Source organism: Pontixanthobacter aquaemixtae (assembly GCF_009827395.1).
Taxonomy (GTDB): domain Bacteria; phylum Pseudomonadota; class Alphaproteobacteria; order Sphingomonadales; family Sphingomonadaceae; genus Pontixanthobacter; species Pontixanthobacter aquaemixtae.
Genome location: NZ_WTYX01000001.1, coordinates 947,333 through 997,711 on the forward strand (window position 1 = coordinate 947,333; position 50,379 = coordinate 997,711).

General features: G+C 56.9%; 47 protein-coding genes and 4 tRNA genes (1 of these 51 running past the window's edge). 29 read left to right on the top strand and 22 right to left on the bottom strand.

Features of this window, described 5'->3' with window-relative positions:
• Together mfd and GRI41_RS04555 are read right to left on the bottom strand one after the other, a co-directional pair.
• Window positions 1-2,084, bottom strand: the 5' portion of a protein-coding gene (mfd, locus tag GRI41_RS04550) for a transcription-repair coupling factor (protein ID WP_160603567.1). It extends 1,399 nt beyond the left edge of the window; only the first 2,084 of its 3,483 coding nucleotides appear in the window; its start codon is at window positions 2,082-2,084; the stop codon falls past the left edge of the window.
• Window positions 2,085-2,094: 10 nt separating this feature from the next.
• Window positions 2,095-2,373: an FAD assembly factor SdhE gene (locus tag GRI41_RS04555; RefSeq protein WP_160603568.1), complete on the bottom strand. Its 279-nt coding sequence runs from the start codon at window positions 2,371-2,373 to the stop codon at window positions 2,095-2,097.
• A 143-nt stretch (window positions 2,374-2,516) separates the two neighbouring features.
• On the opposite strand from GRI41_RS04555, the gene recG reads away from it, so the two are divergent.
• Window positions 2,517-4,574 (top strand): ATP-dependent DNA helicase RecG, encoded by a 2,058-nt coding sequence (gene recG, locus GRI41_RS04560; RefSeq protein WP_160603569.1) that lies wholly within the window; start codon window positions 2,517-2,519, stop codon window positions 4,572-4,574.
• Here recG and GRI41_RS04565 read toward each other — a convergent pair.
• Window positions 4,571-5,047: a low molecular weight protein-tyrosine-phosphatase gene (locus GRI41_RS04565; RefSeq protein ID WP_160603570.1), complete on the bottom strand. Its 477-nt coding sequence runs from the start codon at window positions 5,045-5,047 to the stop codon at window positions 4,571-4,573. The two genes, recG and GRI41_RS04565, sit on opposite strands and share 4 nt — an antisense overlap.
• A gap of 68 nt (window positions 5,048-5,115) precedes the next feature.
• Here GRI41_RS04565 and GRI41_RS04570 point away from each other — a divergent pair, with 68 nt between their 5' ends.
• The 5 genes from GRI41_RS04570 to GRI41_RS04590 all read left to right on the top strand — a co-directional run bounded on the left by GRI41_RS04570 (window position 5,116) and on the right by GRI41_RS04590 (window position 11,622).
• The gene (locus GRI41_RS04570) at window positions 5,116-6,888 is read left to right on the top strand and encodes a DUF885 domain-containing protein (RefSeq protein WP_160603571.1); all 1,773 of its coding nucleotides are present in this window, start codon (window positions 5,116-5,118) and stop codon (window positions 6,886-6,888) included.
• A gap of 49 nt (window positions 6,889-6,937) precedes the next feature.
• Window positions 6,938-7,891: a thymidylate synthase gene (thyA, locus tag GRI41_RS04575; protein WP_160603572.1), complete on the top strand. Its 954-nt coding sequence runs from the start codon at window positions 6,938-6,940 to the stop codon at window positions 7,889-7,891.
• An 86-nt stretch (window positions 7,892-7,977) separates the two neighbouring features.
• A complete protein-coding gene (locus tag GRI41_RS04580) occupies window positions 7,978-9,282 on the top strand; it encodes a 3-methyl-2-oxobutanoate dehydrogenase (2-methylpropanoyl-transferring) subunit alpha (RefSeq protein WP_160603573.1) in 1,305 nt (434 codons plus the stop codon).
• Window positions 9,279-10,337 (top strand): alpha-ketoacid dehydrogenase subunit beta, encoded by a 1,059-nt coding sequence (locus GRI41_RS04585; protein WP_160603574.1) that lies wholly within the window; start codon window positions 9,279-9,281, stop codon window positions 10,335-10,337. The genes GRI41_RS04580 and GRI41_RS04585 overlap by 4 nt, the downstream gene beginning before the upstream one ends.
• 4 nt (window positions 10,338-10,341) lie before the next feature.
• On the top strand, window positions 10,342-11,622 hold the full coding sequence (locus GRI41_RS04590; RefSeq protein WP_160603575.1) for a dihydrolipoamide acetyltransferase family protein: 1,281 nt from the start codon (window positions 10,342-10,344) through the stop codon (window positions 11,620-11,622).
• Here GRI41_RS04590 and GRI41_RS04595 read toward each other — a convergent pair whose 3' ends face one another.
• Window positions 11,623-12,081: a hypothetical protein gene (locus GRI41_RS04595; protein WP_160603576.1), complete on the bottom strand. Its 459-nt coding sequence runs from the start codon at window positions 12,079-12,081 to the stop codon at window positions 11,623-11,625. It abuts the gene before it with no gap.
• Window positions 12,082-12,288: 207 nt separating this feature from the next.
• On the opposite strand from GRI41_RS04595, the gene GRI41_RS04600 reads away from it, so the two are divergent.
• A tRNA-Asp gene (locus tag GRI41_RS04600) sits at window positions 12,289-12,365 on the top strand.
• A gap of 92 nt (window positions 12,366-12,457) precedes the next feature.
• Here the strand turns inward: GRI41_RS04600 and GRI41_RS04605 are convergent.
• The 4 genes from GRI41_RS04605 to GRI41_RS04620 all read right to left on the bottom strand — a co-directional run bounded on the left by GRI41_RS04605 (window position 12,458) and on the right by GRI41_RS04620 (window position 14,299).
• On the bottom strand, window positions 12,458-12,685 hold the full coding sequence (locus GRI41_RS04605; protein WP_160603577.1) for a DUF2842 domain-containing protein: 228 nt from the start codon (window positions 12,683-12,685) through the stop codon (window positions 12,458-12,460).
• Window positions 12,685-13,257 carry a 5-formyltetrahydrofolate cyclo-ligase gene (locus GRI41_RS04610; protein ID WP_160603578.1) on the bottom strand — a complete coding sequence of 191 codons (573 nt, stop codon included), beginning with the start codon at window positions 13,255-13,257 and terminating at the stop codon, window positions 12,685-12,687. The genes GRI41_RS04605 and GRI41_RS04610 overlap by 1 nt, the downstream gene beginning before the upstream one ends.
• A gap of 212 nt (window positions 13,258-13,469) precedes the next feature.
• Complete coding sequence (zapA, locus tag GRI41_RS04615; protein WP_160603579.1) at window positions 13,470-14,093, bottom strand: cell division protein ZapA; 624 nt, start codon at window positions 14,091-14,093, stop codon at window positions 13,470-13,472.
• Entirely contained in the window at window positions 14,090-14,299 is a 210-nt protein-coding gene (locus GRI41_RS04620) for a hypothetical protein (protein ID WP_160603580.1), read from the bottom strand. The genes zapA and GRI41_RS04620 overlap by 4 nt, the downstream gene beginning before the upstream one ends.
• A 232-nt stretch (window positions 14,300-14,531) precedes the next feature.
• Between GRI41_RS04620 and tkt the strand changes: the two genes are divergently transcribed.
• The 8 genes from tkt to GRI41_RS04660 all read left to right on the top strand — a co-directional run bounded on the left by tkt (window position 14,532) and on the right by GRI41_RS04660 (window position 22,462).
• Window positions 14,532-16,529, top strand: a complete 1,998-nt coding sequence (gene tkt / locus GRI41_RS04625; RefSeq protein WP_160603581.1) for a transketolase — start codon at window positions 14,532-14,534, stop codon at window positions 16,527-16,529.
• Between the two features lie 15 nt (window positions 16,530-16,544).
• Entirely contained in the window at window positions 16,545-17,549 is a 1,005-nt protein-coding gene (gap, locus tag GRI41_RS04630; protein ID WP_160603582.1) for a type I glyceraldehyde-3-phosphate dehydrogenase, read from the top strand.
• Between the two features lie 92 nt (window positions 17,550-17,641).
• The gene (locus GRI41_RS04635) at window positions 17,642-18,841 is read left to right on the top strand and encodes a phosphoglycerate kinase (protein WP_160603583.1); all 1,200 of its coding nucleotides are present in this window, start codon (window positions 17,642-17,644) and stop codon (window positions 18,839-18,841) included.
• A gap of 4 nt (window positions 18,842-18,845) precedes the next feature.
• Window positions 18,846-19,487 carry a 2OG-Fe(II) oxygenase family protein gene (locus tag GRI41_RS04640; RefSeq protein ID WP_160603584.1) on the top strand — a complete coding sequence of 214 codons (642 nt, stop codon included), beginning with the start codon at window positions 18,846-18,848 and terminating at the stop codon, window positions 19,485-19,487.
• 91 nt (window positions 19,488-19,578) lie between these two features.
• Complete coding sequence (locus GRI41_RS04645; protein WP_160603585.1) at window positions 19,579-20,472, top strand: fructose bisphosphate aldolase; 894 nt, start codon at window positions 19,579-19,581, stop codon at window positions 20,470-20,472.
• The gene (gene thiE, locus GRI41_RS04650) at window positions 20,473-21,105 is read left to right on the top strand and encodes a thiamine phosphate synthase (RefSeq protein ID WP_160603586.1); all 633 of its coding nucleotides are present in this window, start codon (window positions 20,473-20,475) and stop codon (window positions 21,103-21,105) included.
• Window positions 21,102-21,674, top strand: coding sequence for a YdcF family protein (locus GRI41_RS04655; protein ID WP_160603587.1), 573 nt, complete (start codon window positions 21,102-21,104; stop codon window positions 21,672-21,674). The genes thiE and GRI41_RS04655 overlap by 4 nt, the downstream gene beginning before the upstream one ends.
• Window positions 21,675-21,766: 92 nt before the next feature.
• Window positions 21,767-22,462, top strand: coding sequence for a M23 family metallopeptidase (locus GRI41_RS04660; protein WP_160603588.1), 696 nt, complete (start codon window positions 21,767-21,769; stop codon window positions 22,460-22,462).
• A gap of 4 nt (window positions 22,463-22,466) precedes the next feature.
• Here the strand turns inward: GRI41_RS04660 and GRI41_RS04665 are convergent, their stop codons facing one another.
• The gene (locus GRI41_RS04665; protein WP_235901055.1) at window positions 22,467-22,847 is read right to left on the bottom strand and encodes an elongation factor P; all 381 of its coding nucleotides are present in this window, start codon (window positions 22,845-22,847) and stop codon (window positions 22,467-22,469) included.
• Between the two features lie 130 nt (window positions 22,848-22,977).
• Between GRI41_RS04665 and efp the strand changes: the two genes are divergently transcribed.
• The 6 genes from efp to GRI41_RS04695 all read left to right on the top strand — a co-directional run bounded on the left by efp (window position 22,978) and on the right by GRI41_RS04695 (window position 28,132).
• Window positions 22,978-23,541 (top strand): elongation factor P, encoded by a 564-nt coding sequence (efp, locus tag GRI41_RS04670; protein ID WP_160603589.1) that lies wholly within the window; start codon window positions 22,978-22,980, stop codon window positions 23,539-23,541.
• A gap of 21 nt (window positions 23,542-23,562) precedes the next feature.
• Window positions 23,563-23,913, top strand: coding sequence for a hypothetical protein (locus tag GRI41_RS04675; RefSeq protein WP_160603590.1), 351 nt, complete (start codon window positions 23,563-23,565; stop codon window positions 23,911-23,913).
• A 28-nt stretch (window positions 23,914-23,941) separates the two neighbouring features.
• Entirely contained in the window at window positions 23,942-24,763 is an 822-nt protein-coding gene (locus tag GRI41_RS04680; protein ID WP_160603591.1) for an inositol monophosphatase family protein, read from the top strand.
• 62 nt (window positions 24,764-24,825) lie between these two features.
• Window positions 24,826-24,910: transfer RNA gene (locus tag GRI41_RS04685), tRNA-Leu, on the top strand.
• Between the two features lie 84 nt (window positions 24,911-24,994).
• The gene (locus tag GRI41_RS04690; RefSeq protein ID WP_328600514.1) at window positions 24,995-26,758 is read left to right on the top strand and encodes an SLC13 family permease; all 1,764 of its coding nucleotides are present in this window, start codon (window positions 24,995-24,997) and stop codon (window positions 26,756-26,758) included.
• 39 nt (window positions 26,759-26,797) lie between these two features.
• A complete protein-coding gene (locus tag GRI41_RS04695; protein ID WP_160603592.1) occupies window positions 26,798-28,132 on the top strand; it encodes an amidohydrolase in 1,335 nt (444 codons plus the stop codon).
• On the opposite strand, the gene GRI41_RS04700 is transcribed toward GRI41_RS04695, so the two are convergent.
• From GRI41_RS04700 to GRI41_RS04705, 3 genes are all read right to left on the bottom strand, one after another.
• Window positions 28,126-28,608 (bottom strand): hypothetical protein, encoded by a 483-nt coding sequence (locus GRI41_RS04700; protein ID WP_160603593.1) that lies wholly within the window; start codon window positions 28,606-28,608, stop codon window positions 28,126-28,128. The genes GRI41_RS04695 and GRI41_RS04700 overlap by 7 nt on opposite strands.
• 191 nt (window positions 28,609-28,799) lie before the next feature.
• Window positions 28,800-28,973, bottom strand: coding sequence for a hypothetical protein (locus GRI41_RS14225; RefSeq protein ID WP_202388657.1), 174 nt, complete (start codon window positions 28,971-28,973; stop codon window positions 28,800-28,802).
• A gap of 11 nt (window positions 28,974-28,984) precedes the next feature.
• Window positions 28,985-30,583 carry an isocitrate lyase gene (locus GRI41_RS04705; RefSeq protein WP_160603594.1) on the bottom strand — a complete coding sequence of 533 codons (1,599 nt, stop codon included), beginning with the start codon at window positions 30,581-30,583 and terminating at the stop codon, window positions 28,985-28,987.
• 153 nt (window positions 30,584-30,736) lie between these two features.
• On the opposite strand from GRI41_RS04705, the gene GRI41_RS04710 reads away from it, so the two are divergent.
• The 7 genes from GRI41_RS04710 (at window position 30,737) to GRI41_RS04740 (ending at window position 40,263) form a co-directional block, all read left to right on the top strand.
• Window positions 30,737-32,119 carry a helix-turn-helix domain-containing protein gene (locus tag GRI41_RS04710; protein WP_160603595.1) on the top strand — a complete coding sequence of 461 codons (1,383 nt, stop codon included), beginning with the start codon at window positions 30,737-30,739 and terminating at the stop codon, window positions 32,117-32,119.
• A gap of 66 nt (window positions 32,120-32,185) precedes the next feature.
• Window positions 32,186-32,470: a hypothetical protein gene (locus tag GRI41_RS04715; RefSeq protein ID WP_160603596.1), complete on the top strand. Its 285-nt coding sequence runs from the start codon at window positions 32,186-32,188 to the stop codon at window positions 32,468-32,470.
• Window positions 32,471-32,593: 123 nt separating this feature from the next.
• Entirely contained in the window at window positions 32,594-33,979 is a 1,386-nt protein-coding gene (locus GRI41_RS04720) for a TIGR03013 family XrtA/PEP-CTERM system glycosyltransferase (RefSeq protein ID WP_160603597.1), read from the top strand.
• Entirely contained in the window at window positions 33,979-36,099 is a 2,121-nt protein-coding gene (prsK, locus tag GRI41_RS04725; RefSeq protein WP_160603598.1) for an XrtA/PEP-CTERM system histidine kinase PrsK, read from the top strand. Before GRI41_RS04720 ends, prsK begins: the two co-directional genes overlap by 1 nt.
• Entirely contained in the window at window positions 36,099-37,475 is a 1,377-nt protein-coding gene (gene prsR, locus GRI41_RS04730; RefSeq protein ID WP_160603599.1) for a PEP-CTERM-box response regulator transcription factor, read from the top strand. Before prsK ends, prsR begins: the two co-directional genes overlap by 1 nt.
• Window positions 37,459-39,237: a tetratricopeptide repeat protein gene (locus tag GRI41_RS04735; protein ID WP_160603600.1), complete on the top strand. Its 1,779-nt coding sequence runs from the start codon at window positions 37,459-37,461 to the stop codon at window positions 39,235-39,237. Before prsR ends, GRI41_RS04735 begins: the two co-directional genes overlap by 17 nt.
• 57 nt (window positions 39,238-39,294) lie before the next feature.
• On the top strand, window positions 39,295-40,263 hold the full coding sequence (locus GRI41_RS04740) for a bile acid:sodium symporter family protein (protein WP_160603601.1): 969 nt from the start codon (window positions 39,295-39,297) through the stop codon (window positions 40,261-40,263).
• Here GRI41_RS04740 and GRI41_RS04745 read toward each other — a convergent pair.
• Both GRI41_RS04745 and panB read right to left on the bottom strand, forming a co-directional pair.
• Window positions 40,229-41,302, bottom strand: coding sequence for a DUF475 domain-containing protein (locus tag GRI41_RS04745; RefSeq protein WP_160603602.1), 1,074 nt, complete (start codon window positions 41,300-41,302; stop codon window positions 40,229-40,231). The genes GRI41_RS04740 and GRI41_RS04745 overlap by 35 nt on opposite strands.
• Before the next feature lie 65 nt (window positions 41,303-41,367).
• A complete protein-coding gene (gene panB / locus GRI41_RS04750) occupies window positions 41,368-42,240 on the bottom strand; it encodes a 3-methyl-2-oxobutanoate hydroxymethyltransferase (protein ID WP_160603603.1) in 873 nt (290 codons plus the stop codon).
• Between the two features lie 114 nt (window positions 42,241-42,354).
• On the opposite strand from panB, the gene GRI41_RS04755 reads away from it, so the two are divergent.
• Window positions 42,355-43,788 carry a sodium-dependent transporter gene (locus GRI41_RS04755; protein ID WP_160603604.1) on the top strand — a complete coding sequence of 478 codons (1,434 nt, stop codon included), beginning with the start codon at window positions 42,355-42,357 and terminating at the stop codon, window positions 43,786-43,788.
• An 84-nt stretch (window positions 43,789-43,872) separates the two neighbouring features.
• Here GRI41_RS04755 and phoB read toward each other — a convergent pair whose 3' ends face one another.
• The 8 genes from phoB to GRI41_RS04795 form a co-directional block, all read right to left on the bottom strand.
• A complete protein-coding gene (gene phoB, locus GRI41_RS04760; RefSeq protein ID WP_160603605.1) occupies window positions 43,873-44,559 on the bottom strand; it encodes a phosphate regulon transcriptional regulator PhoB in 687 nt (228 codons plus the stop codon).
• A 60-nt stretch (window positions 44,560-44,619) separates the two neighbouring features.
• Window positions 44,620-45,291, bottom strand: coding sequence for a phosphate signaling complex protein PhoU (phoU, locus tag GRI41_RS04765; RefSeq protein WP_160603606.1), 672 nt, complete (start codon window positions 45,289-45,291; stop codon window positions 44,620-44,622).
• Window positions 45,291-46,082 (bottom strand): phosphate ABC transporter ATP-binding protein PstB, encoded by a 792-nt coding sequence (gene pstB, locus GRI41_RS04770; RefSeq protein WP_160603607.1) that lies wholly within the window; start codon window positions 46,080-46,082, stop codon window positions 45,291-45,293. The genes phoU and pstB overlap by 1 nt, the downstream gene beginning before the upstream one ends.
• Window positions 46,076-47,341, bottom strand: a complete 1,266-nt coding sequence (gene pstA / locus GRI41_RS04775) for a phosphate ABC transporter permease PstA (RefSeq protein ID WP_160603608.1) — start codon at window positions 47,339-47,341, stop codon at window positions 46,076-46,078. The genes pstB and pstA overlap by 7 nt, the downstream gene beginning before the upstream one ends.
• Complete coding sequence (pstC, locus tag GRI41_RS04780) at window positions 47,334-48,719, bottom strand: phosphate ABC transporter permease subunit PstC (RefSeq protein ID WP_160603609.1); 1,386 nt, start codon at window positions 48,717-48,719, stop codon at window positions 47,334-47,336. Before pstC ends, pstA begins: the two co-directional genes overlap by 8 nt.
• Before the next feature lie 169 nt (window positions 48,720-48,888).
• Entirely contained in the window at window positions 48,889-50,067 is a 1,179-nt protein-coding gene (locus tag GRI41_RS04785) for an ATP-binding protein (protein ID WP_160603610.1), read from the bottom strand.
• A gap of 107 nt (window positions 50,068-50,174) precedes the next feature.
• Window positions 50,175-50,249: transfer RNA gene (locus tag GRI41_RS04790), tRNA-Glu, on the bottom strand.
• A 53-nt stretch (window positions 50,250-50,302) separates the two neighbouring features.
• Window positions 50,303-50,377 (bottom strand) — tRNA-Glu (locus GRI41_RS04795).
• Window positions 50,378-50,379: the final 2 nt, after the last annotated feature.

Consider the following 50,379-nt stretch of genomic DNA (forward strand, 5'->3'; position numbering starts at 1 on the left):
TGCGGAACGAGGCGAGAGAGGCGCCCGATTTTGAGAGGGAAGCCGGCAAAACGCTCTGTGAAATTGGTGAAGTGCTGACGGGCGAGGAGAGTGGTGGGGGCAACGACTGCAACTTGCTGTCCGTTCATCGCCGCGACAAAGGCTGCGCGCAAGGCAACCTCTGTCTTGCCGAAACCGACATCACCGCAAACGAGGCGGTCCATTGGACGACCGCTCTCAAGATCGCGGAGCACATCGGCAATTGCGCGGTCCTGATCGTCGGTTTCCTGCCATGGAAACTTATCGACAAATTGGTTGAAAGTCGCGTCATCAACGTCAAGCACCGGCGCTTTCTTGAGCGCACGCTCGGCGGCAACTTTCATCAATTCGCCCGCAATTTCGCGGATCCGGTCTTTCAGGCGCGACCGGCGTTTTTGCCATGCTTCGCCTCCCAAACGGTCGAGCATCACCGCTTCTTCGGATGAACCGTATCGCGACAGTACGTCGATATTTTCGACCGGAATGAAAAGTTTGTCGCCGCCCTTATACTCCAGCATCACGCAGTCATGTTTGCTTTTGCCAACGGTGACGGGTTCAAGGCCGAGATATTTGCCGATCCCGTGTTCGGTATGGACCACCAGATCGCCGCGAGAGAGGGCGGATAGTTCGGCCAGAAACGCATCGGCATCCTTCTTGCGTTTCTTGCGCCGGACAAGGCGATCACCCAGCACATCCTGCTCGGTAACGAGTTCCAGCTCTTCATTGGCAAATCCGCTATCGAGCGGGAGAACCATCGCCACAGGTTGACCCTTGGCTGCAAGGCCCAGTGCTTGTTGCCACGTATCGGCGAGCTTGGTCTCTGCGCCAGCTTCACCCAAAATGGAGGCAATGCGCGCTCTGCTGCCTTCGGAATAAGCTGCGAGCAGGGGCTTTTTGCCCGCTTTTGCGATCGACAGCAGGTGACTGGCAGCGGCGCCATAGACATTGTCGCCGCGAGCGCGCTCCGGAGAAAAATCCCGCGCAGAGCTAAATCCGAAATCAACCGATTTGGCATTTTCCGGTTCTGCGAAAATAACGGTCCGGTGGATCGGCCAGTCTGCCAATTGAGTCTCGAACTCTTCGCGCGCAAGATAGAGCGCGTCCTCGGCCAAGGGGCGGTAGCTTCCGGCCGCCTGGCCTGCAGCTTTCTCACGCGCCTGATGATAATCCGCGATGTCTTTCAGCCGTTCATCGCCTGCCTGGATCGCGCCGCTGTCGATGATGATCTGGTCCTGGTCGGTCAGATGGTCGAACAGCGTGCTCAGTTTGTCTTCGAACAATGGAAGCCAATGTTCCATTCCGGCGAGCCTGCGCCCGTCGCTAACGGCCTGATAGAGCGGGTCGCCGGTTGCGGTTGCACCAAACATTTCGCGATAGCGTCCGCGGAAGCGCTTGATGCTCTCTTCGTCGAGCAAGGCTTCGCTGGCGGGCAAAAGCAGGTGCGACTTCAGAATGCCGGTGCTCGTTTGCGTCGAAGGATCGAACAAGCGGAGGCTTTCCAATTCGTCTCCGAAAAAGTCGAGCCGCAGACCCTGATCCAGTCCGGACGGATAAATGTCGACGATTGATCCGCGAACCGCATATTCGCCCGCGTCGACGACGGTATCCGCGCGCGAGTAGCCTTGGCGTTGCAACAGTTCCGCCAGGCTTTCGCGCCCGATTTCTGTGCCGGGCGAAAATTCGCGCACTGCCTGACGAATACGAAACGGGGAGAGGACCCGTTGCAGAACGGCATTGACCGTAGTTACCAGTAGCTGTGACGTGCTGCTTCCGGATTGCAATTTGTGAAGCGCGGCAAGGCGTTTTGCGCTGACAGACAGGGCCGGGCTTGCGCGGTCATAAGGCAGGCAATCCCATGCCGGAAATTCGATCAGGTCGAGCTCGGGCGCGAAGAATTGTGCCGCATCGTTGATTGACCGCATCGCATTATCGTCTGCTGCAATATAGACAGCTCTGCCATTCGAAGCGCGGGCCAGATCGGTCAGGACGAGCGGGAGCGCACCACGCGCAAGGGAGGACAGGGTCAGCGGCGTCGTGGCCGAAAGAATGCGGGAAATGTCGGGCATCGTCTTAAAATCAGCGAGGGATATCGACGTAGTCGAGCTTTTGCATCAAATCCATGTGCGGCCCGGCAATTTCGGTAGGGACCGCCTGTGTCTGTATGGCCCACGCCATGATATCAACATCATCTTCATCGAGCAGCGATTCAAACCACACCAAATCGGCTTCTGACCATCCGGTGTGATAACGATCATAAAAGCCGCCGATCATATAATCGGCTTCCCGCGTACCGCGATGCCATGATCGGAATTTGGCGCGGGCAAATCGTGCTGAAAGGTCGGGCGTGTCTGGCATGAGAGCGCGCCTATTCTGTCCGCCATCGCAGCGCAAGCATCTGCTAAGTTTATCGAGGCGCCGGGACCGCTTTCCACAAGCTCTTTAAACATCAACCGCGATCCCAGCTTTCGCTGCGGTGACGATAGTGGTTAAAGGACCAAATGCGTCCAGAAGTGCTCAATCCTCTTTTTGTCGAAGTCGATGCTCTCGACGGCATCGGGCCGAAGCTGAAGAAGCCGCTGGACAAATTGGGCCTCACCCGCGTTCGCGATCTGGCCTATCATTTGCCCGAACGTTTTGTGACGCGGCGGGCGGTCGAGAATCTCGACGAGGCGAGTGTGGGCGAACATGTCGTGGTGGCATTGACCCCTACCGAACACAAAAGCCCCTATGGTCGCGGGCCTTATCGGGTGCTGGCGCAAGATAGCGTCGGGAATATCTGCACGCTGACCTATTTCGGGCGCGCATCCTACACCGCCAAGAAACTGCTGCCGGTTGGCGAGAAACGCTGGGTGGCCGGGAAGATCGACGAATATGATCAAATGCTCCAGATCGTACATCCCGATCATGTGGTGGAAGAAAGCGACGACACGCTGACGCGGCTTTGCGAGCCGGTCTACGCGCTTTCCGAAGGCCTGACCCAACCGCGTATTTCCGGGCTTGTCGATCAGGCACTGGACCGGCTTCCCCATCTGCCAGAATGGATTGAACCCGCGCAGTTCGAGGCCGAAAAATGGCCCACTTGGCGTGACGCGCTGAAACTGGCGCACAAGGCAGAGCATGAATCGGCGCGGGAACGGTTGGCCTATGATGAATTGTTGGCAAATTCGCTCGCATTGATGCTGGTTCGCGCGGACAACCGCAAGCGGAAGGGCAAGTCGCTGCAAGGTGACGGCTCGCTGCGGGACAAGCTGCAATTGCCTTATTCTCTGACAGGCGCGCAGGCGCGCTCCGTGTCAGAGATTGAGGGTGATCTTGCGCAGGAAACACCAATGCTTCGGTTGCTACAGGGTGATGTCGGTGCGGGCAAAACGGTGGTTGCTCTGATGGCGATGTTGGTTGCGGCGGAGGCCGGAACCCAAGCGGCTTTGCTCGCACCCACCGAAATTCTTGCCCGCCAGCATTTTGAGACTTTGCGCAACATGGCCGCATCGACAGGTGTTCAAGTCGCGCTGCTTACAGGCCGAGACAAGGGGAAAGCACGCGAGTCGATCCTGATGGGGTTGATGGACGGCAGCATCGACATTGTCGTGGGCACCCACGCGATTTTTCAAGACAGCGTCTCTTACAAAGATCTGGCTTTGGTGGTGATCGATGAGCAGCACCGCTTCGGGGTGGCGCAGCGCCTGATGCTGGCCAACAAAGGCAAAAGCACACCGCACACGCTCGCGATGACAGCCACACCGATCCCGCGCACGCTTACTCTCGCGCAATATGGTGAAATGGATGTGTCGCGCCTCGATGAGATGCCGCCGGGTCGCCAGCCCATCGATACGCGTGTTGTTGCACAGGAACGTCTCTCCGATGTGGCGGATGGTGTCGCGCGGCATATCGCAAGCGGGCAGCAGGCATATTGGGTCTGCCCGATGGTTCGTGAGAACGAAGCCGAAGACATCGCAGCGGCAGAAGCGCGCTATGCCAGTTTGAAAGAACGGTTCGGCGAAGATGTGGTTCTGGTCCACGGGCAATTGAAACCCGAGATGAAAGACGCCGCAATGGAGCGCTTCGCCAGCGGTCACGCCAAACTGCTGATCGCCACCACTGTCATTGAGGTTGGGGTGGATGTTCCCGCAGCGACATTGATGGTTATCGAACAGGCTGAACGGTTTGGTCTTGCGCAGCTGCACCAATTGCGCGGTCGGGTAGGGCGCGGAGCGGAAAAATCTGTATGTCTTCTCCTTCGCGGTGGCGCGCTTTCGGAGACGGGCCGCGAACGGCTAGCGCTGATGCGTGACACGCAGGACGGTTTCCGGCTGGCGGAAGAGGATCTGCGCTTGCGTGGTGGTGGTGAACTTCTGGGCACGCGCCAATCGGGCGATACGCCATTTCGTGTCGCATCACTCGAACAGATCACCCGTCTGCTGCCCAAAGCCCATGACGATGCGCGAATTCTGATGGAGCGCGACGGCGGACTGACCGGCTTACGCGGGGAAGCCGCGAGAATATTGCTTTATCTGTTTGAACGCGATTGGGGCGTCCAAATGCTCCGCGGAGGCTAGCTGCCCTGAGCCTGAAGGCTGGAAACGATGGCCTGAGCTGCGCTCCACACATCATCCCATGTGAAAGCGAAGTTCTCTTCACCGTCATAATAGGGATCTGCAATGTCGGCACCTTCGCGGCCCGGCACAGTATCGAGCAAGAGAGCGATTTCAGCTTTGCAATCGCTGGGCGCAATGGCGCGTATGTTTCGCAGGTTGGATTGGTCCATCGCGTAAATATGGGTGAATCGTTCGAAGTCTGCTTGCTCGATTTGCCGTCCTGCATAGTCCGAAATATCAATCCCGTGGCGCGCGGCGGTTGCAATGCTTCTTGGATCGGGTGGTGATCCCACATGATAGGCAGCGGTTCCGGCGGAATCTGCATCAGCAGCAAGTCCAGCGTCATTTGCGGCCTTGCGAAAGGCTGCCTCGGCGAGCGGAGATCGGCAGATATTGCCGAGGCAAACGAACAAAATGGCTGGTCTATCGGTCATCAGGCCAGCATAGTGGAACGGATCACGCGCTCGCAAACGATATGTGGGACCAAGGGAGGAATAATCTCATGAAACGCTTCGCAATCGCTGCTCTGCTCAGCACAGTTGCTGCAACGCCTGCCTTGGCCGATCCGGCAGAGGATTACCGCGAACTTCGCGAAGAGGTTTGGGAAGGTACGCTGGATTCCTCGCCCGCGCTTGCCACCAGCATTGGCGACCGGCGTGGTGACGGGAAACTGGGCGACCTCTCGCTGGAGGAATACGATCGTCAGATCGAACAGTCGCGCGCGTTTCTGACGCGCTTGGAAGCGATTGATCCCGAACTTCTTCCTGATGATCTGCAAGTCGATTATGCGATACTGAAACGCGGGTTCGAAGACGGGCTTGCCGGCACGGCTTTTGATCACAATCGCTACATTTTGTTCACCAATCGTGGCGGCTGGTTTTCCGGTTTTTCCTCGCTGCCCTACCGCTCGCCCTTTTTTACAGAGGCGGACTATGAATCCTATGTCGCGCGGCTTGAGGCTTTTGAGACGCTGAACGCACAGGGTATCGCCCGATCGCGCGAAGCCGTTGCGCGCGGGCTCACGCAGCCATGCGGACCGATGGAAGGCTTTGCCGACCGGATCGACAAGCAGATATACGAAAGCGCGGAAGATTCACCCTATTGGCGTCCTTTCGCGGAACGTCCCAGTTCGGTTCCGGAAGGAGATTGGATGGCCCTCACCGAGCGGGCCCGCACAGCACTGAACGATTCCGTCTTTCCTGCCTACGCCGCCTTCGCCAAATTTTATCGCGAAGAATATGCGCCGAACTGTCGCACGGGCGCACCTGGTATTCTGGGAACGCCCGGGGGTGAGGCCTATTACGCATATCGCGTGAAGAGCTTTACCACGACCGATATGACGCCCGACGAAGTGCACAATCTTGGCCTCTCCGAGGTTGCCCGGATTCGCGCGGAGATGGTTGAAGTCGCCAAGGAAGCCGGTTTTGGAACCCGTGAAGAGTTCATCGAACATCTGCGCACCGATCCTCAATATTACGCCAAATCGCCTGAAGAGTTGGTTATGGCGGCAAGCGCGTTGGCCAAGGAAATTGACGGGCACATGCCGAAATTGTTCGGCCGCCTGCCGCGGCAACCCTATACTGTGCTGCCAATCCCTGCGGCGCAGGCGGCGGGTAACACCACAGCCTATTACGAGCCTGGTTCGCTGCAAACGGGGCAAGCTGGCATCTATCGTGTGAACACAACCGAGCTTGACCAGCGCCCGCTCTGGGAACTGCCCGCGCTTGGTGTGCATGAAGCGGTCCCGGGGCATCACCACCAGATCGCTTTACAGCAAGAACTCGATATCCATCCGCTGCGCTCAAACGGGACCTTTTTCACTGCATTTGTTGAAGGGTGGGGGCTTTACTCCGAACGGCTGGGTATTGAGATGGGGCTGTATGATACACCAGCAAAACAGATGGGCCGGCTTAGCTATGAAATGTGGCGTGCCACGCGGCTGGTTGTCGATACAGGTATCCATTCACGCGGATGGAGCAAGCAGCAGGCGGTCGATTTCATGCTCGACAATACTGCACTGACGCCGGGCAATGTCGATGCCGAGGTCAACCGCTATATTACTTGGCCGGGGCAGGCGCTGGCTTACAAGATCGGAGAGCTGAAGATCCGTGAATTGCGCAGGCGGGCGGAAGAAATTCTCGGGGCCGATTTTGACTTGCGCAGATTTCATGACGCGGTGCTGGAAAATGGTTCCGTTCCGCTCGATGTTCTGGAGGCGCATATCAATCGCTGGATTGAAGGACAAAAACGTGATTGCGGAAAGGGCTGCGGCTAAGTTCGGCGGTATGGTGACAAGCGGCTCTTCGGCGGTCTAGGACACCGCCATGGCCAGCGCTGCATTCCCGACCGATTCTTCCGCCCGCCACCCGGAATGGCAGTATCTCGATCTGATGCGCCAAATCTGGGAGCATGGTAGCGAGCGGCGCGATCGCACGGGCGTAGGGACGCGATCTGTTTTCGGCACGATGCTGCGGTTCGATCTGGCAGACGGCCGTATGCCATTGCTCACCACAAAGCGTGTCTACTGGAAAACCGCAACGCGAGAAATGCTGTGGTTCCTCACCGGAGACACCAATATCCGCGAATTGTGTAAGCAAAATGTCCAGATATGGACGGACTGGCCACTTGATACATATCGCCGGGAAACGGGTGATGACATTAGCCGCGAAGATTTCTCCGCGCGGATCGTCGAAGATGCAGCATTTGCGGCGCGTTGGGGGGAACTGGGCCCGGTTTACGGGAAACAATGGGTCGATTGGCCGACTTACCAGTATCAGGCCGACGGTTCTTATCAAAAGGGGCCGGGGATTAATCAGGTCGCTCAAGTGGTTGAATCTTTGCGCAACAATCCCGGAAGCCGCCGCCATATTATCGAAGGGTGGAATGTCGCCCAGCTGGACACAATGGCGCTGCCGCCATGCCACAAGACCTACCAGTTCCATGTTTCGGATGGCCGGCTCAACGGCGCGCTCTATCAGCGCAGCTGTGATGTAGCTTTAGGCTTACCCTTCAATCTATGGTCCGCGGCGCTGCTCCAGCGAATGATGGCGCAACAAACCGGGCTTGAGCCGGGTGAATTTGTATGGATGGGCGGGGATACACACCTGTATCTCAACCATACCGATTTGGTGGAAGAACAGCTCTCGAGAACGCCGGATGGAGAGCCAGTGCTCACCATTGCGCGCAAGCCTGACACAATATTCGATTACAAAATAGACGATTTTGTGGTCGAAAATTACCAACCGCAGGGGGCATTGAAGGCACCCATTGCGGTCTGATATATGCGGCTCATTGCGCTTGACCACCGGCGGCGCGTGAAATAAAATAACGCAATATTGTAAGATTGTGTTTGGGAGAGCAGCGCATGGCCAAAGGGCCCAAAGATGCAGCGACAAAAGGGGCGAACAAGCCGGCCTTATCGCTTCACGTTCCTGAACCCACCTATCGCCCTGGTGACGCAGTTGATTTTGCGCATATTGTCGTGCCCGATGCGGGCAAGCAGCCTCGCCCCGATGAAACATGCGAAGCGATAGAGACGAGCGACCTTTGCTACGATCTGGTCCGCGTGCTCGGCGATGACAACAAAGCCCATGGCCCATGGGATCCAAAGCTTGATCCCGATACACTGCGCACCATGCTGGGCCATTTTGCGATGGTCCGCGCGTTCGATGAACGGATGTTTCGTGGGCAGAGGCAGGGCAAGACCAGCTTCTACATGAAATGTACGGGCGAGGAAGCAACCTCGATCTCGGCAGCGATGGCCCTTGCCAGCGACGATATGATTTTTCCTTCATACCGCCAGCAGGGTATCCTCATCGCGCGCGGATATCCTCTGATCGAGATGATCAACCAAATATATTCGAACAAGGGTGACAAGCTGAAAGGTCGCCAGCTGCCGATTATGTATTCAAGCCGCGAACACAGCTTCTTTTCAATTTCCGGCAATCTCGCCACGCAAACGCCGCAGGCAGTCGGATGGGCGATGGCAAGCGCGATAAAAGGCGACACCAGAATTGCTGCGACATGGGTGGGCGAGGGATCCACAGCAGAAGGTGATTTCCACAGCGCCTGCACCTTTGCGACGGTTTATAATGCACCGGTTATCCTCAACGTTATCAACAACCAGTGGGCGATCAGTAGTTTCAGCGGATTTGCCGGCGCGGAACGAACGACATTTGCCGCACGCGCCTTGGGCTATGGCCTCGCCGGGCTGCGGGTAGATGGCAATGATCCGCTGGCGGTCTATGCCGCAGAGAAATGGGCTGCTGATCGCGCCCGAGCCAATGCCGGCCCGACGCTGATCGAACACTTCACATACCGTGCTGAGGGGCACTCCACCTCTGATGATCCGAGCGGGTATCGTTCTGCCCAAGAACGCGATGAATGGCCGCTTGGCGATCCGGTGACCCGCCTGAAAGACCATCTGATCGCGCTCGGTGAATGGGATGAAGACCGCCAAGCGGCGATGGATTTGAAATGCGCTGAAGAAGTGAAAGCCGCAACCAAGGAAGCCGAAAAGAACGGCATTCTTGGCCATGGTCTGCATCACCCGTTCCGCACCATGTTCCAGGACGTATACGAAAATCTGCCATGGCACCTTGAGGAGCAGGCGGCCCAAGCCAAGCGCGAGCGGGAAATCAAGTGGCCCGGTGAGGAGCCTTGGTCATGAGCACTAAGACAAAAGATAACAATCCCGCGGAAGCCGGTTCAGAACGACGCCTAAACATGATCGAGGCGATCAACGAAGCGCTCGACATCAAGATGACCGAGGACCCCGATGTCATCATCATGGGTGAAGATGTCGGCTATTTCGGCGGCGTTTTTCGCGCGACCGCGGGATTGCAGGAAAAACACGGCAAAAACCGCGTATTCGATACGCCGATTTCCGAATGCGGTATTATCGGTGCGGCCGTGGGGATGGGCGCATATGGTCTGCGCCCGGTGCCGGAAATCCAGTTTGCCGATTATATTTATCCGGGGCTGGATCAGCTGATTTCGGAAGCCGCACGGCTGCGGTATCGATCTGCGACAGATTACATCGCGCCTTTGACGGTACGTTCGCCCTTCGGTGGCGGTATTTTTGGCGGTCAAACGCATAGTCAAAGCCCGGAAGCTTTGTTCGCCCATGTCGCGGGTTTGAAAACGGTCATTCCGTCAACGCCCCATGACGCCAAGGGTCTGCTAATCGCCGCGATCGAAGACAACGATCCGGTTATTTTCTTCGAGCCAAAGCGTATCTACAACGCCCCGTTTACCGGATATTACGACAAGCCGGTCGAGCCGTGGAAAACGCATCGGGACAGCGTTGTGCCGGAAGGCAAATATTCGATCCCCCTTGGTAAGGCGCGTATCGCACAAGAAGGCGAAGCACTGACCGTCCTCGTTTATGGTACGATGGTACATGTTGCCGAGGCGGTTTGCCGAGAGAAAGGCATCGATGCGGAGATCATCGATCTGCGAACCATCGTCCCGCTCGATATCGAAGCGATCGAGGCGTCGGTTGAAAAAACCGGAAAATGCCTGATTGTCCACGAAGCAACGCGGACAGCCGGCTTTGGCGCAGAACTATCGGCGCTGGTGACAGAGCGCTGCTTCTATCATCTGGAAGCTCCGGTCGAGCGTGTCACCGGTTTCGACACACCCTATCCGCATAGCCTTGAATGGGCATATTTTCCCGGTCCGGTCCGCATCGGCGAGGCCATCGACAAATTGATGAGCGAGTAACGCTATGAGCCGTTTCACATTCAATATGCCCGATATTGGCGAAGGTATCGCCGAAGCCGAGATAGTCGCGTGGCATGTCAAAGTGGGCGATACGGTCGAAGAAGACCAGGAAATCGTCGACATGATGACCGACAAGGCAACCGTGCCTATGGAAAGCCCGGTCAATGGTACTATTGTCGAAGTTGCGGGTGGTGAAGGCGATATGGTCTCCATCGGCGCGATGCTGGTTGTCGTCGAAGTCGAAGGCGACATTCCCGATGATGTAGATGAGAAGGATCAGGAACAGGTCGCTGAGACCGTAGCCGAGCCAGAGGCACGGCCAGAGCCCGCGCTTGAGCCAACCCCAGAACCAGCGCCCGAGCCAGCCCCGGCTCCTGCACCAGCACCAACGCCCGCCCCGGCGCAGGCAGCTTCCAAAGTTCTTGCCAGCCCTGCTGTGCGCAAACGCGCCAAGGAAATGGGCATTGATTTGGGTGATGTGAAGCCCGCTGCCGATGGCCGCGTGCGGCATGCGGATCTTGATGCCTTCCTGTCTTACAATACCGGTGGCGGATTTGCCCCGGCGGGTGGCAAGCGTGACGACGAACCGATCAAAGTCATCGGTTTGCGCAAACGCATTGCGCAGAACATGGCGGCTTCGAAGCGCAACATCCCGCATTTCTCCTACGTCGAAGAAGTCGATGTTACCGATCTGGAAGAGATGCGCGCCGACCTGAACGCCAATCGCGGGAACAAGCCAAAATTGACGATGATGCCGCTGGTGATCACCGCGATTTGCAAGTTGATTCCACAATTCCCGATGATCAATGCACGCTATGACGACGAAGCGAACATTGTCACGCGCCATGGTGCGGTTCATCTCGGGATGGCGACCCAGACCGACAACGGTCTGATGGTTCCCGTTATTCGCGATGCCCAGTCCCGGAATTTGTGGCAGTTGGCACAGGAAATCAGCCGGCTTGCTGGTGCTGCGCGCGATGGCTCGGCCAAATCGGAAGAACTTTCAGGTTCGACACTGACGCTAACATCGCTCGGCCCGTTAGGCGGTGTGGCTACCACCCCGGTTATCAACCGCCCTGAAGTGGCAATTATCGGCCCGAACCGGATTATCGAACGTCCGATGTTCGTGCCGGATGGCAATGGCGGTGAACGAATCGAGAAGCGCAAGCTGATGAATATCTCGATCAGCTGCGATCACCGCGTGGTCGATGGCTATGATGCGGCGAGCTTTATCCAGGAATTCAAGAAACTGGTCGAAACGCCGGTTCTGTTGCTGACGGACTGATTAGCGCACAATCGCGCTATACGTGATTGTTCCGCTGCCCTGCGCCGCACGGCTCGCAGGAATCTTCCAGCGTAGATGGGTCACGTCTTCAACGGCAGCGATCCGTTCGCCGTGTTTGTCGCGGATGACCAGCTGACCCAGTACGCCCCAGTTTCGGCCGCCGTCAATCGATACGGCTTGTGACAGAACGCTGCTGCGCTCAAACGCCAATTCACGCGGAACCGCACTGGAAACGGTGAAGCCTGTATTCGCGCTGTTGCTGTTCCATTTGACCAGCAAGATCACCCTGTCGCCTTTGCGCAGCTGGTCCGCGCGTTTGACTGCCCGTGTAGCGCCATCATTGCTTACATTCTCAACAAACATGGCTTGAGACAGCTGCGGGCGTTCTTGGGCCTGCGCGGCAATGCTAACCGCACAAATCGCAAGGCCAAGGCCGCGCGTCAGTTGTTTCACTTTCATCTCGCAAGATCCCTCAAAGCACGATTGTGCGGTCTGGGATGGCTGTGGCAGCGAGAGTGAAAAATATGGTTAACGCGGGGGTAAAAGCTCGCCAATCGAAGAGCGATAAACCGAGATTGAATTTTGGGTGAATTTTGCCCGTTTTCTGCGTTGACAGAGTCGGGAAGCTGCCCTAACTGCGCCTCTCCCAAGCGCATGCTTGTATGCGGGGGTGTAGCTCAGTTGGTTAGAGCGCCGGCCTGTCACGCCGGAGGTCGCGAGTTCAAGTCTCGTCACTCTCGCCATTGCTTTTTAGCAATATGGCTTTGGAAAATCTTCAAATCGGATTGTTTCCCCTTTGCTAGGGGCGCGCTTGAACCGGGCTAGGAACCGCTGTTCAATCCTTTGTTTCGCCCCATTTTCCCGTCTCCATCCAAATCAGGAATCTTCGAAGCGGGAGTAGCCAGATCACTCCGAGAATCAGATAGACGACCGTTTGTACCAGTGTCGGCCATTCGCCGATCAAATCAGGCACATAGCGGGCAACAACCACGCCATAGATTGTCAGTGCAACCAACAGGCCAAGGATGCCTAGAGGGATTCGGGCGGTTGGTTCTTTGCGCATCAAAATGGTCCGTAAAGGCGGGTAGGGGTAACGACAACGGCCAACGCGATATCATGCGGTTCGGTCGGGATGGTGTCGACCAATTGTTCATCCCATGCCAGCCCGATCGCTAAAGCATTGGGGTTACTCGCCAACCAGCGGTCATAATGGCCGCCACCCTGGCCCAGCCGTTCACCGCGCTCTGTAAAGCCCAGCAGCGGCGTGAAAATGACATCAGGACTGATTTGTCCGGCCTTTGCATCGGGCTGCATCATTCCGAATGCCCCTTTGACCAGATCGGTCTCGCCAAACGGGTCGGTGTGCTCTGCAAAGGCCATTAGCCCATCGCTTTCGGGAAATGTCGGCAAAGCAATTGTGTGGCCGCCTTCGGCAAAGAATTTTGCGTAGCCAGACGCAGGCGCTTCGTCCGAACTGGCGTGATAGAGGCCGATGACGGCGTCTTGCGGTACAAGTTCCAACAACGGTGCTGGCGGATGCTTGAACAGCAGCGCGCGGATAGTCTGCGGGATCGACGCAGAATGGGCCTTGCGCTGGGCGCGAAGCTCTTTCCTGAGGCGGGCTTTATCGGTCATCTGGGGCTGCTTGCTGGAAATTACGAATTTAGGTGACGGGACCACTATGGGTCGTTCTCTGGGAAATCCGCCGACGCCTAAACGTCAGGTGGGCGCCGTATGCATCAAGGCCCCGTGCGAAACGTTACCTTGGACAGGGACAGCTCCCTTGGATTGCTTATAGCCTCAGGGATGTTCTGCAGCGCGTGCCGAGCAGTCCCGTCATATGCTAATTAGGTACTCGAGGTTCCGGCCTCAAGCTTATCCGCACATGTTTCCAGCAAATCGGCGAATCGTTCCAGCGCCGGGGCAAGGTCCGGATCGTCGCTCAGGCCGCTTGCCGGGGCTGCGGTTGCGGCTGCATTGCGCGCGTCTTCCAGCAGGGCTGCAAGCTCTTTTCGTTCTTGCTCCAGCTCGGCGACATGCGCGGTCGCTTTCTCTAGTTCAGAGCGGCATTCCTCCGATTCCTCGCGCCTTTGTTGCAATTCGGTGCGGATATCGTCGACTTCGGCAGAATGGCGTTGCTGCGCAGACTGCAGCCCTTCCAACTCGCTTTCCAGCCGGGCGATTGTCGCATTCAATTCGTCCCGTTGTCCGGTAGCCACGCCGGCGGCGCGTTCGGCGTCTTGCTTCGCCTGTTCGTTTGCTTCGTTTGCCTTTTTTGTTTCGTGGAGCTCATCCGCGAGAAAAAGCGCGCCGAAAAGCATCTTTTGTATTTCCAGCGTGGTTGTTCCCTCGCCGAGTTGGCCGATCTTGGCATCAATGACCGATCCGAGTGCGATAACATGGGCTTCCTGCCCGTCCTCGCAAGCAACCGCATATTCACGGCCTGCAATAGAGAGCTTCACCTCGCTCATTGGTCGAGATCCCCGATCAGCTTGTCGAGTTCGCTGATGGTATTGGCAACAGTGTCGCGCAGGCTTTCATGCTTGACCACCAGAGCAGAGACCGAAGGTGGCGCAGCATTGGACGCGGATTTGGGCACGTTGTCAGCAGCCTCGGCAATCCGGGCCAGAGCCGACTCGATGCGATTTACTGCGGACTCAATGCGTTGTTCGCTCATGTGATCAAATTACCGTAATTGCCGTGTTTGCGCAAAGGTTTGCCGCCTCCAGTTCACAGCACCTGTTGATAATTGGCAGAGATGTGACGTCGATTTTGGAACATTTCGGATCATTGACGGGGATCACACAGGGACTCTCCTTGACCTTGAAAGGCAGGTTCGCGAAGGCTTCACCCGCGCCGAATCGATAGACAATGCGCGTCCGTAAAACCTTCCGGCAGGAGTTTCCCGAATGAGCCTCGATCCGTCCCGCATGGCACCTATGGCCAATGCCATCCGTGCCCTTTCGATGGATGCGGTCCAGGCCGCCAATTCAGGCCACCCGGGAATGCCAATGGGCATGGCAGATGTCGCCACGGTTCTATGGTCGAAATATCTGAAATTCGATCCTTCTGCCCCAAACTGGGCTGACCGCGACCGGTTCGTGCTCTCGGCGGGGCATGGATCGATGCTGATTTACTCGCTGCTGCATCTGTCTGGCTACGCGAAGCCAACGATCGATGACATCCGCAATTTCCGGCAATTGGGATATCCTTGCGCCGGTCACCCGGAAAACTTCCTGCTCGACGGGGTGGAATGCACAACAGGCCCGCTGGGGCAGGGCGTGGCGATGGCGGTCGGCATGGCGATTGCCGAACGGCAATTGAACGCACATTTTGGCGATGATCTGGTTAGTCACCGGACATGGGCGATTGCAGGCGATGGCTGCCTGATGGAAGGGATCAATCACGAGGCAATCGGACTGGCCGGGCATTTGAAGCTGGGCCAGCTGATCGTGCTGTGGGACGACAACAATATCACGATTGACGGGCAAGCTGACCTTTCCACCAGCGAAGATGTAAGGACGCGGCACACATCGGCAGGATGGCATGTCGTAAGCTGCGATGGTCACGATATCGCTGATATCAGCCGCGCTATCGAAGAAGCGATGGCGGATGATCGGCCATCCTTGGTGGCTTGCAAAACCATTATCGGTAAAGGTGCGCCAAACAAACAGGGGACATCAGCGACGCACGGCGCCCCCTTGGGGCCAGATGAGATCGCTGCAGCGCGCGAGACGCTGGGTTGGGACCATGAACCTTTCGTGGTTCCCGAAGATATCATGGCGGATTGGCAAACGACGGGTCACCGCGGTGTAGAAGCCCATAGCGAATGGAAAAGTCGGCTTGAAAGCTCGGACAAGCAAGACGAATTCAAAGCGCGAATGGGTAATGTTGGCGATGCGGCGGGCCGTGCAATCGAAGATCACATTCGTGGTTTGGCTGCCGAGCCGCAGAAAGTCGCAACCCGCAAAGCATCGGAAATGGCGCTTGGCCCACTGACTGAGGCTTTGCCGCAAATGATCGGTGGTTCGGCGGACCTTACCGGCTCAAACAACACCAAAACGCCGAGCACCTTGCCTTTCAGCGCAGACGATTATTCGGGCCGCTATCTATATTACGGTATCCGCGAATTTGGCATGGCGGCTGCCATGAATGGCATGGCTCTGCATGGCGGGGTGGTGCCCTATGGAGGAACATTCCTGATTTTCAGCGACTATTGCCGTAACGCGATCCGTCTGTCGGCACTGCAGGAAGTCGGCGCGATCTATGTCATGACACATGACAGCATCGGGCTTGGCGAAGATGGACCGACGCACCAGCCTGTCGAGCAGGTGATGAGCCTGCGCCTCGTGCCCAATCTCAATGTCTACCGGCCCTGCGATACGATCGAGACAGCCGAATGTTGGACGCTGGCTTTGCAAACACCCAACACTCCGTCGATCCTCGCGCTGTCGCGGCAGGGGCTTCCGCAGATGCGGGGACAGGATGACGGCGAATGGACCAGCGTGACGAACCGCTCGGCTAAGGGGGCATATCGTCTCAAAGGCGCCGACGCGGAGCGCAAAGTTGTACTGGTAGCCACCGGTTCCGAAGTTCACCTTGGGGCCGAAGTGGCCAGCGAACTTGAAGCGCAGGGAATTGGTGCCGATGTGGTATCCATGCCATGCACCGAACTGTTCGACGCACAGGATGCGGCCTATCGTTCAGACCTGCTGCCCGCCGACACGCTCAAGGTTTCGATAGAGGCAGGCGCAAGTTTCGGTTGGGAACGGTATACCGGCCTTGATGGCCTCAATATCGGGATAGACCGCTTTGGCGCATCTGCGCCAGCGGGTGACCTCTTTAAGAAATTCGGTTTCACTGCGGACGCGATTGTTCCGCAAATTGTCAATAAATTGAACGGTTAAGCAGGAGTAGTTCCTATGACAAAAGTAGCCATTAATGGTTTCGGGCGGATCGGGCGGCTTGTCGCACGCGCAATTCTGGAGCGTAGCGATCACAACCTCGATCTCGTTGCGATCAACGACTTGGCCGACGCCAAGGCAAATGCATTGTTGTTCCAGTACGACTCGACGCACGGTCGTTTCCCAGGTGAAGTCAGCGCCAGCGATGACAGCATCACTGTAAACGGCAAGAAAATCGCGGTGACCTCGGAGCGCGACCCCGGCAATCTCCCGCATGGTGAGATGGGCGTGGACATCGTTCTGGAATGCACCGGATTCTTCCAATCGCACGAAGCAGCCGAGCCGCATTTGACCGCCGGCGCGAAGCGCGTGCTGATCTCGGCGCCCGCGAATAATGTTACAGCCACCGTGGTCTATGGTGTCAACCATGACGTCCTGACGTCAAGCGATGTCATTGTTTCTAATGCATCTTGTACCACAAACTGCCTTTCGCCCGTGGCGAAGGTTCTGAATGATCTGGTGGGTATCGAGCGCGGCTTCATGACCACGATCCATAGCTACACCAACGATCAACGCATGCTTGACCAGATGCACGGCGATATGCGCCGCGCTCGTGGCGGTGCGCAGAATATGATCCCGACCACAACCGGCGCTGCGCGTGCGGTCGGCCTGGTTCTGCCGGAACTGGCAGGCAAGTTGGACGGTAGTTCGGTCCGCGTACCGACACCGAATGTTTCGCTGGTTGATCTGGTGTTTACTCCGGGCCGTGATACTTCGGCAGAAGAGCTCAATGCCGCGTTAAAAGCCGCTGCGGATGGCCCGATGAAAGGCGTTCTCGACTACACCGATCAGCCGCTCGTCAGCAGCGATTTCAATCACTACCCGGCGAGTTCGACCATCGACAGCCTTGAAACTTCGGTGATGGAAGGCAAGCTGTGCCGTGTTGTCAGCTGGTACGACAATGAATGGGGCTTCTCCAATCGCATGATCGACACTGCCGGCGTTATGGCGGGATTGCTTTAAAACGAACCTCAACCGCTCGTGTCGGGCGATGCCGAGACGCGAGCGGTTGAGAATTCTCGACTTCGCTCGAACCGAACGGATATAATGATCAGATGAGTTCCTTCAAAACGCTAGATGATCTGGGTGACGTGACCGGAAAAGTTGCGCTGGTCCGCGTCGACCTGAATCTTCCGATGAATGGCGGTTCGGTGACCGATACCACCCGTGTAGAAGCTTCCGCACCCACCATCCTGGAATTGTCGGAGAAGGGCGCAAAGGTTTTGTTGCTTGCGCATTTCGGGCGCCCGGGCGGGAAGCGAAATTCGACGATGTCCGTCAGCATGACGCTCGAAGCCGTTGAGGAAGTTCTGGGCAGCGAAGTCATGTTTATCCCTGAAATTCAGGGGCCTGTTGTCGAACAATCGATTGGCATTCTGCGCAATGGCGACGTCGGATTGCTCGAGAATACGCGGTTCTGGCCGGGCGAAGAGGCGAACGATGCCGATTTTGCCGCGGGCATTGCCGCTAATGCGGATTTCTACGTCAACGATGCTTTCTCTGCCGCACACCGCGCGCATGCGAGCACGGAAGGCCTCGCCCGGATCCTGCCATCCTATGCGGGAAGGGCGATGGAGAAAGAGCTCAACGCCCTCGAGTCGGCGCTGGAAAAGCCGGAGCAACCGGTTGCGGCTGTTGTGGGTGGGGCCAAGGTGTCATCCAAGCTCGCCGTGCTGGAAAATCTTGTCGGCAAGGTACAGCATCTGATCATCGGTGGCGGTATGGCCAATACATTCCTGGCTGCGCGTGGTGTCGATGTGGGTAAGTCGCTGTGCGAACACGATCTTACCGAAACAGCCAATGCGATTATGGAGGCTGCTGACGCCGCCGGCTGCACGGTGCATCTGCCTTATGACGTCGTAGTGTCGCAGGAATTCGCCGCGAATCCACCTAGCTTGCGTACATGCAATGTCCACGAAGTTGCTGAAAGCGAAATGATTTTGGATGTCGGGCCGCAGGCGGTGGAAGCCTTGGCAGATGTATTGAAAACATGCCGCACGGTGGTTTGGAACGGCCCGATGGGGGCTTTTGAAACCGAGCCTTTCGATGCGGCAACGGTGGCTCTAGCGAAAACTGCGGCTGCACTGAGCGCGGAAGGATCGCTGGTTTCGGTTGCTGGCGGCGGTGACACTGTGGCGGCACTCAATCATGCTGGTGCTGCCAGAGATTTTTCCTATATTTCAACGGCAGGCGGCGCTTTCCTCGAATGGATGGAAGGCAAGGAGCTGCCCGGTGTGGCGGCATTGACCGTCTGACGTCATGGGTGAGACGCGGCATTTCTTCACTACGCCGTTCGTCATAGACCAGCTCGCGAGCGCCGAAGGCTTGGCGATGCTGCGCCAGGCTGTAGATGAAGAGCGTCAACGCGATGCAGCAGGCGTTCAGATCTCCAACATCAACGGGTGGCATTCCAACACCAATATGATCGAATGGGGCGGTGAGGCTGCTCGTGCGCTTGCCTACAAAGCCATGCAGATGGCCGATGACCAGACGGTCGATGCCAAATCGCCCGAAAACAGCAGGTTCGACTGGATCCCCGAAATGTGGGCCAATGTCAGTGAACAGGGCAGCGCAAACCAGTATCACACGCATCCGGGGTCTTTCTGGTCCGCGGTTGCCTATCTCGACGATGGATATGGCAGCAGCGATGAAGCCGGACTAGGTGGGGAGTTGCAATTGCTTGACCCGCGCATGCCGATGATCCGTATGACCGCTCCCGATTTGCGTCTGCTTGATGCGAGCGGGCAAGCGCAGCAGACAGAGATATCGATCCGTCCAAAAACCGGTATGATCGTGTTGTTCCCCAGCTGGCTGCAGCATGCAGTCCGGCCCTTTCAAGGCCCGGGAACACGTATATCCATTGCGATCAATCTTGTACCGGCATTGAAGCCACCGCAATAAAATCTTTCGCAGCGTTGCGATGGCCGTTTGCTGCGGTTAAAGGGCGCCCAGATCACCATGCATTCCTATGCGCAACAGCAGGACGAAACCCATGAACACCGCTGAAATGACCGCCAAAATCGCTGATGGACAGGGCTTTATCTCTGCACTTGACCAATCGGGTGGCTCCACACCGAAGGCGCTCAAAGGTTATGGCGTCGATGAAAGCGAATATTCGGGCGAAGAGGAAATGTTCGCTAAGATTCACGAGATGCGTTGCCGTATCGTAACCTCGCCAAGTTTCAACGGGGACAAGATTGTAGGCGCGATCCTGTTTGAAAAGACGATGAATGGTTCGACTGATGATGGCACACCGATCCCGACCCAACTGATCAATCGCGGCGTTGTCCCGTTTCTTAAAGTCGACGCCGGGATGCACGATGCGGAAAACGGCGCGCAGTTGATGAAAGATATGCCGCGCCTCGATGAGATGTGCGCGCGTGCAAAAGAACTGGGCGTGTTTGGTACAAAAATGCGCTCTGTCATCCATGAGGCTAATGAAGTAGGCATTGCTGCGAATGTCCGGCAGCAAATGGATTTCGGCCTGCGCATTCTGGACAATGGCTTGATGCCAATTCTGGAGCCAGAAGCATCGCTCGCAAGTGAGAGCCGTGCCGAGGCCGAGAAAATGCTGCTCGCAAATGCATTGGAACAGCTCGACCGTTTGGGTGATGACCAGCAGGTAATGTTCAAGCTGACCATTCCTTCGGAGCCAAACCTTTACAAACCTCTGGTCGATCACCCCAAAGTGCTTCGCGTTGTCGCATTGTCTGGCGGATATTCGCGAGAAGAAGCCGTTCGCGAACTGGCGAAAAACACCGGCATGATCGCCAGCTTTAGCCGCGCTCTGCTCGAAGAGCTGCGCGCGCAGATGGACGATCAGCAGTTTGATTCCTCGCTCGCCGAGGCAATCGACGAAATCTATACCGCTTCGGTTGCGGGTTGAATGGTCGACAGCCCGCTGGTTCCGACGCAGCTTTATCTGATCTCGCCACTTGAAACGGGTGGCGACTTTCCCCAGCGCCTCGAACGGGCGCTATCGGCGGGTGAGGGTGTTGTCACCGCCTTCCAGTTTCGGGTGAAGGGGCTGGATCAGCATGAGGCCGCCATGCTTGCGGCTCCGCTGCAGAAGATATGCGCGGAGCATGATGTGGCCTTTGTCGTGAATGACAGCGTTGCGCTGGCCAAGCGTTTGGGTGCTGATGGTGTGCATCTGGGCCAGTCGGATGGGTCGGTGAAGGAAGCGCGCGAAGAATTGGGGCGCGATGTCCAGATCGGAGTGACTTGCCATGGCAGCCGTCATTTGGCGATGGAAGCGGGTGAGCAAGGCGCCGATTATGTTGCATTCGGCGCGTTCTTCCCCAGCCAGACCAAGGAAACCGAGCACACTGCCGAAATTGGTCTCCTCGAATTCTGGAGCGAATTGTTCGAGATTCCGTCGGTTGCGATTGGTGGGATAACTCCGGACAACTGCGGGCCGATCGTGGAAGCTGGCGCAGACTTTATTGCCGTGTCCGGCGCCGTCTGGAATGGTGACGAGGTTGCCGCAATCAAAGCCTTTGCCGAAAAGCTGGGATGAGGAAACTCTGGATCGCATTCGCGATACTATCGCTCTGGCTAGCTGGAGTCGGTGGTTGGATAGGCCAAGGACCGGAAGAATCGCCATCTGATACCGCTGACGTTGCGATTGTGCTGGGCGCAGCTGTGGATGGCGATGAACCTTCGCCCGTATTTCGCGAACGTATCAACCATGCGATTGCGCTCTATCGACAGGGGCGCGTTGGCAGGATCGTTTTCACAGGCGGGCGCGGGCCGTCAGAACGGCTTGCCGAATCCCGGGTGGCGCATGACTATGCGATCGCTCAAGGTGTTGCCGAGGCCAACATTCTGACCGAAGAACAGTCGGCGACGACGCGGCAAAACCTGGTCCAAGCAGAGGCGGTGATGCAATCCCAAGATTTGGATACGGCGCTGGTGGTATCCGATCCGCTTCATCTGCGCCGGGCCATGCTGATGGCGGACAGCCTGGATATGGACGCGAAAGCCAGCGCCACTACGACGACGCGTTATCAGAGCGTATCCACCCAGCTGCCTTTTTTGCTGCGGGAAGTGTATTTCATCCATCATTTCTGGCTGTTTGGCGAGTAACTTAACGGCATCACGAATTGTGATCGATTGGGCGGCGGCCTATGCTATGTTCCAGTTGTGTGATGATTGGCTGCTAGGGTCGAAAGAACGATATGAATTTTGTTGACCGGATACTGACCATTGTCGCCACGGCGACGATTACCTCGGCCGTGTGGATCGTTGCTGGCGGAAGCTTGCTGGAAATGGCGGACAGCGAAAGCCAGCTTGAATCAACGCGGCCTGCGGAAGCAGCGCCGAGCCCGACACCCGCAGCCGACGCGGCGTCAGATAGCGAGAAAACCGGCGAGAGCTCGGCAAGCGAGCCAGCGAAATCGCTCGATACAGTGGCGGCAAGTAATCCTGACAAGTCAGAAGCGGCGAAGCTGATGGTGCCCGTGCTGAATGTCCGCCCGTCCGACCTTACAGACACATTTGCTGACCAGAGGCGGCATGGCGAGAAGCTGCACGAAGCGATTGACATCATGGCGCCCGAAGGAACATCGGTTGTTGCCGCTGGCCCTGGCACAATCGAAAAGATCTATGAATCGGATGCGGGTGGCAAAACGATCTATGTTCGATCGACCGACGGATTGACCATCCATTTCTACGCGCATCTCGATGAATATGCGGACGGCCTGAACGAAGGGCAGCGCGTGCGGCGTGGACAGCGATTGGGAACCGTTGGCAGCACGGGCAATGCGTCACCCAAAGCGCCGCATTTGCATTTTGCTATATTGCGAACGACCAAGGATGCTGAATGGTGGGAACCCGCCAATGCGGTCAATCCCTACATTCTTCTGACCCAATAGGGCTTTAAGCCGAACCGTTGCGGCGGACGCAGCGTATCCGGCCGGGCTTTCCCTCGCTATCGATCCAGCGCAGCGTGCCAGTGCCGGTCCGCTGAAAACGCATTCCGTTCATCGGCCCACGGGTGAAAACAACGTTTTCTCCGGTCAGCAGATATGTTCCCGAACCGTCTTTTGTTTCATAGGTAGAGGCATTGGCGATGATGAAATCCTTGTCCGGAATCTCGTGCCATGCGGGGCCCGCTGCATCACCTGGCGTTGAGCAGACATAGGTTCCATGAGGCAAGGTCCCAAGGCGGCCCTGCCGATCCTGCGCCTGGCCGGAAACCGGGGCCGTCACCATTGCGGCGATCAGCAACAAAGAAGGGGTGTGAGGCTTGAAGGTCATTGTGTTTGCGGCACTAGCCATTTCAAGGTCATAATGCCAGCTACCTTGCCCGTCGCTGACTGCTCGGCTAAAGGCGCGGCACATTGTGCTACACCAAGGTACATGTCTTTATCACAAGGCTCTTTGAATCATGAAAATCAGCGGCGTGGACATCCGTCCCGGCAACATAATCGAATATGAAGGCGGCATCTGGAAAGTCGCCAAGATCCAGCATACGCAGCCCGGCAAGGGCGGCGCCTATATGCAGGTTGAAATGAAAAACCTGCAGGACGGGCGCAAAACCAATGTCCGCTTCCGCAGCGCCGACACTGTCGAGAAAGTAAGGCTCGATACCAAGGAATTCCAGTTCCTCTACGAGGATGGAGAGCTGTTGGTGTTCATGGATGGCGACACTTACGAGCAGATCAACCTTGAGTCTGATCTACTCGGCGACGCCAAGGATTTTCTGCAAGACGGCATGCAAGTCACTCTGGAACTGTGGGAAGAAAAACCCATCAGCGTCGCATTGCCCGATCAGATCGAAGCCGAGATTGTCGAAGCCGACGCGGTGGTAAAGGGGCAGACCGCTTCTTCCAGCTATAAACCCGCCGTCCTTGATAATGGTGTCCGCGTTATGGTGCCGCCACATATCGAAGCCGGTACACGCGTTATTGTCGATGTGTACGAAAGGACATATGTCGGTAAGGTGAGTTAAAATAGGGACGGGAGTGTCGACATGGCTGAAGTCAATCATCCAAAACTGGCCGGGATTGACCTTAAGACTAGCTATATACTTGGCGTAATCTACGACGACGAGTCGCTTACGCTGGAAATAGACTTCCATTTGCTTGACGATCACCCGTCCTTCGGAAAACCGGAAAATGAAGAAGGATGTTACAAGCAGGGATTCATTCGTTTTTCCGAAATGGATGACCTGCGGCTCAAGAAAACAAAATCCGCCGACGGCGAAGAAGTTGATTTGAGCGACATCTACTCAGCCCAGTTTGAAGGCGATTATGCTTTTCTCTCAAGCGGTTGGGGCGAAATTGAACTGACCGCGAAATCGATCCAGATCGCGCTGGATTGATTAGGCGATCACATAAGGAAATACACAAGTGGCAGCATTATCGGGCCTGATCCGCGTGATGGAACGCGCAGCACGCAAGGCGGGCCACCGCCTGCGCCGCGATTTCGGCGAGGTTGAGCATCTGCAGGTTAGCCGCAAAGGGCCAGCAGATTTCGTGTCCAAAGCCGACATGCGATCCGAACGGACGATCTATGACGAATTGCTAGAAGTACGCCCCGATTGGGGATTTGTGCTCGAGGAAGCCGGAACTATCGAGGGTGCGCCGGACATGCCGCGCTGGATTATTGATCCGCTCGACGGGACCAGCAACTTTCTTCACGGAATCCCGCATTTCGCGATTTCTATTGCGGCGCAAGAGCCGAAGCCCGGCGGGCAAGGCTGGGGCGATATTATCGGGGCGGTTGTTTACAACCCGATCACCGATGAGACTTTCTGGGCAGAAAAAAACCGCGGCGCCTGGTTGCAGGATGCGCGGCTCAGGGTTTCGGCGCGGCGCAATCTTGGTGAAGCGCTGATTTCCACAGGAATCCCATTTCAAGGTCATGGTGATTTTGCCGAATGGACCAAGATATTCGGCGCCATTGGCCCGCAAGTTGCAGGAATCCGGCGCAACGGCGCGGCCTCGCTCGATCTCGCCTGGCTCGCTGCGGGCCGCTATGACGGCTTCTGGGAGAGCGGCCTGAACGATTGGGACACCGCCGCCGGTTGCTTGTTGGTGCGCGAAGCCGGCGGCTTTATCAGCGATTATCGTGGGCGGTCAGAGCCGATCCATTCGAAACAAATCCTAGCGGCCAATGATGCGCTTCATTCGAAGATGCACAAATTGCTGGCCGGGGCGCTGAAGAAATAGCCAAATTGGGTGCTTGAAGCGCGGGCGATGCCCCGCTAAGCGCGCAACTGCATTGCAGGCGTGCCCCTGTGGTGGAATTGGTAGACGCGCTCGACTCAAAATCGAGTTCCTAACGGAGTGCCCGTTCGAGTCGGGCCAGGGGCACCACAATTTGCTTGTGTTTCAGCCCAGTCTTTGAGATTCACTGACTCGACGATGCTGAGTATCCCCTCTTTTCACGCGATGGCCGCAATGGCCATTACGATTGCGATGTTTGTCGGCTTCGTTCGTGGAAAACTGTCGATCGAGATTGTCTCGTTGCTAACCATCGCAGTGATCGCGGTTGGCCTCTATTTCTTCCCCATCGGCGATGCCGCCCCGACTGACGGGCTGGCGCTCGCTTTCTCTGGTTTCGGGCATTATGCGCTCATCACAATCTGTGCGCTGATGGTTATGGGGCGGGGACTAGTTGTTACCGGAGCGCTCGAGCCAGCGGCACGCTTCCTAGAGCGTGTGTTCAAGATCAACCTTCAGCTCGGCCTGCTGGTTTCGCTACTGATCGCATTCATCCTTTCGATGGGTGTCAACAATACGCCGGTTCTGGTGTTGCTGATGCCGATTTTTGTGGTGCTGGCAGCTCGCGGGGCGATGCCCGCGTCAAAGACCCTGATGCCGCTCAATTCGGCTTCGCTTTTGGGCGGCATGGCAACGACCATCGGTACGTCGACAAATATCCTGGTGGTTTCGATTGCGGTCGATCTGGGCATGCCGCGCATGGGGGTATTCCATTTCACGCCGATTGTGCTGCTCGCCTCGTTGGTGGCGCTGCCCTATCTGTGGTTGGTGATGCCGCGATTGCTCGGTGATAATCGGGTTGAGCGCGAAGATTCGGTGCGGCGATTTGAAACGCGCCTCAGGATTGGCGAAGACAGCGAGCTGATCGGAAAGAACGCCTCGGAAATTCTTCCGCTGCTTCCCGAAGATATCCGGTTTGAGGATGAACCATTGGGTCACGTGACCCAGCAGCAGCGCCTGCGCGTTTCAGGCACGCATCAAGGTATCGAAGATGCCATGCGCACGCTGAAGGGTGAAATAGCACCAACATGGGTGATGGACCGGATCCGCAGGCAGTCGGACGAAACGTCGCAAGATATCGTCGTGATGGAAATGACGGTTACCGCGGATTCGCGGCTGATTTCGCGAAGCCTTTCGACAACCGGCATTGCTGATCGTTATGGCGTCGCGATTTTGGGAATTCACCGGCCGACCCGGGTTATGGGTAAAGCCGACCAGTATGACGCCGCTGGCGATTTGCTGATGGCAGAAGGCGATGTGCTGCTGGTCATGGGATTGCCCAATGATCTGCAGGATTTCGCGCATAAGGATAGCCTGTTGATCCTGGATGGTGCACGCGAATTGCCGCGCCGTTCAAAGGCACCGCTTGCGGGCGGGATCATGCTGGGATCGGTTTTGCTCGCATCGTTTGGTTTCTTGCCGATTGCGATTTCGGCACTCGCTGGCGCTATTCTGATGTTCCTGACCGGCTGCGTAAAGTTTGACCGCGTGGGAAGGGCGCTTTCGGGACAAGTCATCGTTCTGGTTGCTGCGAGTATCGCGATTGGCCGGATCATTCTGGAAAGCGGCGCGGCGGCGTGGCTGGGCGAGCTTTTGTCGCTGGGGCTGCATTTTCTTCCGCCCGCAGCGATCCTTGCAGCGATCATGCTGTTTGTAACCGTGCTGACCAATTTTGCTTCGAACGCCACCGCGGCAACTGTAGGAACGCCCATTGCGTTCAGTATCGCGCAGCAGCTTGGCTTGCCGCCCGAACCGATGATCCTTGCGGTTCTGTTTGGTTGCAACTTGTCTTACGCGACCCCGATTGCCTATCAGACCAACATGCTGATCATGTCAGAGGGCGGCTATGAGTTTAACGACTATGTGCGCACCGGTGTGCCGCTTGTCATTTTGATGATCACGACCTTGTCGATTTTGCTGGTATTGGCTTACGGAATGTAACGAATTGCAGGCGTGCGAAGCGCCTTTTGGGAGAGGAATATGTTCAAGAAACTTCTGATCGCTGGCGCATCCATCGCCGCGCTTTCGACCCCCGTGCACGCTGACGAACTTCGCGATGCGGTTGCGGCGGACATGCCGGAATTGATGGAGCTTTACCGCGATCTCCATGCCAATCCCGAGCTGAGCTTTCAGGAAGCCGAAACGGCGGCGAAACTGGCCAAACGTGCGCGGGCCTTGGGTTTTGAAGTTACCGAGCAAGTGGGCCAGACCGGCGTGGTTGCGGTTATGAGGAACGGTGAAGGTCCCACCGTCATGTTGCGCGCCGACATGGACGGTTTGCCGGTGGTCGAACAAACCGGGCTTCCATACGCGTCAAAGAGGATTTCTACGCCGGCATCGGGTGTCGAAACGGGCGTAATGCACGCCTGCGGCCATGACACGCATATGACCGCATGGATCGGCGCGGCTCAGCAACTCAGCCAGCGTAAGGATGAATGGTCGGGCACTTTGGTCATGATCCTGCAACCCGCCGAAGAACTGGGTGAGGGCGCGTTGGCCATGCTAGAGGACGGATTGTTCGAGCGTTTTCCCAAACCCGAATATGTGCTCGGATTTCACGATGCCGCGCAATTCCCCGCCGGGATGATCGGATATTCACCCGGGTATGCACTGGCCAATGTAGACAGTGTGGACATCACCATTCCGGGCGTGGGTGGCCACGGCGCCTATCCGCATACAACAAAGGATCCTATTGTTCTGGCCAGCGCGATTGTGATGCGATTGCAAACGCTCGTCAGCCGTGAAAGCAGCCCGCTTGATCCGGCCGTGATTACCGTTGGAAGCTTCCATGCCGGTGCAAAGCACAACATCATTTCCGACGAGGCCAAGCTGCAACTGACCGTTCGTTCCTATTCGGATGAATCGCGCAAATTGCTGCTCGACGGGATCGCCCGTATTGCCAAAGGCGAAGCAATCACCGCCGGTATGCCGGAAGACAGAATGCCGACTGTATCGGTGCAGGATCCCTACACACCCGCTACGTACAATTCGCCCGACTTTACCGAAGAAGTCATGGCCGGGTTCCGCACGCGTTTCGGCGCTGACATGGTTCGCCAGGTGCCATCAGTGATGGGAGGCGAGGATTTCGGTCAATTCCGGCGGGCAGATCCTGACGGGATCAAGTCGCTGATATTCTGGGTAGGCGGTGTCCCGGCGGATGAATTTGCCAAAGCGCAAGCGGGTGAAGCAACTCTTCCTTCATTGCACAGCCCGTTCTGGGCGCCCGATGCGGAGAAGATTGTTGCGACGGCAACCGAAGCGATGACCAGCGCAACTATCGAGATAATGGCGCCGTCTGCGGCTGTCGGTCAGTAATCTGCACTCTGGCCGCTGCGCCCGGAGCGGCGGAGTGACGCTGCCGTTGAATTTTGTACAACGCTTTCGGTGACCACCGGATTTTCGCCGTTGTTCAGCTTGGTCAGAACGGCTTCCTTCTCCTGGTCGGACAATGCGAGGAACTGCTCTCGAGTAAGGCCGAGTTTAGCAAGCTCGGCATCGGAAACCGATTTCGACAGTTTCGACAGCCTGCGGCTTGCAGCCGGAGTGCTCGACGCAAAACCGTTGCCGATGATATCCTGTCCGCCGCCTCCGCTGTAGAAAGTGTCCAATCCCGGAGATGCCGCGCCAGCGTTGGAATTGCGCACCACCAGCTTCGGTTCGAGATCGACATCCTGCACATATTCTTTCGCGGTTTCCACACCGCCAGCCACGGCCTCACGCTTTTCGCCATCGGCAAACAGCGCGATCGCAGCAGTCAGCGCGATCGTAACCAATGCAAAATGGCGGTACATTTTTGCATTGAACATAAGGAGAGGCTGATGCTTGACCATGGTTTCCCCTTAGCCCGCAGTCATTAACCACAGCATCCTGCCTATGGTTACCAGAACCTTTCGCTGAAGCGCTGGCTCCCAAAAATTGACGGCCGCCGAGGCAGGGAACCTCGACGGCCGTACTCTCCTCCCCAGGAGACTGTTAAATTGGGTTAGCTATAGGTGCCGAGCCGGTGATGGAGCGCGTTGATCTTGGCGAGCTCTTCGCGATCATCGGTCGTCTTGGCGTGGCTGGCGAGTGCTGTGCGGAGCAGTTTGAAGTCCGCTGTCGAAAGCAATGCCCGGGCCCGACCGGGTTCGCCGGTTTTTGTGGCTGTATCAGTCATTGTACTTCTCCTTATGCAGCAGCAAACTGGTTCATGGTGTTGTTGGCGCCGCCAGCTTTCAGCGCGGCTTCACCGGCGAATGCTTCCTTGTGATCGTCGCCAATGTCGCTGCCCGACATGTTCTGGTGCTTCACGCAAGCGATACCTTCGCGGATTTCCTTGCGCTGAACGCCTTTTACGTAGCCGAGCATACCTTCGTCACCGAAATACTCCTTGGCGAGATTGTCGGTGCTCAGCGCGGCGGTGTGGTAGGTCGGCAGCGTGATCAGGTGGTGGAAAATACCGGCCTGCGCAGCGGCATCGCGCTGGAAGGTGCGGATTTTCTCGTCGGCTTCGGTCGCAAGATCGCTATCGTCATAGTCAGCGCTCATCAGGCGATCACGGTCATAATCGCTTGTGTCTTTGCCCGCTTCTGTCCACGCATCGAAGACCTGCTGACGGAAGTTGAGCGTCCAATTGAAGCTAGGCGAGTTGTTGTACACCAGCTTCGCATTTGGGATCACTTCGCGGATACGGTCAACCATTCCGCCAATCTGGCCGATATGTGGCTTCTCGGTTTCGATCCAGAGCAGGTCGGCACCGTTCTGCAGCGATGTGATGCAGTCGAGAACGCAGCGGTCTTCGCCGGTTCCAGGGCGGAACTGGAACAGGTTGGATGGCAGACGCTTCGGGCGAAGCAACTTGCCTTCGCGGCTCAGGAAGACATCGCCATTCTGCATGTCAGCAGGGTCGATTTCTTCGCAATCGAGGAAGCTGTTATACTGGTCGCCCAGATCGCCTTCTTCCTTGGTTACCGCGATTTGCTTGGTTAGGCCTGCGCCGAGCGAGTCGGTGCGGGCGACGATGATGCCGTCTTCAACACCCAGTTCGAGGAAAGCGTAACGGATCGCGCGGATTTTCTGCAAGAAATCTTCGTGCGGCACGGTGACTTTACCGTCTTGGTGGCCGCATTGTTTCTCGTCCGAGACCTGGTTCTCGATTTGTAGCGCACACGCGCCAGCTTCGATCATTTTCTTGGCAAGAAGATATGTAGCCTCTGCGTTACCGAAACCAGCGTCGATGTCGGCGATGATCGGAACAACGTGCGTTTCATAGTTGTCGATGGCTTGCTCGATGCGCTTGGCTTCAACTTCGTCGCCATTTTCGCGCGCTGCATCGAGGTCGCGGAACATTCCGCCGAGCTCGCGAGCATCGGCTTGCTTGAGGAAAGTGTACAGCTCTTCGATCAACGCAGGAACGCTGGTTTTCTCGTGCATCGACTGATCGGGAAGGGGGCCAAACTCGCTGCGCAGAGCGGCAACCATCCAACCCGAAAGATAGAGGTAACGCTGTTTGGTGCCGCCGAAGTGCTTCTTGATCGAGATCATCTTCTGCTGCGCGATAAATCCGTGCCAGCAACCGAGCGACTGAGTGTAGTTTGCCGGATCAGCATCGTAAGCTTCCATATCGTCGCGCATGATTTTTGCGGTGTATTTCGCGATATCGATGCCGGTGTTGAATCGGTTTTGCAGCTGCATCCGCGCAGCGGTTTCCGCGTCGATCGCGTTCCATGGCGATCCCGCGCCGCTGATTGTCTCGTTCAGTTCGCTGATTTTGCCTTGGTAAGTCACGATAATTCTCCAAATGAGGGGAGGCATATTGCCTGCGGTCACCAACCTTATTGCGGCGGCTTCGCCCAATTGACAGAAAAACTTACAAACTATCTTGTGTTTCGGCGTCGAAAATGGCAGTTTACGGTGTAATGTTGTAAAGAAAGTTACAAAATGTCCGAAGGCCCGTTGTTCGCTGGTCCTGCAATCCGGCGATTGCGCAAGAAGGAGGGATTGACGCAAGCCGCAATGGCAGCGCGCCTGTCGATCTCGTCCAGCTATCTCAATCTGATCGAACGCAATCAGCGCCCATTGTCCGCACGTGTCGTGTTTCAGGTTGTTGACCAGTTCGACTTTGATCCGCGTAATTTGCGCGAAGATGAATCGATCGGCGGCGTCGATGGGCTCGCGCGTAGATTTGCTGACGAACGCTTCGCTGAATTTGGCATCGACCGTGATGAATTGACAGAGTTCCTTGCATCGGCGCCACAAGTCGCAGCTGCCTTCGCAAGACTGTATGATACCGCAGGTAGAAGCGTGGACGAAGGCAGCGATCCGATGGCTCAGTCGCGCGTGGAAGTGGAGCGTTGGCGCAATCACTTCGCCGATCTGGATGAGAAGGCAGAAGAGCTCGCGGACGAGATGCGACTGTCGCGTAGCGACATTGGCTTGGGGCTGACAGAACGGCTGCGTGAGAAACACCAATTGGCAATCCGGATCCTTCCGCGTGAGGTAATGCCAGATGCACTACGCCGGTTGGATCTTCATGCTCGCCAGCTTCAATTGTCCGAAATGCTCTCGCCGGCGTCGCGCAATTTTCAAGTGGCGTTGCAAATTGCGCAGTTGGAGCAGCAGGAAGAGATTTCAGGAATTGCTTCCGGCGCGCAGTTTACCGACGAGGCGGCGCGAAAGTTGTTTGAACGCCACTTGCTCGGATATTTCGCCGCTGCCCTGCTTATGCCCTATTCACGCTTTTTGCGGGCCTGCGAGGCGACCAATTACGACTTGCCGGTGCTTCGCCGCCGATTCGGGGTCAGTTTTGAACAATTGGCGCATCGGCTCACAACTTTGCAGCGCGTTGGTCAGCGCGGGTTGCCATTCTTTATGGCAAGGATTGATCGTGCGGGGCAGTTCTCGAAGCGCTTCGCGGGTGCGAGTGGATCGACGCTGCTCGAAAGTGATGCCAGTTGCCCGCTATGGGTGGCGAATAGCGCATTTGAGCGGCCCGGAGAGCTGTGCTGCCAAACCGTTCTGGCGCAAGGCGTTGATGCCGGCCCCGACCATTGGTTCACCATTGCAAGAACGGTGGAGGGGAGCGGATCGAGCGGCGAGGCACGCTTCGTCATTATTCTTGGGCTCGAATCCAAACTTGCGGGCGATCTGGCGCAGGCAAGAGGCCAGAATCTCTCAGCCGAGGATGCGCAGCGGATCGGAATGGGTTGCGCGAGATGCCATCGTCCGTCCTGCCGCCAACGTTCGTTACCACCACGCGGGGCGCAATTACGGTTCGATCCGATCGTTCGAGGTGTAACGCCCTTCCGGTTTGGCGAGCGTTGACCAAATGCAAAGGGCAGGGAACCTTGCCTCGCGGTTATTCGTTGGTGTGCACATCAGGAGATAATTATGACCGAAGAACGCACCACAACGACTACGACGCCGGATGGTAACACACATTCAGAAACGGTAATTCGCACGGAAAGCTCTGGTGGCGGATCGAAGGGTTGGCTTTTCCTTGTCGTGTTACTCGTGGCAGTCGTAGCGGCGATTATCTATCTGACCCAGATGAGCGGTGCAGAAGTCGCCAAAGACAACGCGATCGCCGATGCAGCCAACCAGGTCGGCGACGCTGCCGAACAAGCTGGCGATGCCGTCGAGGAAGTCGCCGACGAAATTACTGACGGAGAGTAACCGCTGGTTAACCAGTGAAACCCGCATTTTTCGTCGGAAAAGCGGGAGACTGTAAAGTTTACCGACATTTCATATCTTTCCCGTATCTGAGTGATCCTTCGAAGGATTACCGGACCGGGACAGATGATCCGATTATTTAAGCATTATATTCCCAATGCCGTCATGTTGCTGGCGCTGTTTGACCTTGCACTGTTGCTGCTGGGCGGTGAGCTCGCGTGGCTGCTGCGCGCGTCGCAGATCGGGATGGACCCTGGAACCATAGCTGAACGGTCGATCTCGCTGATTGGATTTATCAGCGTTGTATGGCTGGCGATGGTGTCAGTCGGTGTCTACGGCAATGACTCGCTACGCTCCATGCGGTTTGCCGCCGCCAGGCTGCTGGTTGCGATAAGCCTGGGCATTATTGCGTTGTCTTTCATCGACTTTTTGCTCCCCGGATCGACATTTTGGCGTTCGACATTGCTCTACGCGATGGGAATTTCGGTGGTGCTGCTGTTGCTCAACCGGATGTTGCTCGGCGCATTTTTGGGGCGGTCGGCTTTCCGACGTCGCGTTATGGTACTCGGGGCCGGTAACCGCGCAATGCGTCTTCGCAAACTGGGCGAAGACCCGGGAGCCGGTTTTGCTATTGTGTCGTTCATCGGCATGAACGAAGGCGAACAGGTCGTCGAAGATGCAATACCGCGCGCTGCGGTTCATGATCTGGGGCGTTTCGTTGAAAACCTCGATGCCCGCGAAGTGGTTTTGGCGCTGGAAGAGCGCCGCAATTCGCTACCGCTGAAAGATCTTCTGCGGATGAAAACGATGGGCGTTCACATCAATGACTTCAGCAGTTTCGTCGAGCGCGAAACGGGCCGCGTTGATTTGGACTCGGTCAATCCGAGCTGGCTCATTTTCTCTGACGGTTTCTCGTCGGGGCGGTTGTTTTCAAGCGCCGCCAAGCGGGTGTTTGACGTTGTCGCCAGTTGCATCCTTCTCGCTATCACGCTGCCGATCATTCTTCTTTTCGCATTGTTGGTGAAGCTCGACAGCAAAGGGCCGGCATTTTTCCGTCAGGAACGCGTCGGTTTGTATGGCCAGAGCTTTGATTTGATCAAATTGCGGTCAATGCGGACCGATGCCGAAAAAGATGGTGCTAAATGGGCGGAGAAAGACGACCCGCGCGTGACCCGCTTGGGCAAATTTATCCGCAAGGTCCGGATTGACGAATTGCCACAGACATGGAGCGTTCTGAAAGGCGAGATGAGCTTTGTCGGCCCGCGGCCAGAAGTGCCCAAATTTGTCGGCGATCTGGAAGAGCAACTTCCCTATTATGCAGAACGCCACATGGTGAAGCCCGGAATTACCGGATGGGCGCAAATCAATTACCCCTACGGCGCTTCGATCGAGGACGCGCGGCACAAGCTCGAATACGATCTCTATTACGCGAAGAACTACACGCCGTTTCTTGATCTGCTGATCATGCTGCAAACACTGCGCGTAGTGCTGTGGCCTGAGGGGGCCCGTTGATGCCTGCCAGCGCCGACATCTGGAGCCTGGTTGGCTTCATCCTCTATCTGGGGGGAGCTGCGGTTTGTGCGCTCGCTGCCGGGTGGACTCATTCACGGGGCGACAAGGACCGGCCGGACCACGATGCGGTTGTCGCTGCGCTTGGTCTGACAGCTGTCTGGTGCGTGGTGACCGCGGCGCTTTCGGCCAGTTCACCGCTTGCGATCGTTTTTGAGACCGCGCGCAATCTTGCCCTAATCTTGGCGCTTTACCGGCTGTTTGCCAATGACGGGCGCGACCAAACACTCAAGCCCATGCGGTTGGTTGTGCTGGTGCTTGTCGGCGTCGAGATTCTCCAGATCGGTCTACTGTTCGTTGCAATCAACTTTGCAATCACTGACGAACTCAGCGCGCTTGTGTTCCAAGTGTCAACGATGTTCCATGTGATGGTTTCGGTGGCTGCATTGGCACTGTTGCACAGTCTGTATGTCGGAGCCGCACCCGGCTTTCGGCCTATGCTTCGCTGGAGTGCCTCGGGCCTTGCCGCGATGTGGGCTTTTGACCTCAATTTTTATGCTGTGGCCTATATGGCTGGCGGTTTGCCGGCCGAGCTGCTGGCGATCCGCGGGCTGGTGGCCGCAACCATAGCGATCCCGCTAGCCATCGGTTCAAAGCGGAGTGCGGAAAATATCCGCCTGCGGCCTTCGCGCAGCGTTGCCTTCCAATCGTTGTCGCTGCTGGCGATTGGTACATATCTGCTGGTGATGGTGGGGATTGCCAAATCGCTCACCGTAATCGGCGGGGACTTTGGCCGGTTGGTGCAAGTTGGTTTCACCTTCATTGCCACCGTAGTGGCCCTGCTTTGGCTCCCTTCACAACATTTGCGGGGCTGGGTGCGCGTTACTGCGGTCAAACATCTGTTCCAGCACCGCTATGATTATCGTGCAGAGTGGCTGCGCTTTACCCAAACCATCGGTCAAGGTGACGGGGATAGCGAACCGCTACAAAAACGTGCGATCAAAGCGATGGCTGACATAACCGACAGCCCGTCAGGACTGTTGCTGCTGCCTGGTGACACGGGCGGATTTGAGCTGGCCTCTCGCTGGTCGTGGCAGGGGATCGATGTTCCAGCAGATCCGGTCCACAGCGAACTAGCGGCATTGTTCGAAAAAACGGGATTCATTCTCGATGTTGACGAAGTAAGGGTTGGGAAGGCCCAATATAGCGAATTGGAAGAACTTCCCGACTGGATCCGTGATGAAAGTGATGTCTGGGCGCTGATCCCGCTACTCCATTTCGACCGTCTCACCGGAATTATTGTGCTCGCTCGTCCTTCAGATCCGCGACAGCTGGATTGGGAAGATTTCGATCTGTTCCGCGTCGTCGGGCAGCAGCTAGCCAGTTATCTAGCGGAACAATCGGGCCAACAAGCGCTAATGGAATCGGCCAGATTTGACGAATTCAATCGCCGGATTGCGTTCGTTATGCACGACATCAAGAACTTGGCGAGCCAGTTGGCTTTGCTGGCCCGCAATGCAGAACGTTATGCGGAAAACCCGGACTTTCGCGCGGACATGCTTGTCACGTTGCGCAACAGTGCCGACAAGTTGAACGCGCTACTGGCGCGTTTGGGCCGGTACGGTAAAGGTGGGCTGGAGAAACGGGAGCCGGTCGATCTGGCTCTCGTCGCAACCAATGTCGCCAGCCAGTATGCGGGCGCGCATCCGGTTTCGGTCGTACGCGACGACAGCAGCACGATCTTGGCGGATGGGGAAGCGCTCGATCAGGCATTGGTCCATCTGGTCCAAAATGCCATCGATGTGAGCGACCAAGACTCCCCTGTATATCTCGACGTTACCAGCGACGGCGTGCGCGGGCGGATCGATATTGTCGATTCTGGCGTCGGTATGAGCGCAGAATTCGTCCGCAACGGCCTGTTCAAGCCCTTTGTTTCTTCGAAAGCGGGCGGATTCGGCATCGGCGCCTTCGAAGCACGCGAGATAGTACGCACGATGGGCGGACGGCTCGAAGTCGAATCGCGCGAAGGTCTTGGTACCCGTTTCATCATTTCCTTTCCGCTAGCCGAAGTCAGCGAACTACTTCGCAAGCCCCAATCGCAATCAACTGACGAGGCCGCCTGATGGCTAACAACAAATCCGATGCACTGCCGAAACTCCTGATCGTCGAGGATGACGAAGGGCTGCAGGCGCAGCTCAAATGGGCCTATGAAGATTTTGATGTGACAATCGTCGGCGACCGCGAGAGCGCTTTGGCGGCTGTCCGCGCGGAGGAGCCTTCGGTGGTGACGCTCGATCTGGGCCTGCCGCCGGATCCCGACGGGACGAGCGAGGGTTTTGCCGTGCTTGACGCGATTATGGCGCTTAAGCCCGAGACAAAAGTCATTGTCGCCTCGGGGCATGGCGCGCGGGAAAGTGCACTGCAGGCAATCAAGCACGGGGCCTATGACTTCTATCAAAAGCCCGTGGATATAGAAGCGCTTGGCTTGATCGTGCGCCGCGCGCTCAACCTCACCAAAATCGAGGAAGAAAACCGCAGGCTGGCCGAGCAGGCGGGCGACGACAAGACGGTACTGGGTACCTTGATCACAGCAGCGCCTGAAATGGTCAAAGTTGCGCGGACGATAGAACGGATTGCCAAAACCAATGTTTCGGTGATGCTGCTGGGTGCGAGCGGAACGGGTAAAGAGTTGCTGGCCAAAGGGCTACACGACGCAAGCGATCGGAAAGACGGCGCGTTTGTTGCCATCAATTGCGCTGCGATCCCCGAGAATCTTCTCGAGAGTGAATTGTTCGGTCACGAGAAGGGCGCGTTTACCGGCGCGGTGAAAACCACCGAAGGTAAAATTGAACAGGCGCATGGCGGCACCCTGTTTCTCGACGAAGTCGGTGACATTCCATTGCCGCTGCAAGTCAAACTGCTGCGATTCTTGCAGGAACGCACGATTGAAAGGATTGGCGGGCGCAAGCAGATTGAAGTCGATACGCGCATTGTTTGCGCCACGCACCAGAACCTGGAAGAGATGATAGGTGAGGGCACGTTCCGCGAAGATCTGTTCTACCGCTTGGCGGAAATCGTCGTGAAAATTCCTGCGCTTGCCGATCGTCCGGGCGACGCGACTTTGCTGGCCAAGGCTTTCCTGAGCCGGTTCGCCGAAGAGATGAACCCTCAGGTCAAGGGGTTCGCCAGCGATGCGATGGCCGCGATTGATGCCTGGAACTGGCCGGGCAATGTGCGCGAGCTGGAAAACCGTGTGAAGCGCGCGGTCATCATGGCGGACGGGAAGCTTGTGGGCGTTGAGGATCTCGATCTAGAAGATGCGGAGTCGGAGGATGCGCATGCGCTCAATCTGAAAAGCGCGCGCGAGCAATCCGATCGCAAGATGATCCGGCATGCATTGGCCCGAAGCGAAGGCAATATTTCGAGCACCGCCAAAATGCTCGGGATAAGTCGTCCTACGCTCTACGATTTGCTCAAACAGTATGACCTTCACGCGTAATCGCAACTCTTGGAAAGTCGCGGCTGCGGCGTTGTGCCTGGCTATTGCTGGGTGCGGCGAATCCGCGCCTGAGCTGACGCCTATCGAACAGGCGCGCAGCGCGCTGGCGCGCGGCGATGGGCTGGGTGCCGAGTTGATTTTGCGCGAGATGATGGCGAATGGCGCGTCGCGAGATGATGTTGCCGCATATTTCGGCGAAGCGGAACTTCAGCAGGGCGAATTGGCCGAAGCACGCCAATGGCTGGAGGCCGGCGAATTCTCCGATCAGTCGCGTGGGCATGGTTTCCATATGCTGGCCCGCCTTGAAATGCGTGAGGGCAATTTACCGGCGGCGGGAGAGGCCTTTGACAAATCGCTGGCGGTAACGCGCGAGAATTCCGAATTGTGGGTCGACATCGGGCGTTTGCGCTATCGCGGAGGGGAGCAGGTTCAAGCGGTCGAGGCGAGCCTATATGCAGTCGAGCTCGATCCAGAGAATGCCGCCGCGCTCCAGTTCCGCGCGCAACTAGTGCGCGACTCCGAAGGCATGAATGCCGCGATCCCGTGGTTCGAACGGGCGATCGAGCGCAATCCGAAAAATGTTGAGCTTTTGGGTGATTATGCCGCGACTTTGGGTGAACTGGGCCGCGCGCGTGACATGTTGAAAGTCGTGCGCGACATTGCGCGGATCGATCCAACAAACCGCAGAATATTCTATCTTCAGGCGGTACTGGCGGCGCGCGGCAGCAAGTTCGAGCTCGCCCAGACGCTGCTTCTGCGAGCAAGCAAGGATGACCGAGAAAAGCCTGCCGGAATGCTGCTTTCGGGCATCATCGACATCGAAAACGGAAACTACGCAAGCGCTGCTCAAACTTTGGAGCGGCTCGCTTCGCAGCAGCCCGACAACGGGCGGGTTCGGCAACTGCTGGCTCGCGCATTGTCGTTGGGCGGCAATGATAAAGAACTGATTTATCGCTATGGAGAATTGGCGAGGCGGCCAAGCGCGTCGCCATATCTAAGAACGTTGGTTGGGCGGTCATACGAGGCGCTTGATGATCGAGAGCAGGCGGCATTCTTCATTGACGCCGCTGCTCGACGGCGTCCGGGCAATCTGGTCGCTGTACAAAGCGACACGGCACTCGATGTTGCGGAAGCCAGAGGGCCGGAAAGCGGACTTGATGCGCTTGCTCTGGTGCGAGGCCGTGTGAATGGCGGAGATGCCGGCGGGGCGGCTTCGGCGGCGAACGCATTCCTTGAGAGGTTCAAAGGGTCTTCGGACGCCTTGACGCTGGCAGGCGACGCCAATCTGGCCGCGCGCCGCAACAACATTGCGATCGAGCGCTATGCCCAAGCGGCATCAATCCGCGCGCCGTGGACGCTGACGCGCAAGCGAATTGTGGCGTTGGACGCATCTGGCAAAAAGGATGAAGCTTTGTCGCTGCTTGCCAACTATCTGGTTGGCGATCCGGGAAATGTAGAGGCAGCAACAGCCTTGGCAATCGCTGCGGGTTCACGCGGGGACTGGCACGGTGCAGCAGTTTTTGCAGATCACGCAATCGCCAATGGTGGCATGCGCGATCCGGTGCTGCTTTCACTGCGCGCCGAGATAGCCATCCGAACCGGCGATTCAGCGTTGGGAATTGAACTAGCCGAGGTCGCATATAGCATCCAGCCAATGAGCAGGGAAGCGACCAAGGCGCTTGCGATAGCGTACCGACAACTTGAAGGCGGTGAACAGCTGGCGGCGGCTCTCGAAGCTAAACTGGCGCGCTTGCCCGACTAACACCTTCAACTAACTGGCGTGTCGACTTTTGTTCTGGCCGCAGGCAGGGCATGCGCGATGCTTCGAATTCTTACCAATATCGATCTGATGGTCCGCTTGCTGATCCTCGCCATCGCGCTTGCGACGGTGTTTCCAGCGGTGGGAACTGGTCGCGAGATTGCCCAAGTGATCTCGAATATCGGGATATTCTCCCTGTTCTTTCTGAATGGTGTGCGTCTGTCGCGCGGAGAGGTGCTTGCCGGGATCGGCAATTGGCGTTTGCTGCTGCCGCTGACCCTCTGGTGCTTTGGAGCAATGGCGCTGGCGGGTTGGGGGCTTTCTGCTTTGGGGGAGGGAGTGCTTCCCGCATTTGTAGCGCTGGGCTTGCTCTACCTTGGCGTACTGCCATCGACGGTACAATCAGCCACGGCCTATACCTCGATCGCCGGTGGAAATGTGGCGAGCTCGGTGGTGTCGGCGGCATTGCTCAACATTATCGGCGTGTTTATCAGCGCGCCGATCTTCGCATGGCTGAGCGGTGGAGCGCTTGTGCAGCTTGGTCCGGAAGGGGTGTTCAAGATATTCATAATTGTTCTGCTGCCATTTGCGATGGGGCAGATCTTACAGACCCGCCTGCAAATTTGGCTGGGCGCGCATCCGTCTTTGGTTGGCTGGATGGACCGCATTGCAATTGCAATCGCGGTCTATGTCGCGTTCTCAGGCGCGGTCGAACAAGGTCTGTGGAGCAAGCTTGATCCCGCTGGTTGGGGCTGGCTTGTGCTTATCATCGGCGCATTTCTGGCATTCGGATTTGCAGGAGCATGGATCCTCTCGCGCGGCTTGGCGCTTGCGCCGGAGGATCGAATTTCTTTCACATTCGCGGGTGCCCATAAGAGCCTGGCAATGGGTGCTCCGCTCGCACTGGTGCTGTTCACGCCGGAATCAGCAGGGATGCTGCTGGTTCCGTTGCTTCTATACCACCTGCTGCAATTGGTCGTATCGGCACCGCTGGCTAAGCGTTTTTCGAATTCGCTTCGTCGGCTGTAGGCTCATTCTTGTTGGTCCGGATCGACCACCAAAGTGAAAGGCCGATAAGCATTGCTCCGATCAAGCCGGTGATCGTTTCGGGAATATGGAATTTCGCCGAAGCCAGCATGATACCGCCGAGCACGATGATCGCCCAGAATGCGCCATGTTCGAGAAATCTGTACTGCGCCAATGTTCCTTGCTTGACCAAATGAATGGTCATCGAGCGGACAAACATTGCGCCGATGGATAGGCCCAACGCGATCACGATCATGTTGTTCGACAGCGCAAAGGCACCGATCACACCGTCAAAGCTAAACGATGCGTCGAGCACGTTGAGGTAAAGGAACCCGCCGAGGCCGCTGCGCACAACCGCGCCTTGGAGCTTGGCTGCCTCTTCCTTCATTTCCAATATGGTGTTGATCCCTTCAACCGCGATGAAGGTGACAAGCCCCAATATGCCGGAAATCAGAAATGTGAGCGCGTCCGCAGGGTCGAGCAAAGTGGAAATTCCCCACATTACCAACAGCAAAAGGGCAATCTCTGCTGCAGGCAGTGCAGCGAATTTCGATAGCTGTTTCTCGACCAAGCCGATCCAGTGAATGTCTTTTTCCAGATCGAAGAAGAATTTCAGGCCGACCATAGCGAGAAATGCCCCGCCGAAACCGGCAATTCCGACATGCGCAGAACTGACAATTCTTTCATATTCGACCGGATCGTTGAGCGACAGATCAATGGTTTCGAGCGGGCCCAGCCCGGCAGCGATAGCGACAATCGCCAAGGGAAAGACAATCCGCATGCCGAACACAGCAAAGGCAATACCCCAGGTGAGGAAGCGCCTTTGCCAGATGTCGCTCATGTCCTTGAGAACGGATGCGTTGACCACCGCATTGTCGAAGCTCAGCGAAATTTCGAGAACCGACAGGACAATCACGATCCACAATAGCGATGCGGTCCCCGCAATGGTGCCGGTGCTGGTCCAGCCATACCAAATGGCAAGGCCAAGGCAGACCAGCGTGAACAGGAACGAAAATTTGTAATAACGGAGAAGGGTTTGCATGCGTAACGCCTATGGTTGCAATCGCAGCCAGCTAGAGAAAACCTCTCGCCGCCGCAATTGGCCGATTATTTTTTGGGTTGGTATGTTTGCGCTTCGCCCGGGAAGCTGCGATCGCGCACTTCGCTGGCGTAGCTTTCGACAGTTTTCTCGATCATCGATGCGATGTCGTCATACTTCTTCACGAAGCGCGGTACGCGCTCGAACATGCCGAGCATGTCTTCGGTGACAAGCACCTGACCATCGCACTGCGCGGATGCCCCGATGCCGATTGTGGGACAGGCGATGGCTTTGGTCACTTCGATGGCAATTGGTTCTACGACGCCTTCTATTACCACGGCAAATGCCCCGGCATCGTCCAACGCCTTTGCGTCATTCACGATCTTGTCGGCCTCACTCTCGCTGCGGCCGCGAGCCATATAGCCACCCAGAACGTTTACGGCCTGAGGGGTAAGGCCGACATGTCCCATCACCGGAATGCCGCGCTTGTTCAGAAACTCCACGGTTTCTGCCATGGCTTCGCCGCCTTCCAGCTTAACCGCAGCAGCCCCTGTTTCCTTGAGCAAGTAAGACGCGCTTTCAAAAGCTTGCTCTTTCGACGCTTCGTAGGATCCGAAAGGCAAATCGACCACAACCACCGAATGATAGCTGCCGCGAACTACGGCAGCACCATGATTGGCCATCATTTCCAAAGTCACCGGAATTGTCGAAGGCAGGCCGTAAATAACCTGGCCGAGTGAATCGCCGACCAGCAAGAGATCACAATGCGCATCCAGCAATTGCGCCTGACGGGCCGTGTAGGCCGTCAGCATTACCAATGGCTCTTCGGTTACGCCGTCCACTTTCCGCCGCCGGATTTTCGGCACCGTCAGGCGCTTCATCGGCGCCGGAGTGGGGTTCGCGCGGCTTGTGGATGTATCGAGCTGAAAGGTCGTAGACATTTCACGCTTCTAGCCGAGTCGTGGATTTGCGCAAATGGTTGCTCGACTAGGGCCGGGATTCAGGGCAAAAGCGCGGTGAGAAGTCGGCGCAGAGCCGCTCGGGAGAAGATTACAATGGTTTCTACGGCAGGCACCCAATCGGGTGAACAAGGCTGGTCCTCACGCTCAGCATTCATCCTTGCAGCGGTCGGCGCTGCGGTTGGTTTGGGCAATATCTGGCGTTTTCCGACACTGGCTGGTGAGAGCGGGGGCGGGGCATTCGTTCTCGTTTATATCGGCTTTGTGGTGCTGCTCGGCCTGCCGCTGGTCCTTTCCGAGATTATGTTGGGCCGCGCGGGTGGAGAGGACGCGATTGGATCGGTAGAAAATGTTGCCAGGGAATCGGGAGTATCGACCCGTTGGAAAGGGTTGGGCGCGCTACAGATTACCAGTGGTTTCCTTATCCTGTCCTTCTATTCGGTGGTTGCCGGTTGGGTGATCAACTATGTCTATCTGGCAGGCGGTGACTTCCTCGGCGCGGTAATGTCGGGAGATGTTTTTGCCGGGGCATTTGCGGGCGAAACGCAAGACCAGATAACCGGGCGTATGGGTGATCTGTTTGCCGATCCGACCCGGTTAATCATTCTGCATGCGATCTTCATGGCGGCGACTATCTGGATTGTGGCCAGCGGTGTGCATGACGGCATTGAAAAGGCTGCGACATGGCTGATGCCGGCATTTTTTGTGCTGCTCGTCATCATCACGATCTACGGCGCATTAACCGGCAACTTTGGCGAAGCGGTTGCGTTCCTGTTCACTCCTGATTTCAGCAAGCTGTCACCGGTGGTTCTGAACGAAGCTCTTGGTCAGGCGCTGTTTTCGCTGAGCCTCGCCGCTGGTGGGCTGCTGACATACGGTGCCTATGTCTCGAAAGACGTCAATCTCGCCCCGACAGCGGGTATGATTGCGATGGCGGATACGACGGTTGCGATCCTTGCCGGTTTGATGATTTTCCCGATCGTCTTCGCTGTTGGTCTCGACCCGGCAGGTGGTCCGGCTCTGATTTTCCAGACGCTTCCGGTGGCATTCAATGAAATGCCGGCAGGCGCGTTGGTCGGCTTTGTGTTCTTTATCCTGATTTTCTTCGCGGCGCTGACCAGCTCTATCTCGCTGCTTGAGGGGCCAACCGCATGGGTGATCGATAAAACAGGCTGGGCGCGGAAGAAGGCCGCAATTGTGGTTGGCCTGGTCGCGTTCGCAATCGGTGTCACCTGCGCATTGGGATATAATGTCTGGTCAGAAGTACGGCCGCTCGGCTTCTGGAATATTTTCGCGGAAACCGACATTCTCGACACGCTGGACGGGTTTACCGGCAAGATCATGCTGCCGCTTGGCGCGTTGTTGGTCGCGCTCTTCGTTGGTTGGCGTGCCGATGCCAATATGGTGAAAGCCCAAACCGGATTGTCGGACGGAATGTTCCTTGTCTGGCGTTTCCTGGTCGCCTGGGCAGCGCCCATCGCGGTATCTCTGGTGCTGCTGTTTGGACTGGTTCCGGGCCTGCTCGGCTAACGAAGTTTTCAGGGAAAAAGGAGAAGGCCGCTTCTGGGAAGAGGCGGCCTGTCCATTCTCTGTGGTCTTGTAAGTCGAGGGGACTTAGCTTTCTAGCGCATAGCCCGCGGATCGAACGGTCCGGATCGGATCGGACCCGCTTTCGTCAGCAATCGCTTTGCGCAGCCGCCTGATATGCACGTCCACCGTGCGTAGTTCGATATCGCTGCCTGTTCCCCAAACGCCGTCGAGCAATTGGTTTCTGGAGAAAACCCGCCCGGGGCTTTCCATGAAAAACTGCAAAAGGCGGTACTCGGTAGGGCCCAGCTTGATGGGGGTTCCGCTGCGCATAACCTTATGCGCGACGGGATCCAGCGTGATGTCGCCTACTTTTACGGATTCGCCGGCAAGTACAGGGCGAATACGCCGCATTACGGCAGCAACGCGGGCAAGAAGCTCTCTCGGAGAAAATGGCTTGGTCACATAGTCGTCAGCACCGGTATCGAGTCCGCGGATCCGGTCGTCTTCATCCTCACGCGCAGTGAGCATGATGATCGGCACGTGGCTGGTTTCTTTTGACCGCCTCAGCCTGCGGCATACTTCGATCCCGCTCGTGCCTTCGATCATCCAGTCGAGAATGATGAGATCCGGTTTGTCTTCGGCAGCCAGGACCAACGCTTCGTCGCCGTCAGCTGTGCAGCGAACCGAATAGCCTTCTTTCTCGAAGCGATATTCAAGCAATTCCGACAGAGCCGGATCGTCTTCAACAATGAGCAATTGTGCTATCGGCATGGCGTGAGCCCCTAGCAGACTTTGTGTTACAGTCTTGTGTCAGGCAGCGCGAAATGTCGCCTAACCGTCATCCTCGTCAGGAGGATAAGAGCCTGTCGCGGCATAGTGGACCATCTCGGCAACATTGGTTGCGTGATCGCCAATCCGCTCGATATTTCTTGCAACAAACAGCAATTGCGCAGCGCTAGAGATCGTGGCTGGATTCTCCATCATATAGCTGACAACATTGCGGAAGATGCTGTTGTAGAACGCATCGACCTTATGGTCAGCCGCGATCACTTCGCGCGCCAAAACGGCATCACGTGCGGCGTAGGCCATGAGTACATCATGGACCATTTCCGCGGCAAGCTCTCCCATTGCAGGCAGCAGGGTAAGCGGTTCGAAATGCTTGCGTTCCTCGACTTCGCTCACTCGTTTTGCGATGTTCTTGGAATAGTCGCCGATCCTCTCGACAACACCGGCGATTTTCAGTGCTGCAATGACTTCCCGTAGATCGTCCGCCATCGGTGCGCGCAAAGCGATGATCCTGACGGCCAGCTTGTCTACTTCGGATTCGAGCGCATCGATTTTCTTGTCGCGTTTGGCGACATCTTTGGCCAGCTTTGCATCGCCATTGATCATGGCTTCCAGCGATTCCTGAATCGACAGCTCGGCCAAGCCGCCCATTTCAGCAATCAGGCCGCGCAAACGGGTGATGTCTTCATCAAATGCTTTGACTGTATGCTCGTTCATTAGCCGTACCGTCCCGTGATATAGTCCTGTGTCTGCTGTTCTAGCGGATTGGTGAATATGTCGGAAGTGCGCCCATATTCCACGACTTGGCCGAGATGGAAGAACGCCGTGCGCTGCGACACGCGTGCCGCTTGCTGCATCGAGTGCGTAACGATCACGATCGCATAATTGCCGTTCAGATCAGCGATCAGTTCTTCGATCTTGGCCGTCGCAATCGGATCGAGCGCCGAACATGGTTCGTCCATCAGAATGACTTCCGGATCGACCGCGATTGCCCGGGCGATGCAGAGCCGCTGTTGCTGACCGCCCGATAGAGCGGTGCCGCTATCGCTCAACCGGTCTTTCACTTCGTTCCAAAGGCCGGCACGCGTCAAAGAACGTTCGACGATTTCGTCGAGTTCTTCTTTGCCCTGCGCGATTCCGTGAATTTTAGGGCCGTAAGCAATGTTGTCGTAGATAGATTTGGGGAACGGGTTGGGTTTCTGGAAAACCATTCCGACCCGCGCGCGCAGTTGCACAACGTCCATCTTTGAGCGGTAAATATCTTCACCATCAAGTGTAATTTCGCCCTCGACACGCGCGGTGGGGATCGTGTCATTCATGCGGTTGAGTGCACGCAGGAATGTCGACTTTCCGCAGCCCGAGGGACCGATGAACGATGTCACATATTTTGACGGGATTTCGATCGACACATTGTCGATGGCCTTTTTGTCCGAATAGTACACGGACACATCCTTCGCGTTCATCTTCGCGTCGGTGGCTTCCAGATTGGGGTGTATTACAGTCACCATTTCTTCTCGAATTTGTTGCGAAGGTAGATTGCGAGGCCGTTCATCAATAGCAGGAACAGCAAGAGGACGATAATAGCAGCCGAAGTCCGTTCTACGAAACCTCGGTCGACTTCATCGGACCAGAGGAAAATCTGCATCGGCAAGACCGTTGCGGGCGAGGTTAGCCCTTCCGGCGGCGTGCCGACAAACAGCCGCATCCCGATCATCAGTAGCGGTGCAGTTTCGCCCAAGGCGCGCGCCATACCGATAATAGTTCCGGTGAGGATGCCGGGCAGGGCGAGCGGCAACACGTGATGGAACACGACTTGAACCGGTGAAGCGCCCACCGCCAATGCGCCATCGCGAATGGACGGCGGCACAGCCTTGATAGCGTTACGTCCCGAGATAACGATTACCGGCAATGTCATCAGCGCCAGCGTCATACCGCCGATAATGGGGGTTGATCTCAGATTGGGGAACAAAGTCAGGAAAACCGCCAATCCGAGCAAGCCGAAAATGATAGAGGGAACCGCAGCCAAATTGTTGATCGAAAGCTCGATAAAGTCCGTCCAACGGTTTTTCGGCGCGTATTCCTCCAGATAGAGTGCAGCCATGACGCCAATCGGAAAGGCGAGCAACAAGGTCACGATCATCGTCAACGCCGACCCTTTGAGCGCCCCCCAGATGCCTGCAGATTGCGGATCGGTTGCATCGGCACGCTTCAGGAAGCCGAGGTCCAGTCGCTTCTCTAGCTTGCCTTCGCTTTGCAGCCGCTCGGCAATGGGGCGAAGTTCGGGAACACCTTCGCCTTCAAGCGCCGCAGCGAGCCCCGGCGATGCCGGTAGCCAGAAAGTGGTTTCGCGCTGCAACAGCGCCGGATCGGCAATGATCTGCTGCGCAACTTCGCGCCAGGCGTTGGGGCTGAGTTCCTCGGCACCATCGGCCCCCAGAGCAGTTTCGGCATAGACCTGAACCGCGTCGGCCAAACCCTGTGTTTCCAGGCGTTGTTCCGCGTCCACTTGCGCCAGAACAGCAGGATCGCCCGAGATGCCGGTCTCCGACAATGCCATTGGCACAGCCAGCTCGGCACGTTGAAAGCCGCCAATCCCGTTCACCGTCATGGTGAAAAGCAGGAATGCCAGCACGAAGACCGAAAACAGGACTGCGGCCAGACCTGCAAATTTGAACCGGCGTTCGGCCGCGTAGCGCTTCTTCAAGCGCGCTTCAAACGCCGCGTTTCGCGTGGGCATATTGGGCAGAGATGCTGCGGTGTCACTCATATGCTTCACGGAACCTCTTCACGACACGCAAGGCAACGAAGTTCAGTCCCAGCGTCACCATGAACAAGACAAAACCCAGTGCAAATGCACTCAGCGTAGCCGGATGGTCAAAGCTACCTTCACCGGTCAGCATGGCGACAATCTGGAAAGTGACTGTGGTCATCGCTTCGAGCGGATTGCCCGTCAGATTGGCCGCCGCACCGGCGGCCATGACCACGATCATCGTTTCGCCAATCGCACGGCTGATTGCGAGCATGATGCCTGCGACGATGCCGGGAAGGGCGGCGGGCACCAAGACTTTCTTGATTGTTTCGGATTTGGTCGCGCCCATCGCCAGGCTGCCATCGCGCATGGCCTGCGGAACCGCCGCAATCGAATCGTCCGCCATCGACGACACGAAAGGAATGATCATAACGCCCATCACCAGGCCTGCGGCGAGCGCGCTTTCGCTTGAGGCGCCGCTGATACCCACTGCCACCGCCAAGTCGCGAATGAAGGGCGCGACGGTCAGTGCCGCGAAATAACCGTACACAACGGTTGGCACACCCGCGAGAATCTCTAGCGCGGGCTTGAGCCAGGCGCGCAAACGTTGATCGGCATATTGGGTTAGGTAAATCGCGCTCATAAGGCCAAGCGGGATCGCAGCGATCATTGCGATAATCGCGCCGATATAGATCGTTCCCCAGAACAGCGGGATCGCACCAAAGCGCGACGGGTCCGGATTGTCCGGATTGCTCATCGGATCGGGACCCCATTGGGTGCCGAACAAGAAGTCGATCGGGCTAACCATCCCGAAGAACCGGAAGGTTTCAAATACCAGACTTACGACGATGCCCAGCGTGGTCAGGATGGCGACAAGCGAGGCGAGCATCAATGCAGCCATCACTGTCTTCTCAACACGGGTACGCGCTGCAAAATCGGGCTTTAATTGCAAGAACGCCCATGTGCCGCACAGGAAGCCGATAATTAGTGTGCTCAGAAAGCCGATCAGATTGTAGAAGCCAATGGCCTCGCGGAAGGGTTCAACCAGTGGCTTCGCCCCTTCGTTGAACACCGCGTTGGCGGTACCGTTTGCGACAGCATTGGCCTCTCGAAGCAGCGTATCTCGCTGGAATGCGAATTCGGGAAGATCGGCCGCAGCAGGCGAGGCGAGGACCGATTGCTCTATCAAATGGGGTGATGCGACCATCCAAATCACGATGAAAACGCCCAGCGGGACAAGGATCCACAGGGCGACATACCATGCATGATAGGTCGGCAAGGCAGCCAATCTGCCGTTGTCAGCGTTGCTTCGGAATGCCCAGGCGCGCGCACGCGCGACCAGCCAACCGGCCAGCCCCAAACCGACTGCAAGTAATAGGAGAATGGCTGGCGACATTATCCGAACGGATCCCTAATTCGTAGTGTTCGCTGGAGGCTTAGATCATCAAACGCTGAACATGAAGCAATTGGCGCAGAGCGAGGATCGAGAATCGCAAGCCCGTCGCGATCCGCGATGTTTAAGTTTTGTGACAATAGCATGACAATCGCCCCGAATGACTTTGAGGTCAGCCTGACTGCGCAGGAATTCTGACCGTCACAGTTGTGCCTTGGCCAAGCTCGCTGGCAATGTCGAGACGTCCACGGTGACGCTCCACAATGTGTTTCACAATCGCCAGCCCGAGCCCTGTCCCCCCGGAGGCACGGCTGCGCCCGGGATCGGTACGGTAGAATCGGCGAGTGAGGTGGGGGATCTGTTCCGGGTCAATTCCTTCACCCGAATCGGTAACCTGCAACTTGGCTTCATCATTCTCTGTCAGCGAAAGAGAGACTCGCACTTCGCTGTCTGCGTGTCCGTATTTTAGGGCGTTATCGACCAAGTTGCGAGTGAGCTGTTCCAGCTGCCGGGCATCGCCGTTGACGAAAATTTTGTCCTGCAGATCCAGCGCCAGTCGATCTTTCCGGTTCAATCCCGCAGCATCGCTCGAAGAGTTGCGGACGAGCTGGGTGAGAGCAATCGATTCCGCCGGCTTGTCATGCTTCTCGGCCTCGATACGCGACAGCGACATCAAATCGCTTACCAAGCTCTGTAACCGCGTGCCTTCGGCGAGAATAGTGTCGAGAAACTTCTGCTTGGTTTGAGGCGGAAGTGCGTCGCCTTCGTCACGAATCGTTTCGACATAGCCAAGTATCGAGGCGAGCGGTGTACGCAACTCATGGCTGGCATTTGCTACGAAATCGGTGTGCGAACGGGCGACATCGACTTCTGCGGTCTTGTTGAGCAATTCAACCACGGAAATGCCATTGCCGACAATCCGGCGATTGATCCGCCACACGTCCTTGCGGCGTGTCAGCCCCTGGATCTGTGCGCTTCCGCTCTTGTTTGATTCGAGCAAGCGGATGGCTTTTGGGTGGCGCATCGCCACGCGCATATCCTGCCCGATAATATGTTTACCGAGCAGTTTTCGTGCCGCGCGGTTTGCAACACTTATCCGGCTGCCCTCCATCATTATGATAGGCGTTCCTGAAAATTCGACCAGCTCAGACATATTGTCGCTGCTAAACGGGTCTTCCTCGCTCACTGGCTCTTCCGGTGGAGGGGCCGCGCCGACAAGGTACAAGGTCCCGATCCAGACGAGCAGCACGGCAAGAATCCACCAAAGGCTAAGCCCGTTCGCGAACAGAGCAATCGCTGTCGCTAGTGCCAACAGCAGGCCCGGCCAGAAGGAGTTTCCGTTTCGGATCATCTCCGCTGCCCGTAGCGATAGCTGCGGCGCTATGCCACCAGTTTTGCCGGAATGTCGCCAAACAGGATGAAAGAGGGGCGGCCCCTATGAATGAAGCCGAAAATTGCTGGTGACCCCTACGGGAATCGAACCCGTGTTTCAGCCGTGAAAGGGCCGCGTCCTAACCGCTAGACGAAGGGGCCATCCGTGGTGAGCGGCGTTCAGTTTTGCCACTCAGGATGCAAAAAGCCATCACTGGTGACCCCTACGGGAATCGAACCCGTGTTTCAGCCGTGAAAGGGCCGCGTCCTAACCGCTAGACGAAGGGGCCAT

Coding starts and splice junctions, on each gene's coding strand:
- GRI41_RS04565 (WP_160603570.1), bottom strand. CDS start 5,047: ATGACCGATAGACCAGCCATTTTGTTCGTTTGCCTCGGCAATATCTGC.
- GRI41_RS04655 (WP_160603587.1), top strand. CDS start 21,102: ATGAGGAAACTCTGGATCGCATTCGCGATACTATCGCTCTGGCTAGCT.
- pstA (WP_160603608.1), bottom strand. CDS start 47,341: ATGAGTGACACCGCAGCATCTCTGCCCAATATGCCCACGCGAAACGCG.
- prsR (WP_160603599.1), top strand. CDS start 36,099: ATGGCTAACAACAAATCCGATGCACTGCCGAAACTCCTGATCGTCGAG.
- GRI41_RS04585 (WP_160603574.1), top strand. CDS start 9,279: ATGAGCACTAAGACAAAAGATAACAATCCCGCGGAAGCCGGTTCAGAA.
- gap (WP_160603582.1), top strand. CDS start 16,545: ATGACAAAAGTAGCCATTAATGGTTTCGGGCGGATCGGGCGGCTTGTC.
- GRI41_RS04570 (WP_160603571.1), top strand. CDS start 5,116: ATGAAACGCTTCGCAATCGCTGCTCTGCTCAGCACAGTTGCTGCAACG.
- pstC (WP_160603609.1), bottom strand. CDS start 48,719: ATGTCGCCAGCCATTCTCCTATTACTTGCAGTCGGTTTGGGGCTGGCC.
- zapA (WP_160603579.1), bottom strand. CDS start 14,093: ATGAGCGAGGTGAAGCTCTCTATTGCAGGCCGTGAATATGCGGTTGCT.
- GRI41_RS04710 (WP_160603595.1), top strand. CDS start 30,737: ATGTCCGAAGGCCCGTTGTTCGCTGGTCCTGCAATCCGGCGATTGCGC.
- GRI41_RS04675 (WP_160603590.1), top strand. CDS start 23,563: ATGGCTGAAGTCAATCATCCAAAACTGGCCGGGATTGACCTTAAGACT.
- GRI41_RS04610 (WP_160603578.1), bottom strand. CDS start 13,257: ATGACCGATAAAGCCCGCCTCAGGAAAGAGCTTCGCGCCCAGCGCAAG.
- pstB (WP_160603607.1), bottom strand. CDS start 46,082: ATGGTGACTGTAATACACCCCAATCTGGAAGCCACCGACGCGAAGATG.
- recG (WP_160603569.1), top strand. CDS start 2,517: ATGCGTCCAGAAGTGCTCAATCCTCTTTTTGTCGAAGTCGATGCTCTC.
- GRI41_RS04620 (WP_160603580.1), bottom strand. CDS start 14,299: ATGAGCGAACAACGCATTGAGTCCGCAGTAAATCGCATCGAGTCGGCT.
- GRI41_RS04690 (WP_328600514.1), top strand. CDS start 24,995: ATGGCCATTACGATTGCGATGTTTGTCGGCTTCGTTCGTGGAAAACTG.
- panB (WP_160603603.1), bottom strand. CDS start 42,240: ATGTCTACGACCTTTCAGCTCGATACATCCACAAGCCGCGCGAACCCC.
- thiE (WP_160603586.1), top strand. CDS start 20,473: ATGGTCGACAGCCCGCTGGTTCCGACGCAGCTTTATCTGATCTCGCCA.
- GRI41_RS04665 (WP_235901055.1), bottom strand. CDS start 22,847: ATGACCTTCAAGCCTCACACCCCTTCTTTGTTGCTGATCGCCGCAATG.
- GRI41_RS04700 (WP_160603593.1), bottom strand. CDS start 28,608: ATGTACCGCCATTTTGCATTGGTTACGATCGCGCTGACTGCTGCGATC.
- GRI41_RS04555 (WP_160603568.1), bottom strand. CDS start 2,373: ATGCCAGACACGCCCGACCTTTCAGCACGATTTGCCCGCGCCAAATTC.
- GRI41_RS04635 (WP_160603583.1), top strand. CDS start 17,642: ATGAGTTCCTTCAAAACGCTAGATGATCTGGGTGACGTGACCGGAAAA.
- GRI41_RS14225 (WP_202388657.1), bottom strand. CDS start 28,973: ATGACTGATACAGCCACAAAAACCGGCGAACCCGGTCGGGCCCGGGCA.
- GRI41_RS04785 (WP_160603610.1), bottom strand. CDS start 50,067: ATGATCCGAAACGGAAACTCCTTCTGGCCGGGCCTGCTGTTGGCACTA.
- phoU (WP_160603606.1), bottom strand. CDS start 45,291: ATGAACGAGCATACAGTCAAAGCATTTGATGAAGACATCACCCGTTTG.
- GRI41_RS04580 (WP_160603573.1), top strand. CDS start 7,978: ATGGCCAAAGGGCCCAAAGATGCAGCGACAAAAGGGGCGAACAAGCCG.
- GRI41_RS04660 (WP_160603588.1), top strand. CDS start 21,767: ATGAATTTTGTTGACCGGATACTGACCATTGTCGCCACGGCGACGATT.
- GRI41_RS04640 (WP_160603584.1), top strand. CDS start 18,846: ATGGGTGAGACGCGGCATTTCTTCACTACGCCGTTCGTCATAGACCAG.
- GRI41_RS04595 (WP_160603576.1), bottom strand. CDS start 12,081: ATGAAAGTGAAACAACTGACGCGCGGCCTTGGCCTTGCGATTTGTGCG.
- GRI41_RS04740 (WP_160603601.1), top strand. CDS start 39,295: ATGCTTCGAATTCTTACCAATATCGATCTGATGGTCCGCTTGCTGATC.
- prsK (WP_160603598.1), top strand. CDS start 33,979: ATGCCTGCCAGCGCCGACATCTGGAGCCTGGTTGGCTTCATCCTCTAT.
- GRI41_RS04720 (WP_160603597.1), top strand. CDS start 32,594: ATGATCCGATTATTTAAGCATTATATTCCCAATGCCGTCATGTTGCTG.
- phoB (WP_160603605.1), bottom strand. CDS start 44,559: ATGCCGATAGCACAATTGCTCATTGTTGAAGACGATCCGGCTCTGTCG.
- GRI41_RS04605 (WP_160603577.1), bottom strand. CDS start 12,685: ATGCGCAAAGAACCAACCGCCCGAATCCCTCTAGGCATCCTTGGCCTG.
- GRI41_RS04745 (WP_160603602.1), bottom strand. CDS start 41,302: ATGCAAACCCTTCTCCGTTATTACAAATTTTCGTTCCTGTTCACGCTG.
- GRI41_RS04735 (WP_160603600.1), top strand. CDS start 37,459: ATGACCTTCACGCGTAATCGCAACTCTTGGAAAGTCGCGGCTGCGGCG.
- GRI41_RS04695 (WP_160603592.1), top strand. CDS start 26,798: ATGTTCAAGAAACTTCTGATCGCTGGCGCATCCATCGCCGCGCTTTCG.
- GRI41_RS04715 (WP_160603596.1), top strand. CDS start 32,186: ATGACCGAAGAACGCACCACAACGACTACGACGCCGGATGGTAACACA.
- efp (WP_160603589.1), top strand. CDS start 22,978: ATGAAAATCAGCGGCGTGGACATCCGTCCCGGCAACATAATCGAATAT.
- GRI41_RS04590 (WP_160603575.1), top strand. CDS start 10,342: ATGAGCCGTTTCACATTCAATATGCCCGATATTGGCGAAGGTATCGCC.
- thyA (WP_160603572.1), top strand. CDS start 6,938: ATGGCCAGCGCTGCATTCCCGACCGATTCTTCCGCCCGCCACCCGGAA.
- tkt (WP_160603581.1), top strand. CDS start 14,532: ATGAGCCTCGATCCGTCCCGCATGGCACCTATGGCCAATGCCATCCGT.
- GRI41_RS04645 (WP_160603585.1), top strand. CDS start 19,579: ATGAACACCGCTGAAATGACCGCCAAAATCGCTGATGGACAGGGCTTT.
- GRI41_RS04755 (WP_160603604.1), top strand. CDS start 42,355: ATGGTTTCTACGGCAGGCACCCAATCGGGTGAACAAGGCTGGTCCTCA.